This is a genomic window from Pseudohongiella spirulinae (genome assembly GCF_001444425.1).
Lineage (GTDB): Bacteria > Pseudomonadota > Gammaproteobacteria > Pseudomonadales > Pseudohongiellaceae > Pseudohongiella > Pseudohongiella spirulinae.
Genome location: NZ_CP013189.1, coordinates 1,207,419 through 1,264,951, shown reverse-complemented (window position 1 = coordinate 1,264,951; position 57,533 = coordinate 1,207,419). Strand labels below are relative to the sequence as shown.

Sequence of the window (57,533 nt, the reverse complement as noted above, 5' to 3'; positions counted from 1 at the left end):
GGCAATGGTCAAAATACCGTTACCGAGACCATGCATAATGGTGAAAAAAACAGCAAAGGGCGCGCCGAAAACCATCATCAACAACGCCCCTGCAGGGTGACTGAGCGATGCCAGGCGTGCTGAAAGCAGTGGATGAAATTGTCTCAACAGCGAGAACTCAAGCAATCTGGCAAGCACCTGTGCCGGACCGATCAGGCCGGCAATGGCAACCGAGGCTGCCAGGCTCAGACCACTGTCCTGCAGCAATCGAGGCAGATGCGCCGCCATTGCCGTACTGGTAAACCAGGTCACCGCAAACACAAACGCCAGCAGTACCATCAGCGTATTGTGGTTTGGTGGCGGTTGCTCAGAATCGGCGAGAACTGTCGTTTCTGAGTGCCTCCAGGAAGGCATCATAAAATGGTTCAGCGGCAAACCAAGCAACAGATGAACGGCAGCCCAGAACAGGCAGACACCCCGCCAACCCAGCTCGACCTCCAAAGCCGCGGAAAGTGGCCAGCAGATTGTGCTGGCAAAACCGGCCATCAGGGTAATTCCTGTAATGGCTGATCGGGCCCGGCTTCCATACAGTACCGTCAGGCTGGCAAATGCAGCCTCGTACAGCCCCGTCGCCATGCCCAGGCCAATAACCATCCAGGCAAACCACAATGTCAGGGAATCGGTCGCCTGACTGAGCAGCACAAGACCAGCCGCAAACAGAATACTGGACAGCGTCAACATCCGGCGGCCACCATGGACATCGATCAATCGACCAATAAGGGGTCCCAGAATGGCGGTCAGAACCAGCGCCGCGGAAAAAGCAGCAAACACCGAGCTTTCTTCAACCCCAAGATCGCGTGCCATGGGCTGTGCCAGTATGGCGGGCAGATAAAACGTCGAACCCCAGCCCAGGGTTTGGGCTATTCCCAAAGCCAACACCAACCGGATCTGGCTTGATGAATGCTGGTCTGAAGCCATCATTAATTGCTACCTTTATGCTCTAGGCATCCTACATCGAGGTATATTGCTGAAAAAAAAAGCCTCAGCAACACTTCCCCTGCTCCGGCTTTTTCACATCCAGCATATCCCGGCTGGCAATAATATAGTCAGTGGCCTCCAGCCAGGCGCCCACAGCCACCTGAAAAGCCGCGCGCCCTTTGTCAGTCAGCGAGTAAACTTTCCGGGAACGGCCCTGCACCACGTCTGACTCAACGCTGAGATAACCACCTGCTTCAAACTCATTAAGCATTGGATATACCGTGCCCTCAGACGGGCTGCAGCAACCACCAGTACTTTTTGCAACCGCCTGTACAATCTCATATCCATGCATGGGCTTACGATGCAGCACAGACAGTACAAAGAATTTAGACAGTGACATTTTGATCGTGCCATGCCAATAGGATGCGCTGCCGTAATCGGGACCCTTACGTTCTGAACGGTGTAATTTCGCTGCTGTCATAGCGCAGAAATATATACCTCGAACATGGAGGTGTCAATTTAATTGTGGCTCACCCACCACGCTTCTATAGCGGCGAAATCACTCGCCAGATTTGCAGCTCTCAACGGCGGCGTGAGAATCGCCCTGACATCACCTGCAGGATCAATAACCACGATGGTGGACGAGTGGCCTACCTCATAATCACCACCGGCCTGTGCATCAGAGGGGAGCTGATAGACCACAGCCGCCGCATCGGCAAACTTGTCAATTTCTGCCATCTCACCGGTCAGGCCACGGAATTCAGGATCAAAGAAGCTCACATACTCGCGCAGGCGCTCTGGTGTATCTCTGAGCGGATCAACAGAGACCAGGTAAAACTGCGGCGTCAATTCCGGATGAGATTCGCCCAGCCGCTGCTTGAGTTTCTCCATCTCTACCAGCGAGGTCGGGCAAATATCGGGGCAATAGGTAAAACCAAAGTAAAGAAATGACCAGTCGCCCGCAAAATCAGTTTCCCGGAAAATGTCGCCATTGATGTCCAGCAGTTCAAACGGCGGCAATTCCCGGGCATCGCGCAGCACCAGGCCGCCTACCTCAGGCACAGCCGTCTCAGCGACCCTGGACACACCGGAATCCGGACCCCGGAAGACAGTATTGGCAACAATACCTGCCCCCAAAGCCACAATCACAAGAACACCAAACAACAAACGATTCATTACAATCCTCTGGCATCAATAACTGGAAAATCAACGTGTCGGCGGCCGGCCTGCTCAAAGATCAATATCAGGCCCACTGACTGCCCGGCAACAAAACCCTGTTGCAGGCCGACAAACATGATGTGCTGCCCGCCGGGGGCAAGCGTTGTCAGCTGACCGGCAGGGACGGGCAAAAATTCCAGTTTTCGCATCCGCATCATGCCATTCTGATTGTCGACTGTGTGTATTTCGATGGGGGTATCCCGGTCCCATTCAATGCTCAGCAGCCTGTCTGGCTCGCCATTATTGTTAATACTCAGGTAGGCGGCAGCGGTCACTGCACCAGGGGGCGTAGCCCGTATCCAGGGCTCACTGAATTGAAGGGAATCTGCCCAAACCACAGGGCTGAGAAAGCACAGCAGCAAAGCAACCAGCAGTCGATCCGACATAACAGCTCTCCGGAACATGAAGCGGTTATGTTAGCAAAATCGCAGCCATAGCACGATGTGGCAGGTTGACGCAGTTTAGTCTGGTGCCCGCTCAGTGAAAGCTGACGTCAGTGATATCGGCGATAAAAAATGGGAAGTACTCATCCGTTGTAAACTGGTTGCCCGCTTCCACATGGGTCGGCAGGCGAAATCCCTCAAACCACCGGAATTCCGACAGGTATCCGCCGAAGGGTTGCAAGCGGTGCTGCTTCTGAGGGTTTGCATTGCTCCAGCGTTCGAAGCGTACCTCGGTTGGCTGACCGTGCTCATTTACATAGAGGTCGACGGACTGTTGCAGTCCATTGTGATTAACGGTGAGCCGCGCACAATCAGGACCAACCCGGGTCCATGAGATCCCCGGCGCTGGCAGTGCCGATGCGGGCGCCCAGAACACAGCTTCTGCCACGTAGCGACCAAACGCCGAACGGGCATGATCCGCATCACCACCCAGACGCGCCACAGGCAGCAGCCCCATCACCCAGAAGCGCGTCCAGCGATGACTGTCTGAGCCGGAAATTGCAAGCACCCCGCGCCTGGCCCGCATCTTCCAGACAAAACCCTCAGGCATCGCCATGACCTGCCTTGCGATCATGCGCATATACCCGGGGCTTGTCTTGTCACCCATGCCAAACCGGCCAGACATACGAAGATCCACCACTGTTTTTAACGGCGTTCCGGGTGCAATGGTATACAGGAAATAACGCTGAGCAGGCTCCGGCAGGCAATCCACCATGGCCGGATCAAACTTATCCGGTGTTGATGGCTGCGTTTTCTGCAAGCCTTTGATAAGACTGGCATCCGACCAGTGGTCACGCACGCGCCACAAGACCAACAAAGACAAAGCAGTGAGAACCAGCACACCTGCCAGCAAATACATGGCCGACATCACTGACAGGTCTTGACGCCCAGCAGACTGTACAGTGGGCAGGTATTCAGCAGCCCTGTCGCTAATGGTACGATGCCTATCCAGCCCCAAACGCCGATCACCCCGGCCAGCGTCAATGCAATCAAAACAACACCCAGAACAATCCTGAGCAGTTTATCGACAGTTCCCACGTTTTTTGTCATACAGCCCCCGGCTTGTAAGTGATAGAAAATCAGGTATGCGGTTAATACGGCGTTCAGTTTACGCCTGCCATGATAGACTTGAAACCAATGGATCACATCGCATTGACTCACATCAATTCACACGATGAGAATTTAAAAATCAAGGAGACCCTATGAACCCTCTGGCAAAACTGTCAGCAACAATAGGCCTGGCTGCCGCCCTGGCCGCCTGTACAACCATTAACCCATACACCGGCCAGACGCAGACCAGCCGCGCGGCGACGTATGGGGCCATTGGTGGTGTTGTCTGCGGCCTGATAGGCGCCGGTGAAAGCAGCACACGCGCCCGCAACGCGGCACTCGGTTGCGGTGCCATTGGTGCTGGAATTGGCGCATACATGGACGCACAGGAAGCTGAACTGCGCCAGCAACTGGAAGGTACTGGTGTGCAGGTGCAGCGCAGCGGTGATCAACTGGATCTGATCATGCCGGGAAATATCACCTTCAACACCAATGAGTTTTCAATCCGCCAGGATTTTTATCCGGTGCTGGACTCCGTGTCTGAAGTGCTTTACAAATTTGTCGACACACGCCTGATGGTCACCGGACACACTGATTCAACCGGGGCACGTGACTACAACTATAATCTTTCCAATAGACGAGCCAGCAGCGTGGCCAACTATCTCGCAACCCGCGGTGTGGATCAGAATCGTTTGATCACGCAAGGTATGGGTCCCGATCAGCCCATTGCCAGCAATGACACCGAGTCAGGCCGTGCAATGAACCGGCGGGTAGAGCTGCAGATTGTGGCTGCGCAACGCTGACTCAAAAACCAGACAGCAGACCGAGCGCTTCCTCAGCCCGCTCTGCCGGCACAAAAATATGGTCGTGGCAGTAGCCTGCGACCATGTTCGCGGCAATACCTGCCTGCGCCAGGCGCCCCGATACCGCGGCTGTCAGACCAACAGCCTGCAGGCTGGAATGCACCATGAGGGTAATTCTATGGAAAGTGTCTGCGTATTCCAGTCCCGCCTCTCTTGCTGCTGACTCAGTTAAAATCAGTGTGCTTCCCTCACGTTCCTGAATGATGGCCACAGGTGCCCACTCAAGATAGGCTGTCACGTCGCCGGGCACCTGACAGAACACGTATTGCTGGCTATCCGTTTCTGGTGCCAGGCTTTTTAGAATTTCATCCAGCTCAGTCAACATAGTAAACTCCGCGTCAAACGACTATTTTAAAGAGAGACGCCTGCCTACTATGAACTATGAAACACTCAACTACCAAATCAATGATCGCATTCTCACCATCACACTCAACAGACCCGACAAGCTGAATGCATTTACTGTGACCATGGCCAATGAGCTGGTTGAAGCCTTCGAACGCGCCAACGCCGACGATGAAGTGGGTGCCATCATCGTCACCGGGGCGGGCCGGGCATTTTGCGCTGGCATGGATCTGTCCGTTGAGGGCAATGTCTTTGGACTGGACGAAAGCATGGCACCGACACCGGCAGAGCTCGATGAACGCTTTGAAGACCCGGACATGATCTCGGGAGTACGCGACACCGGCGGGCGGGTATCACTGGCAATCTATGCCTGCAACAAGCCGGTCATTGGCGCGATCAACGGCGTCGCTGTGGGCATCGGCGCAACCATGACACTGGCCATGGATGTCAGACTGATGGCAGACACCGGTCGCATGGGTTTTGTGTTCGGCAAAATCGGCATTGTACCCGAAGCCTGCTCAACCTGGTTTCTGCCACGCCTGGTTGGCCTGTCTCAGGCCCTGGACTGGGTCTACACGGGCGAGTTGATCGATAGTGAATCTGCCCAGCAGGCAGGCCTGATCAAAGCCGCTGTGCCTGCGGAGGAACTGCTGGCAACTGCAGAGAAATTGGCCCGCAGCTACATTGCAAACCGCTCGCCCGTCAGTGTAGCCCTGACCCGACAAATGATGTTGCGAAATTCAGCCGCAGCACATCCCTTGGTTGCACACAAGGCAGAATCCCTGGCCGTTTTTTACACCAGCCAGGGTGACGGCAAAGAAGGCGTGAAGGCATTTTTGGAAAAGCGCGACCCTCAGTTTACTGCCAGGGCCTCCACCGACCTGCCCGATATTTTCAGTTAGTGATTGTGTGTCTTGCCGATATGCCCCTTGCGAAAATAATCACCGGTGCGCATGGCCAGATACGGTGTCAGCGGAATTTCTTCCTGCTTCAGAAATCCACTGGCTGGCAAAGCGCCCTGCCTGACCATTTCGATCACGGCAACCACCGAAGCACAGGTTGTCCAGGCAATCGCCGTACGTTGACGCCCGTTGATGGTCAATGGGTAGAACGAGCGCACAAATTCTCTGCGTGACATTTGCCCATTAATCGTTCCTTCGGCTGCCACGTGCACATAGACCACATCCTCGTCGACCGGCGGTTTGGCATGCGTGAGAATGCGACCCGCCTCCTGTCGATTTTCACGCATCAACAGTTCATGAAAAAAGAAATTCATCAATTTCACATGCCCCGGATAACGCATGGTTTTGTAGTCCAGGTTTTCAATCACACCCAGATAAGTCTCACACATGGTGCCCAGACCACCCGAAGTGGTGAACGCCTCCAGTTGTACACCGTCAATATAAACCTGTTCGATCCATTCCATGGCCGACACGGTTTTTAAAACTCCTTCCTCAATCACTTCGCAGTCATTCAGGTATTCATTGACCACACCTTCCGGAGACCAGTTGAAGGCATAACCCAACAGGCCAGTGGGATTCTGGGGAAGAGCACCAACTCGCATGCGAATAGAGCGCACTTTATCAAATTTCGAAGCCAGATCGGCCGCCACAATGCCCACAAACCCGGGGGCCAGTCCACATTGCGGCGCCATGATGCCTTTGGAGGTTTCTGCAAGTTTGCGGATGTGTTTGGTGGTCGGCACATCTTCAGTCAAATCAAAGTAATGCAGGCCCAGCTCATGAGCGATTGTGCTGACACCAATATTCAATTGATATGGCAAACACGACAGGACCGCCTGTTGGTCGCTCAACGCCTGTCGAATCGCGCCGTCATCTGACAAATCAGTTTTGATGGTCGAAAACGGCGCATCGATATCACGCGAATCGATGCCCAGCACATCGAAGCCGCTATCCTGCAGCAATTCGGCGGCCAGATGGCCAATTTTACCAAGGCCCAGTACCGCCACTCGCTGAAAGTCCCTGTTTGAAACTGACATGGCATTCTCCCTCTCAGACGTCAAATTTCACACCCTGCGCTAACGGCAAATCGGCAGAGTAGTTAACGGTATTGGTTTGTCGACGCATATAGGCTTTCCAGGCATCTGATCCGCTCTCACGTCCGCCGCCGGTTTCTTTTTCGCCGCCAAAGGCCCCGCCGATTTCCGCACCCGAGGGACCTATGTTGACATTGGCAATACCACAATCCGAACCACTGGCAGACAAAAACTGCTCTGCTTCACGCAGGTTCTGGGTAAAGATGCAAGAGGACAGCCCCTGTGGCACGTCATTCTGCATGGTGATGGCCTCATCCAGTGACTCATAGGTCATCAGGTACAGAATGGGCGCGAAGGTCTCGGTTTTTACGATGGCAGATTGTGCGGGTATCTGAACGATGGCCGGTTCTGCATAACACCCGCCGTCTGGCACACCGTCAGTACGTCGCTGACCACCGATAATCAGACCACCTTCTAGCTGCGCCTGTTGCAACGCCTGCTGCATGGCATCCAGGGCACGGTGGTCAATCAGTGGCCCTACTAACGTGCCTTCATCCAGCGGGTTGCCAATCGGCAAACTTTGATAGGTATTCTGCAGACGTTCCACCAGATGATCACGAATTGACTGATGAACGATAAGGCGACGCAGCGTTGTGCAACGCTGACCCGCAGTCCCAACTGCAGAAAAAACAATAGCCCGTACAGCCATATCCAGATCGGCTGACGGCGCTACAATCATGGCATTGTTGCCACCGAGTTCAAGAATACTGCGCCCAAAACGTGCAGCGACTTTCGGACCAACCGCTGCGCCCATTCGGCATGAGCCGGTTGCCGAAACAATCGCCACGGCAGGAGAACTGACCAGGGCATCACCTACACGATGATCACCAATCACCAACTGCGCCAGACCCGCCGGAGCATCACCAAACCTGGCCAGTGCACGCTGCATGATTTTCATGGTGGCCACAGCAGTCAGCGGTGTTTTCTCCGAAGGTTTCCAGATCACCGGATCACCACAGACCAGCGCCAGTGCGGCATTCCACGCCCAGACAGCTACTGGAAAATTAAATGCGGTGATAATGGCGCAGGGACCCATCGGATGCCAGGTTTCCATCATGCGGTGCCCCGGCCGTTCAGAGGCAATAGTCAGACCATACAGTTGCCGCGACAGACCCACCGCGAAGTCGCAGATATCAATCATCTCCTGCACTTCACCAAGACCTTCGGAGCGGATCTTGCCCGCCTCCAGCGTGACTACGGCTGCCAGTTCGTCTTTCGCGGCTCGTAATTCCTCACCCAACAGCCTCACCAGCTCTCCGCGCCTGGGCGGTGGCACTGTTCGCCATTGCCGGAAGGCTGTATCAGCTTTAGCAATGACTGATTCCATATCCTCTGGCCGACTTGTCTTCAGCGTGGCGATCAACGAGCCGTCAATGGGTGAATGGACCGGCAGATCGCCGCCTTCAAGTTCGGCCGGGACCAGTCCTGCGGCACTCAGAACTTCACTAAAATTATGCATACGTTCTCCCTGTGTGGAGCCCGTTTCCGTTAACAGCGCGGGGTTGAATTAATGCCTTTGACAGGCTCCGATGCGCCTGATTGTCTCTCAGTTGACAGTTTTCATCAAATGGCGCTGGCGTTCCATTACCGGAGGCACGGAATACTCTTCAGGTGTGAGCAGCAACCCGCGGGCCATCAGCCAATCTGCAAGCAGGCGACTGCCACTCAGCGCCGACAAGGGGATGGACAGGATCAGCCCGATTATCATGGGCAACATCCAGTACAGAAGGGGCGAAGACAGCCACTGCAGATAGACAACCATCAACAGCCCCAGCAACGTATGCCCGGCATGTTGGCGGAGCATCCGTTGCCATTGCAGTTCTGTGCCACGGCGCTGTTGTGCTGACCAGCCGGAGTCCTGACCCCGTATGATCTCCCACATGTGACGTGTATGCTGCATCATGACAATAGGGGCGTGCAGTACCGAGAACAGCAGCTCAACCATAAATCCCAGCAACAATCGTTTCCGTCCAACAGTACGACTTATCTCACTGTTGAGCAACGCGCGGCCCAGTCCCAGAATCTTGGGCAGGAATAACAAAAACAGAGTCGCCAAAAATAGATTAAGCATGCTGTAGAAATCAAAGCTCAGAGCATTCACGCCAGCGGCAATCGGTGCACTCAAAACCAGGCCAATAAGGACCATTGCCAGCCAGAGCGGAGACATCAGGTAATTCATCACACCCATCAACATGTGCGCGCGACTCGGCCAGCGCAATCCTCTGGCTGACAAAACTCCCAGGTGTTGGACGTTGCCCTGCGCCCAGCGTCTATCACGAACGGCAGCATCTGACAGGCTGGGGGGACATTCCTCCCATGATCCGGGCAGATTCGGCAACATACGCACTGTCCAGCCGGCCCGGCGTAGCAAGGCGGCCTCGACAAAATCATGAGAGCGGATTTCACCTCCGAACGGACGTGGACCAGGCATTTGCGGCAAGCCGGCAGATTCGGCGAAAGCCCTCACTCGCAGGATCGCGTTGTGTCCCCAGTAATTGCCATCATCACCTTGCCATGCGCATAAACCGCGGGCAAACACAGGCCCATAAATGACACCAGAAAATTGCTGCAAGCGGGCAAAGAGTGTTTGCGAACCGTAAATTCCTGGCAGCGTCTGCAAGATGCCCGCCGACGAGTCAGCATCCATTTCCCTGACCAGGGTCGCGAGCGTATCGGCTGTGATAAGACTGTCGGCATCAAGCACCACCATATAGTCGTAGCGCTCACCCCAGCGAGTTATAAATTCACGGATGTTGCCAGCCTTACGGGCAGTATTGCGGTCACGACGACGGTACCAGACCGGCATGATCGTATCGAGCTGCTCTCGCAGCAGACGAACTGTTCGCGCTTCTTCGCGCCAGATTGCCGGGTCAGATGTATCAGACAATAAAAAAATTTCGAAATGATGTGCCAGGTTCCTGCTTTGAAGATCCTCCGCCATCGCCCGCAATGAGGCACTGGCATTAGAAGGTACTTCATTATGAATTGGCATCAATAACACTGTTCTTCCGCGCAGTGGGGCGTCAGCGACTGAGCGTAACACGGCATGTCCACACAACAGACCCGCCAGCGCCGCACTAGCCGTCAGTGCAATCCAGCCGAAGGTCAGCGAAAACAGAGCCAGCAACATCCACAAAATAACGGTCACCGTTATTGGGTTGCCTGCCAACTCTGAAAACAAAATGCCATGCATTTGTCCGCTGGCAAATATTGTCATCAGCAGGCTGCCACCAAAGGTCAGCAGGCGCGCCAATCGGGTTTGCATGCCGGGCGCAGAATGTCGCGCATCCGGACGCGATGACAGCACCTGAGTGGGCATGGACAGAGGTGCGGGTGGCGGAATCAACGGAGAGGTGCCTGTCATTTTGTCCACCGATAGAGCCAGGTCTCACCCCATTGCCTGTCACCCACCTGGAGAGTCAGGCGCAGCTCAGCCAGATCTGCCTGCTCAGGATCCAGCTTGAGATAGACTCGATAGAGACCAGATTCGGGCAGCAAAGTGCCACTGACATCAGAGATGGTACCAGCGCTGGTAGTGGCCTTCATATTGATCAGATTATGGTTTTGCTGCACATACTCAATGCTTGCGGCATCAGCAAAGTCGATCACAAACAATCGCTCCGCGGTGCCAGGCACACTACCAGCTGCCGTCTCCACGATCATGCCAGGTTCTGCAACGGGTTGCCCCCAGTTCAATCGATAGTTGAATTGGTAAACCTGCCCCGGTTCAAGCGCCGCCGCCGGTTGCCAGTACGCAACAATATTGTCATGAATTTCATCAACCGTCGGGATCTCAACCAATTCAACATGCCCCGCTCCCCAGTCATGCAATGGCTCGATCCATAAGGACGGACGTTTGTCATACCGTGCTTCTGCATCGTTAAAGTCTTCAAATCCAGTATGCCGTTGCATTAAACCGAAGGCGACCGGCGACTGTTTACCAAAAGCGGATACCTGCAATTGCGCCGGGTTCGCCATCGGACGCCAGACTCGCTCGCCATTGCTTTGTTGAATCCAGAGACCGTCCGAATCGTGAACTGCGTCGCGGAAATCGTCGAAACGGGCACTGTTGCTGGCATCAAACATGAACATGGATGTCAAAGGCGCGATGCCAAACGCCTGAATACTGCGACGCGGATACAGGGTGGCTTCCACATCCATAACAGTGGTCTCGCCAGGTCTGATCACGAACCGGTAGGCGCCAGTGACGGAAAAACTGTCGAGCAGAGCATGCACCACAATCTGTCGAGAATCCGCTGCTGGTTTTTCTATCCAGAAATCCGAGAAGCGGGGAAACTCTTCAACACCAGCACCGACCGTATTAACAGCTAGTCCGCGTGCCGACAGGCCATAGAACTGATGCCTGGCAACTCCACGGAAATAACTGGCACCCAGAAAAACCAGAAACTCTTCAAATCGTTCAGCGGAATTTATCGGGTGATGAATGCGAAATCCGGCATATCCATTAACCTCAGCCGGGTTAATAGCAGGAAGGCTGTCATGGTACTGAAACTGATCAGTCGAAAATAACAGCGGAGCCTCCCGACCGGACGCAACCAGGTTTATGTTTACTGTCTCGGTATGCAAAAAACCGGGATGAAACAATTGCAGTTGAAACGGCACCGACTCGTTCTTCCACACGGCGGCCGACGGATCAAAAACAATCCGCCGATAGTCATCATAATCCAGTTGGCGCAAGGGGCTGGTCGCCGCGCTGACCGGCGGCGCAAATGGTCGATTTGAAAGATCACGGGCATAACTCTGCAGCCACTGATGACTGAAATCCTGATCATCGGCATCAGCTTGTGCCAACAAGCGGGTAGAATTAAACAGACTGATAACCAAGATTCCCGTCAGCACTGAATGCGCGAGCACCTCCCGGTAAGTCATATGACATTTCCTTTCCGCACTTAGCGGTAAACTGGACTGTCTGATTGTACGAATTTTATGGAATGGCGGATCAACCCTTACTGCCCGACTGGTCCTCATGGACCCGGCAATCGTATACTGCGATACAAACATCAGAGGTTCAACAATTTGCCTGTTTTTTCGATTCCGACAACCGCGCCCGAGCGCGAGCTGACGTTGTACAGTTTTCTGGGAGTGATTCTGATCTTACTGGCCGCCGCAGGTCTGGCGTCTCTGGATAGCTGGCAGTCGGCAACCCTGCCTGGCGCGACTATCAGCCTGCTGTGCTGGTGCTATATCTGCTGGCAAAGTCACAAACGAGTCGACCTTAATTACAACCCTCAAGACGGCGAGCACTATCAAACATTGGGATGGGGCACACAAATCACTTTGCTGCGAGGGCTGCTCATAGCCGCCACGGCTGGCTTTATCCCAGTCGCCATATCAGCATCCCATTCGGCATGGCTGTTTATACCCGCTCTGTTTTATACCGCTGCCGCCATCGGGGATGCCCTGGACGGATTTCTGGCGCGCCGTCAGCAACATATCACACGGCTTGGCGCTGAGCTGGACACGGTACTGGATGCTCTCGGTCTGCTGGTAGCACCGCTACTGGCAGTCATGAGTGGCAAGCTGCATAGCAGCTATCTGTTGGTCAGCCTTGCCTACTACCTGTTCCGTCTGGGCATCTCCTGGCGGAAACGCCAGGGCAAAATTGTCCATGCGCTGCCGCCCAGCAAAATGCGTCGGCAACTGGCGGGCTGGCAAATGGCGCTTGTTGCAACCGCATTATGGCCGCCCATTTCTGGCAGTGTGACGCAATGGCTTGGATTTGTTTTTATGCTGCCGCTGCTGGCCGGTTTCTGGCGAGACTGGCTGGCAGTCAGCGGTCGGCAAACATGAACGCAAATCGATGGCGGCTGCTGACAACGTTGTTATGGATACTGGCGCTTGCGCTGGCGGCCTGGTCACTTCGGCAATTACCGCTTGGAGAAATCGCCTCACAGATTGCCGGACTGCGATGGCATCAATGGCTGGGCTGGACAGCTATCAATCTGTTAATTCTGTACCTGGCTGTGAAACGCTGGCAGATACTGGCGCTGTCGACCAATGCACGTCTGTCTCTGGCACAGCTATTCTGCCTGCGCCAAGGCGGCAGTGCGGTCAGTTTTCTGACGCCCGGACCTCATTTTGGTGGCGAACCACTGCAACTTTACTGGCTGCATCGCCACCACAAGCTGTCGCTTCACCAGGCCGGCGCTACACTGGGGCTGGATCGCTTTATGGAAACCGGCGTCAATATGGCGGTGCTGTTGGGCTGCGTGCTGGCCCTGCTTGGAAGCACTGTACTGCCCGATGGCAACTGGATACAGATATCCATGGTGCTTGGCGCAAGCCTGCTGCTGATGTTGATCGCTTTGTTAATGTTGATGCGCCATCCACGCTGGCTGGCCAAAAAACTTCAGCCGCTGACAGAATTGCTGCGCAGTGTCTGGCAAGTTCACAAAGCCAAACTGGCCTGCGCTTTAATTCTGTCGTTACTGACCTGGCTGGTGCTGTTTATTGAATTAATGTTACTCATGAGTTTTACCGGTCTCGCTCCGTCAATTGCGCAGCTGCTGCTGATCATGATTGGCATGAGATTGGCGATGTTATTACCGGTACCGGGAGGCATCGGGACAATTGAAGCCTCGCTACTCTGGTCGTTTACAGTACTTGGCTTTCCTGTCGCTGCAGCCGCCGGATTGATTGCCCTTGTTCGTCTGCGCGATGCGATTGTGCTGCTGATCGGACTGGGCTGTCTGGCCGCTCTTCGCCGACCGGCAACTACCGCAACGATTTAAGCAAATGCGTGCCGATACGCCGCCCAGCATGTAGCGTTTTCCCAAAGCTTGACCGTCAGCGAGCCACGCCCGGGTGGTGAAATACTGTTCACCAGCTTCTCGGCGAGAATCCGGCTGAAGTGTTCAATACTGGGATTCAAACCTGCAAATTCCGGTTTATCATTCAGCATACTATCCCGGAAGTAAGCGACGATATCACCCAGTGCCGCTTCGATCTCAACAATATCAACCAGATAGCCATGTTCGTTCAAAGTATCACTTTCTATCTGAACTTCCGCCACATAATGATGGGCATGCGGTTGATTTTCCGCGCCCCAATCACCTCCGATCAGATAGTGATTGGCAATAAAATCCTGTGTTACAGCAACTGTATACATAGTGCTTCTCGCGATTGACTCAATTGGGGTAATAGAACAGAGCCTGGATGATACCGGGCTCGCCTTCATGTAATGCCTGATATAGCTGTGACGCATCCTGAATGGATGTCGGGTGGGATATCAGCCTTTCTACTTCAATCTTGCGCAGCAGCTCCCAGACCGTGTCGAAACGACGTTGTTTTGTCCAGCGCCCGGATAAACCCGGCGCGATCGTGCTGACCTGGCTGGTAATCAGTTGAAGGCGGTTGCGATGCGCCGCTCCACCCAGATCCACACAGACAGACTTATTACCATACCAACTACCGATGACAACGCGACTGCAGTACCCGCTGATACCCAAAGCCAGATCAAGCGCGTCAGGGTGACCGCTAACTTCGAAAATCAGATCAGCGTCTTCAATTTCAGCCGCTGCCTGTTCCGGACTCAGAACTGCATCCGCCCCCATATTCAGAGCGAGTTGCTGTCTGGCTGCCAGACTCTCTACGACCGTCAGATTATGCAAAGGAAATCGTGCCAGCACACTGGTAACCAGTAAGCCGACAACACCTTGACCCAGCACAACCACTCTCTCTCCAAGCAGCGGCTGGCCATCCTGCACCAGATTAACGGCTGTCTCCATATTCGGTAGAAGCGCAGCCGTTTCATAAGGCAAATCATCAGGAATCAGCATCAGTTGCTCCTGGGAGGCAAGGAAATGACTGACATGGGGCTGAAAAGAGAACACACGGCGCCCCTGCAAAGCGGGATCCACACCTTCACCCAGCATCTGAATGTCGCCAACACAGGCATAGCCGTATTGCAGCGGATAGTCTGCAGTTTCCTGCAGTGAGGCCAGATTGCTGTCCAATGCAATGGACCGGGGCAGTTGTCCCCGATAAGCCAATAGCTCAGTGCCGGCACTGACCGCTGAACAGTGCGTTTTTACCAGAACCTGACCGGGCCGCGGAACCGGCAAACTCACTTGCCTGACCTCGACATTATGCGATGCAGTAAACCATAGCTGGTGGGCGCTGGTGCTCATAGCATTTCCCCGGAATGCTTGTAATGCAAAGCGCCCCAGACAATCATCTCATCGCCCAGTTGATGACTGTGCAACGGAGCAATATGCGGAAACGAAGCTTTATCAGGGTCAACCAGGCGGCCAATAGCGTTGTACCCACCGACCAGAACCGGCGCCACAGTAAGAACAATGGCATCAGCCAAATGGGCGCGCAAAAACGCCGAGATGACATTGGCGCCTCCTTCGACCATCAAACTGCGGATACCACGCTGGTATAGCGCACGAAGCGCTGCATCCAGATTGACATGACCATCACCATCATCGGGCACTACAATCAGATCGCAGCCTTCACGACCTTCCGCACCCTGCACTGTAGTCAACACCCAGCAACGTCTGCTGTTATCCTGACACAGGCGACTTGATGCAGGCATGCGAAGCTGACTATCCAACACGATCGGCTGAGGGTTATTGCCAGTCCATTCCCGCACTGTCAGTTGGGGGTTGTCGGCCAGGACTGTGCCTATGCCGACCAGAATACCATCATGCAGACTTCGTAACTGATGAGTCATACGCATACCGGCCTTGCTGCTCAGCGCCAGGGTTTCTCCCGGATCCGTAGTGATACTGCCATCCCAGCTTTGCGCATAGCACAGCGTAACGTGCGGGCGTTCAGAGCCGCCAGCCGACTCAACATAGCTCTTCCGGGCCTCAGTCAGCCAGCGCTCAAGTTGTAAATTGAATGACGCGGTTTCATCGACCATTTGCAGTTTTAAGAGACAGGGATTCGTTCGGCGAAGCGTTCAACGGCAGCATATGCTCCATACGCAGGGCCTTGGTCATCAGGTAATCAGCGTTATCGGTATTGGCCGGCACAGCCAGCGAGACCCGCCTGGCGACATTTATACCCGCTGACTCAAGCGCCTTGATCTTGGCCGGATTATTGGTCATCAGGCTGATCGATTCAACACCCAGATCCTGTAGCATCAGTGCCGCCAGTGTGTAATCACGAGAATCAGCAGCGTGTCCCAGCATCAAATTGGCATCAACCGTGTCGTAACCTTTGTCCTGCAGATTGTAGGCACGTAATTTTTCCAACAAACCGATACCACGTCCTTCCTGGCGAAGATAAAGAATCACACCGCAACCAGCCTCTGCCACCTTGGCCATGGCACGATCCAGTTGTTCTCCGCAATCACAGCGCCTGGAGCCAAGCACATCACCTGTGAAGCATTCAGAATGCACTCTGGCAAGAACTGCGGGCGCGCTGGACGGGTCTCCCATGTACAACGCCAGGTGCTCTTTGTTATCCAGCGTGTTGCTGTAAAAACACAATTGAAAATCGCCATGCGGGGTCGGTATACGCGTACAGACCTGTCGGGTCACTGAAAGTTTGGACATCGCTCGCTCAACATGTTGATATAACGGTTTCATGGTATGCCTCGCCCGGCTCAGACGCAAGCGCGGCGGCTTGTAGTGAATACGGCTCTCACCCATCAACGGATCAACAGGCAACACTTTGGGCATACAGGTCTATTTTATTTATCCCGGTGATCTGGACACAGCTACCGGTGGCTATCGGTACGACAGGCGGCTGATTAATGAGCTACGTGAGTTGGGCATCAAGGTAGAGACAATTGCTCTTTCGGCCCGGTTTCCATTTCCTGATGCCAGGGCACTGGAGCATGCCGCGCATACGCTGGGCGCCCTGCCGAGCAATGCGTTGGTAATTATCGATGGCCTGGCATACGGAGCCATGCATGAACTTGTCGAGGCAAATACCAAACGCTTGCAGATCGTTGCGTTATGTCATCATCCTCTGGCACTGGAGTCCGGGCTGACTGAAACGCAGAAAAATGACTTCCAATATTCAGAAACAATGGCACTTCAAGCCGCACGGGCTGTCATCGTCACCAGTCCGCACACCGCGACAATACTGCAGTCAGATTTTTCGGTACCAGCACAAAAAATTGTCGCAGCCCTGCCTGGTACCGATGCGGTCGAATTTGCGCCGTGCAACGGAAATCCCCTGGTGCTGTTGACTGTGGCCTCACTGACCCGTCGTAAGGCGCATGATGTGTTAATCGACGCTCTGGCCTCTGTGCAAGAGCTGGAGTGGCAGGCAAGATTTGTCGGCGGCGAGCACTTCGACCCAAAGTGGGCATCCCAACTGCGTCAGCAAGTGAACCAGCTGGGCCTTCAACAGCGTATTGATTTTGCAGGTAGCGTTGACGACCTGCTCATTGAATACCAGAGTGCCGACGTCTTTGTTTTACCGTCTCGATTCGAAGGGTATGGCATGGTGTTTGCGGAAGCACTGGCCGCGGGCTTGCCCGTCGTGGCGGCCAGCACCGGGGCTGTTCCGGATGTGGTGCCTCCAAAAGCCGGATTGCTGGTACCAGCGGACGATGTAGCTGCACTCAGTTCCGCTTTACGGCGCCTGCTCACTGACAAAAAATTGCGCAAAAAACTGCAGACAGGTGCCAGACAAACAGCCGCTAACCTGCCAGGCTGGCGACACAGTGCCCTGAAGGTGACAGCCTTGCTCAACAAATTGACGTCTGATATGAGAGAAAGCCCTTGAGTGGTTTCAGCATAGAATGGTTAAACCTTCGCGAAGATGCCGACCGGCGTGCACGCAGCCAGGTACTTCTGGATAAAGCCAGGCACTGGTTATGCTCTGGCAAAGAAAAGGAACCCCCCCAGCTTATCGCCGATATGGGCGCAGGTACCGGCTCCACACTCAGAGCCTTTAGCGAAAAAGAGACAGGTTTTCCGGCATTGCGCTGGCGACTTCTGGACAACGATCAGGCCTTATTGAACGAGGCGCAACGACGTCATGGCACAAGCCATGACCTTGAGCTGTGCAGGGTCGACCTGTCCGAAACCATTTCCCTGCCGCTCAGCGATGCGCGTTTGATCACGGCCTCTGCCCTGTTTGATCTGGTATCTGCCGGATTTATCGACGCAGTGATTGACTCAGGCATCGGCGTTTACGCCGCGTTGAACTACAACGGCATCTCCCGCTGGACACCTGCTCACCCTCTGGATGACACGGTATTACAGGCGTTCAATAGTGATCAACGACGCGATAAAGGATTCGGTCCGGCGCTGGGGCCAGAATCGAGCTCCTATATGATCAAGGCCTTTAGCCGGGCGGGTTACACAGTTGAGACGGCTGACAGCCCGTGGATTCTGAACGGCGTTGACCAAATGATGGTCAGTATGTTGATCGATGGCATAGCGGATGCTGTTCGTGATCATGCATTGATCAAACCGAAAGCATTGCAGGAATGGATCGATTTTCGTCAATCAACTGTATCAACCGGCACTTGCATCATTGGCCACACGGACGTTCTGGCGCTGCCAAATCAGCTCTGACTGTTGGCAAAAAGATCTTTTCGTCGGGCGTACACATCTCCGCTGCCCTGCCTGATATCATCCAGAATACGGATCATCTGATCAGCGTCCATCCAGTTGTCGAAACGCAGGCGATGGCTCTCACCGGGAGCCAGGTTGAACTCATAATGTCCCAACTCCCGCAGGCGCCGGACACAATCCCTGGCCAGTCTCATCGACGCCGGAATATACTCGAACGACAGCGCGGCCAGAGGACGAGATAAACCCTGCAGCACTTCCAGTTCGAAACCTTCTACATCAATCTTGCAAAAACGCGGCTCGCCATAGCGCTCAATCAACGTATCCAGAGTGACAACCGGCACATTCACTTCTTTATCCCACTGAACGCCCTTAAACGACGGATCCTTTTGCACCCGGGAAATCCAGTCTTCTGACATACTGGTAACCGTGGGTGTCCGGGTGCTGATATGCAATGTCGCTTGTCCGGCCACAGCGCCAATGGCCTGCTCGACCAGCGTAATGTTCTCGAAACGCCCGTAACGCTCTCGTAATGTGGCCATCAGCAGCGGCTGCGGCTCAACTGCAATCATTTTGGCGCCCAGATCTTGCCAGGCTGCCAGGCGATTACCAACATGCGCGCCGATATCAAAACACAGATCGCCGGGACGAATGAACTGCCCATAGAATCGACGCAACCTGGCCCGCCGCCCCGGAATTCCGTAGTACATCAGCAATGAGCGCCAAAGCCCCAGTCGTTCACGCCAATAGTCACGCCACTGTGTTCCGACCATTATTTGCCCTGCCTGTACTGTGAAGAAAAAGCCTCGATAAACTGATCACGCAGGCGATCCATGCGCCATACCGGAGCCTCGGAATCGGGCAACAGACCCGGCTGCCAACGCCAGTGACTGATAGCGTCCAGAACATCCGGATCACGGCTGATCAGGTGCACCGGCACATCAAAACCATTTGAATCTCCCGACACCATGGGCGCCGGTGGATGGTCGCCGAGCAGCAGAATAACCAGCTCATCATCACCATACTCCTGCACAAATGAGACCAGAGTACGCAGCATGTATTCGATCGACTGGCGATAGTGATCGCGAATGCTGTCGACATCCCGCCAGACTTCCTCCGGGGCCGGGCCGGCCTGCGCCTGCGCATCAAAAATTCGCCCGTCACCCACCTGATCCCAGGGCACCAACTCCGCAATCGGTGTCCACGGGGCATGGGAAGAAATCAGGGCAATTTCCGCCATTAGCGGTGGCCGGTCGCTACGCTCCCGCTCCAACCGTTGCAGGGCGGACATCACATACTGATCTGGCATGGTCACCCAGTTAAAGGGCAGACCTTCATAACCGAAGTTGTGCGCATGATAGATATGGTCGTAACCGTAGTATTGCCCCTCTGGCCAGGCCATGCTGATTGCCGGCATGGCAGCCACTGTGCGCCAGCCAGCATCGCGGAACAACCGATTTAAAGTCGCCCGGCGACTCAGAATCAGACTTTTGTAGCGTGTCTCGCTGTCAATCCAGGCACCTGACAATACCGAAGCATGTGCCAACCAGCTCAGCCCGCCAACGGTCGGCGCCGTTAGGAAGGCGCTGCGCATCAACATTCCCTCCTGCGCCAGCGTATGCTCGGCCTCCTGCAAGGTTGCCGTGATTGACTCAACAAAAGGTTCACGCTCCAGCAGGACCCGACCGTATGACTCGGCAAATATCACCAACACATCCTTGCCCTGCAGTCGGTCGAACAGGCCGTCTCCTGATCGCGTCGCCCACAAATCTTCGTTAACACTTGCCTCAAACTCGCGGATATCTCGCAGACTGCGAACGGTGTCCTGCCCGTGCAAGACCAGTTGATCCCAGGCAAAAGTATCTGCCCTGTCCCACCCAGTCGTTTTCAAGACAACCCACGACAGAAGTAACACTACAAGTGCCACTGCAGACACACGACCACCCGCTCTGAGCATTTGCTGCAGACGCCCCAGCATGGCAAACGCCAGCCAGCACAACAGCGCAGCACCAAGGGCCAGCAGCAACGCTACCCCCAGCGCCGCAAATTGCCCCAGTACGCCCGTCAGTAAACGGCTACCATCGGCCAACAAATGACTGTCAAAGATCAGATTAAACGGCCGGGCGAAAATCTCGTGGGTGACCAGATCGGCACCGCGCAACAGCAGACTCAGACCCAATAGCACTGAAAGTCCTATTCTGGCGACGATTCCCGTCCGTCCGGGTAATAGTAAAAGCAATCCGATGATCAGAATTTCAAGTGGAAAAAAAACGAAGGCATGAGGAGTGACCCAGAGCAGCCGATTGGGCATTGTCAAAGCCACAAACAACCCAATCAGGGCTGCCAGAGTAAAAATATGCCGGACGACGGGTCGTTGAATCAAAATGAATACCGTTGCGGATATATAAAAGACAGTATACGCCAATCATGATGAATCAGACCTGCAAGCCGCGCCCGCTGACGTCCCTGTCAGCGCAAGAATCAGTTCTTCAGAAACAGGAACAACCCCACCACAAAACTGATGGCACCACCAATGTAGTACTGCATTACGCGGTCCGGTTCGGCCCCGGTGACGGCTTCAGAAACCTCTGAGGTTAAAGAATCAGATAACTGGTAACCCCAGATTGCCAGTCCGACACCCAGTACCACCAGCGCCAGACCAATTACCTTCATTGTCTTTCCCGAATCCATAGCCATAAATCAGCTCCCATCGTTGAATCGAATGAAATGTAACGTGATTATTGTTGCAAAAATAGCAATATAAAGCCAATCAACCCAGGTTAACTACAACCTCCCGTTGCCGAAAAAGATACGTCTGCTGCGTCACTACTGATGCCCTGCGGGCTGTATTCTGTTAGGATGCGCGGCTTCGCTTGATTCTTCTTTCTCCGCCCTCCTCAATACAGAGTCTATTTTTGTGATATCCACCGCCAACCTTACCATGCAGTTCGGCTCCAGGCCGCTGTTCGAAAACGTGTCCGTCAAATTCGCCCAGGGCAAACGCTACGGCCTTATCGGTGCCAATGGCTGTGGCAAGTCCACCTTTATGAAACTGCTGGGCGGGGATCTGGTACCCACCAGTGGCCAGGTCATGCTGGAGCCGGATGTGAGACTGGGCAAACTGCGCCAGGATCAGTTTGCCTACGAAAAATACTCGGTGCTGGACACTGTGATCATGGGTCATGAAGCGCTGTGGCGGGTGAAGTCTGAACGTGACCGCATTTACGCGCTTGAAGAAATGACCGAAGAAGACGGCATGGCAGTTGCCGAGCTGGAAGAGCCTTTTGCCGAGATGGATGGTTACACCGCCGAATCCCGCGCCAGTGAACTGCTGCTGGGCCTGGACATTCCCCTGGAACAGCACGACGGGCCCATGAGTGCCATCGCACCGGGCTGGAAGTTGCGTGTGCTGCTGGCGCAAGCCCTGTTCTCTGATCCAGATGTATTGCTGCTGGATGAACCGACCAACAACCTGGATATCAACACCATACGTTGGCTGGAAACTGTCCTTAACCAGCGGAACAGCACTATCATCATTATTTCCCATGACCGGCACTTTCTGAATGCCGTGTGTACCAATATCGCCGACATGGATTACGGTGAATTGCGGCTTTATCCAGGCAATTATGATGACTTTATGATTGCCTCGACCCAGGCCCGTGAGCGTCTGCTGAACGAAAACGCCAAGAAAAAGTCGCAGATCTCAGAGCTGCAGGCCTTTGTCAGCCGCTTCTCCGCCAATGCTTCCAAGGCCAAGCAGGCCACCTCGCGTGCACGGCAGATCGAGAAAATTCAGCTGGAAGATATTAAACCCTCCAGCCGCATCAGCCCCTATATCCGTTTTGTCGAAAACAAAAAGCTGCATCGCCAGGCACTGATTCTGGAAGACGCCAGCAAAGCCTATGACAAACCCTTGTTATCCCACCTGAGCCTGCAAATCGAGGCCGGTGAACGCGTTGCCATCATTGGTCCCAACGGTGCCGGTAAAACCACTCTGCTGCGCTGTCTGATGCAAGAAGTGCCGCTGGATGCAGGCAAGCTGAAGTGGGCCGAGCAGGCTGATATCGGCTACTTTGCGCAGGACCACAGCGCCGAATTTGTAGAAGAAATCACCCTGTTTGACTGGATGAAACAGTGGACCAAAGGTGATCAGCAACTGGTGCGCTCGGCATTGGGCCGTATGCTGTTCTCCAGCGATGATGTGCACAAAACTCTGCCTGTACTTTCCGGAGGCGAAAAAGCGCGCATGCTGTTTGGCAAATTCAGCCTGATCAACCCAAACGTCATGGTAATGGACGAGCCCACCAATCACCTGGACATGGAGTCTATTGAAGCGCTCAACCTGGCCCTGGAAAACTATCCCGGCACGCTGATTTTTGTCAGCCATGACCGCGAGTTTGTATCATCACTGGCCACACGTATCATTGACATGCAGCCCAGCGGCCTGGTCGATTTCAAAGGCAACTACGAAGACTACCTGCTCAGCCTGGGGCTTTGAAAAACACCGGCTGAGACTGCACAGTCATCAATCAGCCGGCGTCAGATTCAAGCGTTCTGCCGTGACAGACTCGACTTTATCGCGGCTGTAGAACAACGGGAAATAGCGGTTGTCTATCCAGTCCTCGAACAGATTATCGTAGAACGGGCTGTCCGGATCCCCTGACTGCCCCGGGGTATTGGAGGCCAGTGCACGATCAAAGTCTTCGGTATCCACTATCATCCGGAAGGAGCCACCACTGGTCTGGTTATCACCATAGCCGGTATTGCTCACGGTATAGCTATAGCCATGTCGTGGCGCCGGACCCACCTCAAAAGAGGCACGCAATTCATCGCTGACTGCCGCACTCATCGGGTGGCGCAATAAGGCATGTTTGTATCCTTCCTGACCATACTGCCAACGATTCATGTCACTGCCAAAGCGTTCCCGCAGATTGTTTACCGCTGCCGCCAGCGCATCCATCATCAACCGGTCACGCCCCTCAGTGGAATGCATACCGAACCGTCCATCTGGTGACAACAGTCGATCCACGGTGGGTTTCATCTGCAACAAACCAATGAAGTCCTGCGCCGCTTCGGGCACATACATCGCAGAGACCCGTGAGCGCAATTCCCGCTCCCAGGCCATATAGATACCCGCAGCCACAGAATCAATTGCCATGCGGAAATCCCAGTTCAACAATTGCTGACGGGCGAGCTCCACTGCGTTGTTATCATGTTCCAGACCATTCAATAATGGCACCAGTGTGCGTGCCGGAATGGACAGGGAGTCGTTCTGCAGTTGAGCCATGTCCTGCAGATTAAAACGCTGCCCAGATGCCAGCACTTCACGAACGCGATTACCACGATACGGATCAGTCCAGGTCCAGCCGACCGCGTTGCGGAACTGATAACCATCCGGCACCATATTTTCGTTGGATGTATTCCAGAAACCCTGCTCCGGATTAGTCGCATTAGGCAGGGCCAGAATCGGCAGATACCCATCCCACTCATAGCGACCATCACCCGGTACGGGCAACAATCCATCCCAATTTGGGCGAAGTGGCGCCACACCAACAGCCTGGTAACCGATATTGCCATCACGATCCGCCCAGACAAAATTCTCACCGGGGATGCGACTGTACGAAGCCCCATCGCGGAACTCCTCCCAGGACTGTGCCTGACTCATACGCAGTCCCGCCAGATAGGGGGCAGCGCCAATGTCCAGCCAGGCCAGTCGCAGCGCAAACGCCGCCTGCCGATCCGGTCGCTCATGAATCACCGGGCCGTGGCGGGTAAACTTCAATTCAACCGTGCGGGTGCCTTGGTCCCGCACCATAATCTCCGCCTGTTCGGTCCGCATGGTCTCCCAGCGCCCCTGATAACGGTACTGATTGGGGTTATCCGGGTGTGTTTCATAAACATAAAGGTCCTCACTATCAACCTGGAACACCGTCAAGCCCCAGGCACCAAAACCATTGTGACCAATGGAAATGCCCGGCAAGGATGGTTCACCTCCACCGATAATATTCCAGCCAGGTCCATGCAGATGCACAAAATATCTCAGGGCCGGCGCGCCGATCACTCGATGAGGATCATTGGCCATGATGGGATAACCGCTTTCACTGCGTGCCCCACTGACCACCCAATTGTTACTGCCAATATCGTGATTGCGACCCAGTACTTCGGTCTGAGCGGCTGCCAGTTGGTCATTCAATTGGGAGGCCAGGTTATCGCGACTGACACTGGCATCAGCGCGAAACGCTGCATCGATGTCTTCCGGCAAAAACGTCACGGCACTGCGTGCCGCACTATACAGGCGCAGAATGTCATCACTCAGCAGGTCCGTATCTATCATATCGTCGAATTGCAGGGCAGGTTCTTCTGGATGAAACCAGATCAAATCCTTCACTGTGTCGCTGTCAGTCGCCGCCACTGCCCGCGCCAGATTTAACTCCTCGCGGACATTGCCGACCAGCCCCTGGTGACGGGAGATCACGATCTCAGGGGTCCAGTGTTGCGGTTGCAGATTCATTAATCGGAACTCGATTGGCAATAGCGCGGGATCCGCTATCACCTGATCGATGTAAGCATTAATACCTGCCACGAATGCCGGAATGATCTGATCACCGCGCGGATGATAATGGCGCATCTCCTGCCCAAGATCACCTCGAAAGCGCATCAGGCGGGCACCGATATCGTGATCCAGCATGCGTTCACCCATAATCTCGGCCATCGTGCCTGTTGCCTGGCGGCGCCACATTTCCAGTTGAAACAGGCGGTCACGGGCGGCGTTATAGCCCTGTGCAAAAAACAGGTCGCGTTCTGTTTCCGCGTAGATATGGGAGACGCCCCAGGCGTCCTTGAGGATTTCAACCGGAGCTTCCAGGCCTTCAATGGTGTATGCATGTTGCCGGGCAGACTGGGCAATTACATCTGAAACACCCAACGACAGCAGAACCAGAGATGCAGCAATGAATCGACAATAACGCAGCGTGACAGACATGTGAGACCTCTCGATCATATTTGAACCAGACAGTTCACTTGAGCTTAAACGCCTCCCGATAGTGTGTCTACCACCTACTTTGCAAACTGCGCAATCTGTAAATATCCCTGCCAAGCTCCCAAAGAGGAAACAGAGCAATGACAACCAGAGTGAAGACGGCACTTCTCTCCAACTGTGCCAGGTCAAACACGTCCTGCCACAACACCGTATCCGGATGAATAAGCGGGCCGTTTGCGGCCAATATCAAGGTGGCTGCGACCAATGCCAGATTCATGGCGACATTCATCCGCAGCAACATGCGATTCCAGAGTTGCTGTCTTAGCTGCCATAAACTCAGGCCAATGCCCAGCACAGCCAGAGGACTCACCCATTTAAGATACTGATGCGCCTGATCAGACACAATGAAACGTATTTGCTCCGATTGTTCAACTGGCATGAACACTGGATACCAGATAACCACCAATAAAAACAGATAGGTTGCCAGGTTTGTGAAAATGTCCTGCAATGAGATGTGCTGCCAACCCGGACCCGCTGCCGGCAACTCAGCAGGGCTCCAATCTCGCCCGACAGATTTTTTCGATTCAACATTCTGCGACGACATCAACCAGAATGCGGCAGTAATGCTGGCGAAAGCGAACACGGCCGCCTCAAGAAAGCCGCCAGCAAGGCTGAACAGATATCCCACCAGACCAATACCATCACTGGACAACCAGCTTACGGTTGTTTCCAGCACCTGAAGTAAAAACAGAATACCCAACACCATATAAAGTGTGTACTGATAAAGCGGCATATACGACAAGCGAATCAAAGGCCTGGGCGGCACAAACTGCTGTGCAACGGTACGCGGGCGCCCCATGGCCTTCAGGAGATCCGAGATCTGAGCCTCGGTCAGTTCTCCATGCTGTTCCCGCACGGCATCCAGTTGATCCAGAATATTGGCCTTTAACTCGCGGCCGATTTCGTCCCGCTTGTCCTCGGGCAATTCGCGCTGCACAGCAACAACATAACGCGCCACCAGATCCATCACTTACCCTCCTCGTCTGCAGTTCCCGAATGGGTGCCCAGAATACTGCCCAGAGCGCCGTTTAGTTGTTGCCACTCATCCGTCAATTGACTCAGCAGCTCTGCACCCAGTTCTGATAACTGGTAATAACGCCGCTCACGGCCCTCACCCTGGCGCCATTCGCTGTCCAGCAACTGTTGCTCCGCCAGGCGGCGAATCAGGGGATACAGAGTGCCTTCGTCAATTTCAATACCGCGCTCCTGCAGTTGCCTGCGCAACGAATAGCCATAATGCGGCTGCCGGAGCGAAGCCAGTACGGCCAGCACCAGCACGCCACGGCGCAGTTCAAGTCGCATTTTGTCCAGTTGGGCTGCTGTCATTACCTATGCCTCATAGAATGAGGCGCATACTGTGCGCCACACGGCAATATACTATGTGGCGCACAGTATTATGTGCAAGCTTTTTTTGGGTGAGATTACATTTCAGGGAATGTAAGCACCCATGGGGAATAAAAAATAGTGCACCAGCCTTTGCAGAGGGCCAGTGCACTATTCACGATTATTGAACAAAGGTGTTGTAGCTGTTGATCAAATTGCGATAGTCAGGGATGTGGTTGGAGAACAGCGTTCCCAGCCCTTCCACATCGTTGCGCCAGTCCCTGTGCAATTCACAAGCCGCACCGAACCATGTCATCAACTGTGCGCCGGCCGCCGACATCCTGTCCCAGGCCGCATCACGTGTCATCGCGTTAAACGTGCCCGAGGCATCTGTGATCACAAACACATCAAATCCATCTTCCAGTGCAGACAGCACCGGAAACGCCACGCAGACTTCCGTCACCACGCCCGCCACAATCAATTGCTTCTTGCCCGTTGCTTTAACGGCGCTTAAAAAATCTTCATTGTCCCAGGCATTGATCTGACCGGGACGGGCAATGTACGGCGCGTCTGGAAACCGTTCTTTGAGCTCTGGCACCAGTGGCCCGTTCGGACCGTTTTCAAAGCTGGTGGTCAGAATGGTTGGCAGGTCAAAATACCTGGCCATGTCAGCCAAGGCCAGTACGTTGTTTTTGAACGTGTCCGGCTGAATGTCGCGGACCAGGGATAACAGCCCGGTCTGGTGATCCACCAGCAGAACAGCGGCATCGTCTTTATTCAGTCTTACATAAGGTTTGCTCATGGAGTGTCTCCTGCGTCGGTTTTAAAAAATGCCCTGCCGGACGACGACAGGGCGATCTTGCTCAGTTGGCGATCCTGCCGAAGTTCCCTGATTGAACATCCCGCATGGCCTGCTCGATCTGCGCCTGCGTGTTCATCACAAACGGCCCGTAGCCAGCAATCGGCTCATCAATCGGCTCACCGCTGAGCACGAGTACAATTGCGTCGTTGTTGGCTTCCAGCACAACATCACTGCCGTCACGCGTCAGCGTCACCAGTTCAGCGGCGCGGACAATTTGTTCGCCGTTGATTTGCACGGTGCCGCGCAGCACTACAATGCCAGCGGTCCACCCGGTTGGCAGCGCCAATGTTGTCGAAGCGCTCGCGTTCAGGCGCAGGTCCCACACATTCATGGGCGTAAACGTCTGTGCGGGTCCATTGGTTTCACCATAGCGACCCGCAATAACACGAACAGAGCCAGCATTATCGGCCAGTGGCTCAGCCGGAATTTCAGTATCAGCGATCGCCTGATAATGCGGCGCGGTCATTTTGTATTGCGCCGGCAGGTTGACCCACAACTGCACCATCTCCAAAGTGCCGCCCGTGGCTGTGAACGCCGGGCTGTGGAACTCTTCGTGCAAAATGCCGGATCCAGCTGTCATCCATTGCACGTCACCCGGCCCTATCACACCTCCATTGCCAGCACTGTCCTTGTGCGCCACTTCACCTGAATAAACGATGGTCACCGTTTCGAACCCACGGTGTGGGTGCTGTCCGACACCACGTGGCCGACTGGCAGGCCTGAACGCCTGCGGCCCTGCATAGTCCAGTAGCAGGAAGGGAGTCATCTGCGCAGCATGCGTGCTATAGCTGAACAGCGAGCGCACCGGAAACCCATCGCCCACCCAATGTCGGCTATTGTTTGTGATGCGTTCAAGTACTGTTTTCATGGCTGCCTCCTTGTATCTCTCGTCACATGGCGGCATAGTACAGGTGCAACAATAAGCTGAGTAGGTATCAAAAAGGACTCAAATCGTTCCATTTATAGAACGATAATGCGGGACAAATATGCAAAACCTGAATGATCTGTATTATTTTGCGCAGGCGGTCGAACATGGCGGATTCGCCCCTGCAGGCAGGGCGCTGGGTATCCCGAAATCAAAACTAAGCCGCCGGGTAGCCCACCTGGAAGCCGAGCTGCATGTCCAACTGATTTACCGCTCTACGCGACGCTTTACCCTCACAGAGGTCGGGCAGCGCTACTACGAACACTGCAAGGCTATGCTGATTGAGGCGCAGGCCGCGCAGCAGGTCATAGAGAGTGTGCAAGGGAAACCGCGTGGCAAGGTCAGAATGACCTGTCCAGTAGGCTTGCTGAACTTCCACATGGGTGAGATTCTGGCGCAATTCATGGCGCAGTGCCCCGAGGTTATCATTCAACTGGAGGCCACCAACCGGCGTGTTGACGTCATTGCCGAAGGCGTTGACCTGGCGATCCGGGTACGTCCACTGCCACTTGAGGACAGCGACCTGATCGTACGTATTCTCTCGGATCGCGGCCAGTGTCTGGTCGCCAGTCCCGACCTGATGACACGTTACGGCACACCCGATGCCCCCGAACAGCTTACCGAATGGCCAACACTGTTTCGCGGCACAGCCGAAGAACCGCCTGTCTGGACGCTGGAGGACAGCGAGGGTAAGCGCATCCAGATACGACATCAGCCGCGCTTTCTGACAACCGATATGATGGCGCTGAAGTCAGCGGCAATGGCGGGTGTCGGTATCGCGTCACTGCCGCTACTGATGCTGACTAAGGAGCTGGAGGACGGGCAACTTGTCCCGGTATTGCCAGCGTGGCACCCACCACGTGAGGTCATCCATGCAGTTTTTCCGTCGCGGCGCGGTATGCTGCCGGCTGTAAGAGCCCTGATCGATTTCATTGCTGATCACTATGCACGGATGGATGAAGACTAAAAAACGCCATTACTCCAACCGAAACGCCATGACATAGTCACCCATTACGGTATCCAGTTGCCCGTGCCCACCAACAGCCACGGCGATGTATTGCACCCCATCCAGTTCATAACTCATGGGGGTCGCCATGGCCGGTGCGGGCAGCCGGTACTCCCAGAGTTGTTCGCCTGTCATCAGGTCAAAGATGCGCAGGCTGTGTTCCGCCGCCGCACCAATGACAATCAAACCTGATGCAGTGATCAGTGGGCCACCCATATTGGGTACACCCCATGCAAAATTGGGCACAGGGGCCGGTGCCAGATCACGTATGGTGCCAAGTGGCACATCCCAGAGAATTTCACTGGCGCGCAGATCCATCGCCACCAACTTGCCCCACGGCGGACGTGTACAGGGCAACCCCAATGGTGACATAAAGATTCGACGCGCCATGACATAGGGCGTACCTGACTGCGAGGAAACCTGCCATCCGTCAAGGTCCCCGCGGCTTCTCAGCGCGGCCAGCTCTTCACGCGGGATAAGCCTGACAATAGCCGGCACCTGGTTCACATTGGCCACAGCAATCTGCCGCTGCGCATCAACTGCCACGCCGCCCCAGTTTGAACCCCCGGCATAGCTGGGATACAGGAGGGTGCCCTGCAATGAAGGCGGCGTAAAAATGCCTTCATTACGAGATTCACGAATAATTCGCTGGCAACTGCGCCGGTCAAACCAGGCAATGCCGAAGGCATCATCCTCGGTCAGCGCTCGATGCTCAACCAATGGCGGCAGCGAAGAAAACGGCTGGGTAGGCCAGGCCTGCTCGCCGGGCACATCGCTGGCTGGCACCGAGCGTTCGACAATGGGATGGATGGGAGCACCATTCGCTCGATTGAAGGTGTACATCATGCCGGTTTTTGTCACGACAACCACAGCATCAAGCTCTTGTCCGTTATGCTCAAGTGTCGTGAGGACCGGCTGAGCCGGAAGATCGTAGTCCCAGATATCATGGTGCACCAACTGTTGATGCCAGACCACGTCGCCTGAAGCGACCGCAAGCGCAACCACAGAATTGGCGTAACGATTGTCTCCCGGGCGTTCGCCACCGTAAAAATCAGGGCTCGGAGAGGAGGTCGACAAAAATGCCAGACCTCGTTCGACATCGACAGACATAGGTGCCCAGACATTGGCAGAGCCTGCAAACCCGACGGGCAGCGGATCCCACACCCAGTTGACCGTGCCGCTGCGCGCATCCAGCGAGCGGACTATGCCGCGTGGGGAAGACACCTCGCGGTTATCACCGATCGCTGACCCCACAATCAGGGCATCACCGGCCACCGCCGGCGGCGAGGTGATGCCGTAATAACCAGCAAGATTGTCGTGATCACCCACACCTGTGCGCATGTCGACGCGGCCTCCGACACCAAAGTCTGCACAAGGCTCACCCGTTTCGGCATTAAGCGCATGAACATACCCGGTCAGTGTCCCCAGAAAAATTCGATGCGGGCAAGTTGCAGACTCTCCATGCCAGATACTGACACCGCGCGAAGCACTTTCCGAGTAGGGAATGTCACGTGGAATTCCGGCATCAAAGCGCCAACGCTCTTCGCCGGTTTCAGCATCCACCGCCAACACCTCATTGGCACTGGTGCTCAGATACAAAGTCTCCCGCCAGATCATTGGATTGGCCTGAAACGAATGTCCTTTGTAGTCAAACCCCGCATTCAGATCACCGGTGCGGTAGGTCCAGGCCAATGACAGACGGCTCAGATTATCCCGGCTGATGTCAGTCAGGGGCGTGAACTGCTGTCCGCCAGGCCCGCCGTAGCGATCCCATTGCTGGGCGTGGATATTAGTTGCTGCAGACCCGGCCAAGGCCAACAGAATCAGGGAAAACAGGGTATTTTTCAGGGTCATCATGGACGCTCCGTTCATTGATCGTTGGGATCATCTTACGCGGCATCCCGCTGACACGTGGAAAATTGTGGCTGAGGGACTGATGGTGTGACGAAAACTGCCGAATCAGGGACGAGTGGCGGCCGAGTGTCCGTTCAGGTGCTGCTTCAGCACCGGGAGGTATGTTTTGCTGACCGGAACCAAGGTGCCGTTTTCAAGTTCCAACTGGATATCGCCTGACTCCTTTACGGCGACAATTCGGCTGACATTAACAATCGCCGTTCTGTGTACACGCAGAAACAGTTTGGGGTCCAGTTGCGACACCATACCTGATAGCGTCATGCGCATCGGGTAGCTGCGGTCAGCGCAATGGAGCAACACGTAGTTGCCGGCCGATTGCACCCAGTCGATCTGCTCGGACTTCACCAGGTAGGAGCGGTCCAGCATATTGACCAGGAACTGATGCCTGAACGCCGGCGCCGGAACCAGCAGCAGAACAGCCCAGGTCCCCGTCAGCTCAGACACCAGTGCCGGTGCCCAATCAGCGGCATAGCCCTCCCGCACTCGTTCCAGAATTTTGGACGTCGCATTCACCAGGCCGAATAATGTGGTCATGGTGACGAACACTGCGATTTCGTAGCGGTGGCGTTTTTCCAGGTATTGCTTAAGGGTCATTTGGCGTGGCCACCGCGATGTCAAAATGCATCACATCCTCCCGCGTACCCAGCTTGGTGTACAGTGCCACAGCAGGTTCGTCACCATAATCTGCCTGTACGTACACAACCCAGGCGCCGCGCCTCAACGCTTCATCGTTGTCTGCTCCCAGTATTTCAATGGCATAACTCATGAGCGCAGAATTTTCTCCATGGTCTTACCCTTGGCCAGCTCGTCAATCAGCTTGTCCAGCCAGCGAATTTTTTGCATCAAGGGATCGTCTACCTCTTCCACCCGCACCCCACATACCACGCCCTTTATGAGCGCGGTGTTGGGGTGCAGACCCGGCGCCTGGTCGAAGAATGTCGCGAAATCGTTCTCGTGATCAATCTGCTGTTGTAACCCTTGTTTATCATAACCGGTCAACCAGCAGATGACCTGATCCACCTCGTCTTTTGTGCGGCCTTTGCGCTCGGCTTTTTGAACATACATGGGATACACCCTGGCAAAGGGCATGGAGAAAATACGGTGCTCTGTCATGGTAATCTCCTGATTTGTCAGCTGATTACCTGTGGAAGGTTAACAGTCCGGGCACCAGCGACCTACCTCCATCCCTGTAACCAACGTTCCTGAGACTGCAGCTCGCGCCAGTCGATCAACAAAGTGGCACCACTGTATGCCGCAGTGATCATACATTCACGAATCTGCCCTTTGCTGTCGAAGACAACCCGCGTCACCTCAAAATGCTTTTGCTTATCCATCGGCTGAACAGCCGTCCATTTACTGTGCAGCAGTTTTTTGGGATTAATGGAGTTCACAATTCAGCGCCTCGCGGCTCACCCTTGGCATCAGGTGCGCGGTCAATAGCGCACCTGATCAATATCATGCGCCCGAACAAGATCGGTTGCAATGCCATCACGCCTGGCTTAGCCAGTTGTCAGACATTGCTGTATCATCGGACTCTCTGCCGCCAGAATAATCCGACAATCGAGGCCGCAACTTGTCAGGACAGCTACTTATCTCATTACTAAGCCCCAGTATAGGAGCTTTGTTTTTTGCAGCATTTTACCTGCTGTGGCGCAACCAGCCGAAACTGAACTACAGCCTCAGCGCTGCACTCGGTTTCCTGCTGTCAGCGGCAGGTTTTATCGTTCAGGATATTTTGCCCGCCTGGCCCTATGAACTGCATAGAATCGCCTCTAACTTCGGTTTTCTGGCTGGCGTCTGCGCGTTTATGGCGGCACCTCTGCAACGTCGCCACATACCCATCCCCGTCCGCTCGATAATTCTGTTAATCATCGCGACAATGACCGCCTTGTTCTGGTTCCTCACCATTCAGCCCAACCTGGCGGCGCGAATCGCCATCATGAGCGTCAGTCTGGTTGTGCCTGTCGCGGTCACACTGATCCTGCTCTTGAGAGTATCGGACCAACGGTATTCCGATCGACTGATACTCGGTGTCGTCTGGTTCACATTGCTGCTTTCAATGCTGCGCCCTGTGGTGGCATTTCTGCTGCCGCAAAGTTTTGGCAACTACACGGCGCTGGAGCAGTCAACGTATTGGGGTATGGTGCATTTCAGTTACGTGATGATGTCAGTAACACTGGCCATCGTGCTATTTGTGGCGATAGCGCTGGATCTGATAGACGAGCTGCATCATCAGGCGACCACCGATTCGTTGTCCGGGCTGCTAAATCGTCGGGGATTCGAAAGCGCTGCCAACTCTGCGCTGACCGTCAGCAACCCAAAACGGCAATTTAAGGCCCTCATGATCGCTGATCTGGATCACTTTAAAAGCATCAATGATAGTTTTGGTCATGCTGCAGGCGACCAGGTTATTAAGTCAATTGCACGGCACATTCAGGTCATTGCTGGAGACACGGCCATTTGCGGGCGCATTGGCGGCGAAGAGTTTGCCATATTGCTTCCAGACCATGATGAGACAATGGCAGCAGATATTGCCGAATCAATCCGGCGGGATTTTGACTCTCTTACAACGATCAGCATCGGCCTGGTCATCAGCGAACAGCCAGCCACACTTTCTTCATTGTTGGGGGTTGCCGACAAGGCCCTGTATGCCGCCAAGAAAAATGGGCGCAACCAGGTGTTTATCCTGCACCACTCCCTCGAAGATCAGGAAGCTTGACAGGAACTGTCAGGCAGGATCAACGGCGTGAGCATGCTCAAAACTAAAACCCCGCTCCAGCGTCGGTTTAACAATCCGGAAATGCGGCGACAGATCAAAATCACCCGGCACGTAGTGAGTGTAGTGACGGGGAATAATCACAGTCTGCCCTTTGCGATCCTCCACCCTGATCAACTCTGGCAATATGGGATACCCGACTGATTGATAAGCCTCCGCAATCAGGGTTGAACAGATGGCACGTGTCGGCTCGCCACTGCCAAAGGTGATCAGATCACGTCGAAAACGATTGGGTACCAATGGCTTTTGAATCAGATAGCGGGCCAGGTCAAATATATTGCGCAGATCATACACATGCCCGAGACGAGCGCGGGCGAAGTCGATAATAGTGTCGCGCGTCTTTTCGCTTAACCCTACGGGGCGACAGATGCGGATATTATATTGCTCATACTTGCTCAGCGGGACCATGATGACCCCTTGCGTCAGATCTGCCTCGATCAGCGAGGGTTGCTCTGGATCACAAGGATCCGCGCCAGCAAACAGGCAGGCGTGCGACCAGGTGGACTGAGTCAGGTACTTGATGGCCGTACTGATACGACTGTTACCGTCCACCAGAACGATATCGCCCGGTTGCAGAACATCCATGACATCCTGCAATGACGTTCGGCTCAAGCGCTCATAACCAGGGCGCGGTTTACTCAGGTAGTTGGCCAGACCACGGCCGATGGCAGAAAACAGCGGATTCATTGAGCTCCAAACCTGTTCCAGTGACGAGTGCGATGGTTATATTACGGTGTCTGTGACTTGCCTGCTACCGCCGTGCTGCCATAACTGGCAATAGCACCTCCCAGCATCAATATCGCACTCAATGCAAAGGTCAGGCGAAAGTCCTGTTGCCAGTCGATCAGCAAACCGGCCAGCGCCGGACCAACCAGTTGCCCCAGTGCAAAAAACACGGTCACAAAACTCACTGCCATGGCCGCATGCTGCGGTTTGACCGTGCTGGTGGCCGCTGCCAATACAGACGTAAACAGACCAGACACCGACAATCCCGTCAGGAGAAAATGCACAGAAAACGCCAGGGTCACTGGCCAGAAAACTGGTAGCAAGGTGGCAAAAATGGCGACAGTCATGCAGAAAGTCAACGCACGTCCGTGGCCCACCCGATCAGCCAGCCAGCCCCAGATGGGTCCGGAAAATATCGACACAAATCCCATCACCGCTACCAGACGACCAGCTACCGGTGCAGCAACACCAGCATCCAGCGCAAAACTGTACATGAACAGTACCTGCACAATATATGTCAGACCCACAACACCATAAATCAGGGCCATACGGACAACGTGTGGGTTTTGGTAGACAGTTTTCAGGCCCTGCAACATAGAAACAGGCTCCTCATACTGTGGCGGATTGCGCAGAAAAACAGCCACCATCGCGATCACAAACACCGAAATTCCCGCAAAAGCCGCCCAGATCATACGCCAGGAAGCTTCGTCACCCGACTGCGTGATGATCGGCACCAGCGCGCCAGTCAACAGAATGCCAATGCCAACCCCACTGCCGGAAAAGCCGATTACCATGCCTCGACGCTCCGGGTACCAGGCACCCAGCAAAGATACTAATGGAGTAAAGGTAAAGGCCGTGCCGAATCCCATGAGAACCATGCACAGCATCAGGAGTGGATACGCCGAAAATATACTCAGGCCGGCGAAACCGCAGGCACCCAACGACAGACCCAGTAAAATGGAATGCTTGCCACCATGGCGGCCGGCAAACACCCCGGCATACAACAGCAAAACCAGATAGCCCAGTGCTGTCAGCGTGCCAAGATTAGCGGCCTGCGAGTAGCTCAGTCCCAGTGTCTCCCGCATTACCGGCAAGACCAGCCCATAGGCCAGGCGCCCGAACACCACAGCGACCAGGGTGCAGAGCATGCTGATGGGCACCAGCAGAAGAATGGGTGGGCGTTTGACTGTGGCAGACATAAATCGGAGCTTCTCGAAAAGCCGCACAGTCTACCACAGTCACCTAATGTCGTCTGTCGCACGCAAGCACATGCTTTACCTTGACGAACACCCGCCCTCAATCAAGCCGACATATTCATCCCGGTCAAACGCTTCGGTGCCGGCAAACGTTGACAGATACGCGCGGCAACGGTTCTGAGGGTCGCTCCACTGTTCAGCCATAAAGTCGGCTTTGATGCTTTCCAGGGTTACTTCCTGTGACATCATGCGAATACCACCGCCCGCCTCGGAATCCAATATCAGCGTCTTGGGGTTGCCTTCGCCATTCTGCCAGGGCTGCCACAGCGGCAGGTCGCCATTGCGCCCGCGTGCTGTCTCTCCGGTGTATGCAAAATGGGACCAGTAGGACATCATGGCGGCAGACAGGGCATCTCGCCCCGGATTGCTCGCATCGTGATACAGGGCGTCGCCACTGATAAAACCCACATCCCAGTCACCAAAAATAAAGGCCATTTCGGTCGAGTGCGCTGCACCAATTGCTATCGACATATCCAGACCATTTTCACTGGTCCGTTGTTCGTCCCAGTCAAAACGGAAGGCATACACGGGCGCGTCCTGAACCGGAGCCATACGACGGGCAAGATTATCCACACCACGCCACTTCCACTGAATGGAGGGGTAGTGAGCAAAGCGGATGTACTCCTGCGGGTCATTACGAATCACATCCATCATGGCTGCATACAGGTAAATGCGACGTTCATCGCGATTGGTACCCAGAATAATGGGCACCTGGTTGTAGTTGCCGGACGCCAGTTGATCCAGCGGATCCTGCCCTACAAATACAGTACCATCCGTAAATTTCTTGGGAGCCGGATAGTTTCGAGCCGCCTCCGGGTTGTAGAGTTTCAGGAACTCCGCAGCATCCTGACTGTACAGCAGCTCCCGAATGTCTGCATCGCTCATCGCATCCTGTATCACTTTGGCACTTGCCCGGTCGGCAGCCAGTCCGTCACGGATCAGGATTTTGTTGATTATTTCCCTGGAGCTGTGCTCATGACCTGGGATGGGATCATCCGTGTAATTGACACCCTGCTCCATTGAGGTCGTGGCGATGCCGCCGCTTTGCACAATGGCTCGGTGGAACAGTCCCTCCGCCATCGGTGAAGTTACCAGGCTCATGACATTGCCACCGCCGGCTGATTCCCCAAAAATAGTGACATTGCCCGGGTCACCGCCAAACACTTCGATATTGTCCTGCACCCACTGCAAGCCAGCAATGGTGTCGACGGTGCTCCAGTTACCACTTGCCGCAGCGCCACTGGCACCAGCCTCCAGAATCGCCGGATGATAGAACCAGCCCAGGCTGCCCAATCGATAATTAACTGTCACCACAATAACGTCCTGTGTCTCAGCCAATACACCGCCGTTATAGTCACCGGCGTAACCGCTGTTATTGCCGCCGCCAAAAATCCAGTACATCACCGGGAGTTGCTCACCCTCGGGAATATCTGATGGTGCATACACACTCAGATACAGACAGTCCTCGCTGCCCACAATGCCGTCACCGTCAGGGTCAGCAATGCCTGCAGACAGCGTCGACACGAATTGTGGACAAGGCTGAATGATGTCAGTAGCCGCGTAGGTTCCTGCCCAGGGCTCTGGTGGTTGCGGCAGTTTCCAGCGCAACTCGCCCACCGGTGGTTGGGCATAGGGAATGTTACGCCAGGCCAGGCTGCCGTTATTCTGTACCAGGCCAGTGAGTTGGCCCTGCCCGATTGTGCGCAGGGTGGTGTCGGTCGGCATCGCTGCTGATTCAGCAGGCTGTTGCGCCGCTGTCTGAACATCTTCGCCCGGGGAACAGGCAGTCAGGCACGCCAGTAAAGCCAAGAGTCGCAACGGTGTTGGAGAAGGCCAGTTGATTGTGCGCATTGATTCTACCTCGTCTATAACCCTGATTAAGTGCGATTGAAATTTTCAGTGTGTACAGGTGTGTACAAGCAAGGTTATCATGACCGGTAAAGAGCTTATCAGAAAATTGCAGGCTGACGGATGGGTGCTGGTTGCGACAAAAGGCAGCCATCTTCAGTTTAAACATCCAAGCAAAGTCGGACGGGTTACAGTTCCTCACCCAAAACGGGATCTGCCCAGAGGAACTGTGCACTCGATTTACAGGCAGGCCTCAAATGAGCAGTCAGGAGTAACGTTTGATGTTATACCCCATTCTGATTCACAAAGATTCTGGCAGTGTTTACGGCGTGACTGTGCCTGATTTGCCTGGCTGTTTCTCAGCCGGTGACACGATGGATGAAGCATTGCAACAGGCTCGGGAAGCCATTGAGCTGCACATAGAAGGATTGCTGGAAGATGGCCAATCAGTCCCGCTGCCGCAGACCATAGACACCCATATACAGGCTGACCAGGGGCTGGGCGGATCCTGGGCGCTGGTTGACATTGACTTGGACCGGCTAATGGGGCCTGCTGAACGAATCAACATTACTGTCCCCCGCTTTGCCTTGCGCAAGATAGATTCGGCGGCGGCTAAATCCGGCATGAATCGCTCTCAGTATCTGGTCAGCTCGGCGTTAAAAAACTCCAATCCCGGGACACAGGCAGACACTAACTGAGTTAGCCCGGCATGCTTACATACCCGGGCTGTTGTTTGATACGCGCAATCCATGTCTGTACTGCCGGATAATCATTCAACTCAAACCCACCTTCATCCGCTACGTGCGTATAGGCGTACAGGCTCACATCAGCCGTCGTGAGCATATTCCCCGCCAGAAAAGACGACTGCTGCAACTGTCGCTCCATCACAGCCAGGGCCTTGTATCCGCCATCCTGTTTGGCTTCGTATTCAGCCCGCCGCGCCTCGGGCAATCCCAGATATTTAGCGATAAAACGTGCCACCGCAATGTAAGGCTCATGGCTGTATTGTTCGAAAAACTGCCACTGCTGAACTTTGGCCTGATCAAAACGGTCGGCCGGAAGCAGCGAAGTGCCTGCAGCCAGGTAATTGATGATGGCATTGGACTCTGACAGAGTGCGACCGTCATCCAACTCAAGCAGGGGAATCTTGCCATTGGGATTGCGCTGCAGAAATTCGGCCGTGCGCGTCTGGCCTGCAAGAATATCAACAGGGATCCACTCGTGCTCAATCTCCAGAAGAGCACAGACAAGAGCTATCTTGTAACAATTGCCTGATTGATGGTCCCCGTATATTTTCATGGAACGCCCCTGCGATAGTGATCAGTGTGTTAAATCGGTGTATGTTTGTCTCATCAACAACAAAAAGAGAATATCAGGCAATGACAAAGACGTCTCGCGGCGATAGAGGAAACTTGCTGTCCGGTCTTCAGCCTCTCTGGCTGGCAGCCTTTATTGGATTCAGTCTGCTGTACATCGCCCTGCCCGGCCTGATTCCTTCAGGCTGGCGTTGGCTGTTCAAAATTATTCCTATTGCCCTGCTGCTGTATCTGACGATACGTAACACCAATGGCAGGGTGCAAGTACTACTGGGATTGGGGCTGGTGCTGTCTGCGATCGGCGATGTATTGCTGGCACTGGACGGACTGTTTGTTCAGGGATTGGTGGCCTTTCTGTTGGCGCAGGTTACCTACGCCTGCCTGTTTCTCACGCAGGCCAGATGGCAATCGGCCCGACTGCCATGGACCGGTTTTATCGTGATTTATGCGCTGCTGTGCACCCTGTTTATTGTGCCGAACGCGGCTGATATGCAAATCCCGGTGACGGCCTACATGATCGTCATCAGCGTAATGGCAATAGCGGCAGGATTCAGAACAGATCAGCAGTGGTTATGGGTAGCAATGGGCGCCCTGATTTTTATGGTCAGCGACACACTGATTGCTATAAACCGTTTTGTTACTCCGTTTGAATATTCGGGCATCGCGGTCATGAGCACTTATTACCTGGCACAGTTTTTAATTTGCACCGGTCTTGTCAGGTCAGCCAGGCTGGCAACTTAGACCAGCGCCGATACTGACCCGTATTCACGTAACAGGCCTTTCTATGAAGTCACCCGCCACCGGTATCAAACGTCTGTTTTACGCCACGCTTTTTTCCGCCCGGGGGCTAAAAGCCCTCTGGCAGGGAGAGGCTGCATTTCGCCAGGAAGTCGCTCTGGTGCTGCTGCTGACCCCTGTCATCATATGGGTTAATGTCAGCCCGGCTGAGCGTGCTCTATTGGTGATATCTCTACTGGTCATTCTGATCACAGAGATGCTGAACAGCGCTATTGAGGCTGTGGTGGACCGAATCGGTGATGATTATCATCCGCTCAGTGGCAAGGCAAAGGACATCGGCTCAGCGGCAGTGTTGTTCAGCCTGATCGGAGCGGCTTTAACCTGGGGCATTATACTTTGGCCCCACCAGTAGCCGACAGGCTGCTCTTTGCGAACCGTAATGCGAGCAAAAATAATACCGATTGACTGTCGAGGATGCATCAGTCAGCACACAGCGATCTCAGAATCGGAATGTATAATTTACCTTCAAAGCACCGCCGCTGGTCAGCCTCGTAAAACGTCTGTCATTCAAGGGATCATCTTCGTACAACCAGTTGTTGCTCCACACCAGGAACACATCATTGCCAGGCTGAATAATCCAGCGCAGCCGCGCATAAACGCCAACCACTTCGGAAAGATCGTCGTACTGTACGTTACCGGTAAGGGCGACCCACGGATTGAAGTTCCAGGCCCATGACAGTCGCACGAGGTTGGTATCAAACTCGCCTTGCGGAAGACTGACCTCATTGCGCTGATAATTGGCGGATACGGAGATGCCTACACGCGGACGAATCGTACCTGACACATCCAGTCTGTCGCGGTCTCCGCCCCAGAACTCGGAACGTTCAAAATTGACACTTCCGGACAACATCCGTCGGCCGGCGGTTGAAATATTAGCCGACCAATTATCTGAATCATAATCACCAGGCTGAATGCGAATCACCTCATCATCACGGTTATAAACGGTGAAAGCCCTGTCAAGGCGCTCAAAATTTTGACCAAACTCGATACTGAAGCGATCCCCACTTTCAAAATTCAGTTGCAAGGGCTTGATATTCAAGTTCCGGGTCAGTAGACGATCATCCAGATCGGTCAGGTACTCGAAGAAAATCTGGTGCTCAGTCTGACGAACAAGTGACCAGTTGCTTGGCCGCGGCGCTATGGTCAGTGTCGGCTGGTGCCGTCGGAACCCACGTCGCTCTACAAATCCAACCGCCGGATTCCATTCTTCACCAAATTCCCGGTGCGACGAATGCACCCGGATCAGATCGTTCGGTAAAGACCAGCGAATACCGCGCGAGCGCCGCTCAGATCCAGTTAAATCACCGCCGTTGACCGGGTCGGTGTGATGCACCATGAAACCCTCAACCTGGGCATTGAGCTGTCGGCCAAGAAACTGTGAGGTAAAGAAGTTGAAATCAGCGCCTACCGTGTGTCGGTCCGGCAGCAGCTCATTGCCCATCAAACCGTCAGAGGCGCGGCGTGTATAAATCATACCGACGTGGGACTGGCGGAACAGTCGGCGTTTTACACGTGCGACTGTGAAATCCTCGGCACCCCAGGGACGCACGGTGCCATCGCCGTTATCGAGAGTGGTTTCCCCGGTACGTACCTGATAGACACCTAACTCATAGTCACCCACCTGACCGCCCAGGCGCCCACCAAAGTCGATGGGTACTTCCTGCCCATCCACCAGACCAATGCGTCGGCTGAAAAACGGGTCAGCCCAGTTGAAGGAGAAGACCCCTGAGCCTTCCAGAAAGAACTCTCGCTGCTCAGGAAAGCGCAGCGGAAAACGCGTCAGGTTCACCTGACGGCTGTCAACTTCCACCTCGGCAAAGTCCGTATTAATCGTCAGAGCACCGCGCAGAGACGGTGTCAGCGAATAGGTGATATCGATGCCCGCCTTGGCTTCATTGCCCTTGGCCGCACCCGCAGCCGGGCCGCGATTGGTCGATGCGTTGATAAACGGCTTCAGCTCGATACCCCGGCCCTGGCTGATACCTTCAAGGCCTGTCAGCAGCCCCGTATGGATGGGCCGAAACAGCCCTTCTACCCGGCGCCATCCGTTCCACAAAATTTCTTCATTATGGCGCCGGATGGTGCGCTGAAAGTTAATACCCCAGGCCGTCAGCGCCGGATCAAAGTTCAGTGTTGAAAAGGGGATGCGAATCTCGGCGGACCAGCCATCACTGCGGATCGCAGTCCTGATGTTCCAAAGTCCGTTCCAGCGCTTGTTAAACCCGCCACCGCCCTCAATCAGGCCATCGCCCAGCAGGCCAACCGGGTTGGTTTCAAAGAAATAGCCGGTACGGTTATCGTCAAAGGTACTGATAATCCACATAAAACGATCATCTGTACCCAGGCCGGCATCACGCTGCAACTGATAAGCCAGAATGCCATCGGGATCTGAGTCATACAGCATGGCGCCGATATACAAGGCGTCATCATCATAGACTATGCGGATTTCTGTGCGCTCACTCGGCTGGCCACCTTCAACAGGCTCCTGCTGGCGGAACTCGGTGATCGGCACAGCCATGGCCCACACCTCTTCGTCCAACAATCCATCAAGGCGGATATCCATGCCCACAGGCATCCGATAAGCTTCGATGGTGGGTCTACCAGGGACGGGGATGACATTTTCCTGAGCATAGCCAGAAGAAGCGCCAAGAATCAGCAGAAGGACAATCAATACAACAGTCTGAGGCATGACTAAATTCGCCCAAAAACCTGAAGATTAATTGAAATATCGGAGTCCTGTCCAGAATAACCGGACCAGAATCGACCGATCGACAGCTCGTCGGCCGCTAGAAAGAAGAGCCCGGCTGCTCCAGAAATACCAGCTCTTCCGGGGTTGATGCACGGCCCAAAATTGCGTTGCGGTGCGGGTAACGCCCAAAGCGGTCAATAATAACCTTATGCTTGAGCTCAAAGTCGTAATTGGTGGCAGGTGCGTGCGCCTTGAACAAACGCTCTGCCTGAACATGAATTGCCCTGGATTCGCTGTGCATGTAGGGCATCAGGAGAAATGTACGTTCTGTTTCCGTCAGAGCATTCAAAGCGCCTGACTGCACGGCTTCCTGCGACAATGCCAGTGCGAGTGGATCCTGCGCAAAGGCTGCTGGTGTATCACGGTAGACATTTCGGGAAAACTGATCCAGTACTATGATTTCCGCCAATCGACCAGCCGGCGTGCTTCGCCACTCAAACAGTTCACACCGACTACCCTGCTTTAGCAGATCGCCGAATCGCTCCCCGATCATCAGATCAAAGGACTCATCTTTCTTCCACCAGTGGACGGGAGTGATTTCTTTGAACCAGAAATCAAGGACTGATTGATACACGGTATGGAGCCCCTTCTGATTGAATACAGTTGGCTACAAAGATAGCCAGTATCTTACCTGATCCTCCTGAAGAATGCCGCTGTGCGCTTCGGCCGCGTGATTCTCGTTGAAGTAGTAACTGCGCGGCAGCTCTCCAAACCAGTTGGGGTCAATGCTGTAACGCAGACGCTCGGTGAAGGAGTCGGCGAACATCCAGGAGGTGATGCCATCAAGTTCATAGTCGTACAGGAAGTCCAGCGCGTCTTCCATGCCCTCGATGTCATCAGTTGACACCAGTACCAGTGGCAGGCCCGGCTGCTCTTTCAGCAGTTCGCCAAACATGTCCAACTCTACCATGCAGGGTGGGCAGGTCACTGACCATAGCGCCAGCACAAAGGGCTGACCTTCGCGCTGGGTTTTGATGTCTTCAAACGTCGTTGTTGTGAAGGCTCTGATGTCTGGCTTTGAGTCGGCAATGCGCACAAATTTATAGCCGTCTTCGTGCGTCATCCAGCTCACGCGAAGCCCCTCCGGCCCCTGCACCAGCAAAGGGTGGTCAGAACCACCTTCGGTTGTCGCCAGCACTGACTCTTCACTCCAGGATGTACCGTCATCCGACGAGCTCACAAGAATCAGATCAGTGGCCACACCGTTAAATCGCTTCCACACCATGTGCAGTACGTCGTCTTCAACAGCCAAAGAAGGATGTCCTGCCCCTGGACGCCCGTCCATCTGTTTTACCCGCGACGTTTCACCGATGGCAACATCATGGCGGCCATAGTACAGACCGCGGTGGGTATCTCCCGCGCTGAACCAGCTCATGTGATAAGTTTCTGATGAATCCGCAGGAACCATCGAGGGACCGTGATGCGGACAGGCATCAATCTGCCAGTCATCCACAGTTGCGCGGTTGACAGATGTGACGTCTGACCCGTTTACCGTGGCAATGGCGTGATCGCGAGTATTCACATCAAACACATGTCGCCACATCAATGCCATGCCATTGTCACCATGCGGTGCCACAGCGATTCGGCAGCACTCGCAGCTATGGTCGGCAATTTTCTGATTGGGCGCAAAGCTGCGACCATTGTCATCCGAATAGGTGTAGAACACCCCACTGCCACGATACTCTTCGCCACGCTCTTTTGCGTATTCCAGATTCCGCTTGTCCAGCCAGGTGATGTAAAGCCGCCCTTCGTCGGTCAGCAGCATGCTTTCAAAACGGTGGCTGGTCAGTAAGCCATCGTCGTTGACGGTTCTGACCGGTTCAAACGTCGAGCCCATATCCGTTGAGTAGGTATAGCGAATATCACCGGTGTGCATGCCTTCGGTCTTTTGAGTCCATGAAACAAACAGCGAACCACTGTCATCATCCACAATGATTTTGGGCCGGTTCTCGCCGTTGGTTTCGATATTCTCCGGCTCGTCTGTCACACGGATGGCGACATCAAACTGCCGACCATCGTCGCGCGATTTCGTCAACCAGACATGTTGCTGATACTCAAAGACTACCCACAGGCTGCCATCGTCAGAGAACGTGGCACTGGGTGCCGAGCCACAGTGGATCAAGCCAGGACTATTGACGTCACAGGATTCAATCGCGGCAGCATTGATGTTTGGAGCGATGAAAGTAACGCCTGCAGCAAAGGCCAAAATGCAAGCCTGAGTCCACATTGTCGCCGTGGCAAAAATACGCATCATTTACTCCCGTTATTACCAGTCATAGGACACATTCAGATACAGTGTTCGACCCGGCCACGGGTGGGCAACGTAATCTATGTCGTTGGCAATATTATCTACGCCAGCGCTGAATGTGAAGCCGTTCTGAAGCCTATAGTTTCCTTTGATGCCAGTCCGGGAATAACCATCCTGAGCGCCGAAAACGCCCTGTTCCAGATCCCGATTATCATTGCGGCCGAAACTCGAATCAGCATACTGATGATTGAGACCTACATCGAGCTGAGAATTAATTCGGTAAGTCGCCATCAAATTGCTGCGCCAGGTGGGCATTCGAGGGTACACATTGCCCTCTATGCCGGGATCCACCCGGTTTTCGACAATCTCATTGTCGGTGTAGGTGACATTAAACCGTACATCCAGTCTGTCGTTCAGCAGACCGCTGACGTTGGCAATAAATTCCGTACCCAGCGTATCGACCTGATCGATCGGCACAAATGTACGCACGGACAGTCCGCCAGGCAACGTCTCCGACTGTGATTCAATCACGTCTTTGATACTTTCCTGAAACACATTCAACCGGATATAACCACCGGCAACTCCGTACTCAATGCCCAGATTGTGATGCAGGCCATCTTCCGGGCGCAGTTCCGGATTCGATTGATTGATGGCGTTGTAGGCCTGGTACTGGCTGAACAACTCCTCGACAATCGGATAGCGATACGCTTTGGCCGCCGCATAACTCAAGGTCCAGCGGTCAGTAGCCTGATAGGCGGCACTGAATTTTGGCGAGAAGGAACTGCGTTTTTGCTCTGGTACTGAATTCAACGTCAGCCCAGCCCCGCTGCCCACGCTGAAGAATCCACCGTGACTTCTGAACCACTCCTGTCGGGCACCAACCTGCACTTCCCATTGTTCATGCGGCACCCAGTTCAATTGCGCAAATGCAGCCTGCAACATCGTCTCACCGCCGCTTCGGCTGCTCATGGCTGACTTGATGCCTGACTGATAATCGTCCGACGTGTAGACGGCTATATCCATCTGATAGCTGTCGTGACGCAGACCCGTGGTTAAGGTCATATTGCCGGACTCACTGAGCGTACTGACCATTTTGACCTCTGCACCGGACCAGCCGGTGTCACCGAAATCGGTCACTTGACCGCTCGGCGTATGAGTCGGGTCCAGGGGGTGACGTTGCGAGTTGCGGGACTCATCTCTCAGTATGGAGAAATGGTTGAGATTGATCTCCAGCTCTGAGTTCTCAAGCACCGGGCCACGCAGTCGCAAGCCAGTGGACAGACTATCGCGATCCTGCGCCCCTACGCTGAATCGGGATGCCGGAATCGAGACAGTACTGCCGTCCTGGTTCACAGTGCCACCCCAGACAGTGCTGCCATCTGCTGCGCGCATATAGCTGTTGGGCGCGTTATCAGAGAAACGATCCTCATAGGCCAGATTCAGCAGCGCCGACCACTGATTAAAGTCGTAACCCAGCTTGATTTTGTAGTTATTGGTTTCGGTGTTCACAACGCCAGTGTCACCCAGCCACAGACGATTCACGCCCATCTGATCGTTACCCACGATTCCGCCGCTAACTCCTGTGGAGTTGGGTGCCGAAGAAGGCGAACCGTTATAAAAGGTTTGTGGCTGAGCATCGTTCTCCAGACGGTTGAAAGAGAAATACAGACTCAGATCACCTATTTTGTCGCCTGCTGAAAAGAACGTCTTGTAACCGTTCAATCGGTCATCAAACCCGTAGGCACCAAAATCCTGGGAGAAAAATGAGCTGTCAAAGTGAAACTCTCGCTCCTGGGGAATAGCAGATTCAATGTTGACCACGCCACCCATGGCATTGCCGCTATACAGGGCTGAGAACGGTCCGTACAACACTTCCACCTGAGCTATCTCGCTGGCAGATACCAGCGTCCAGCGCGGCGATCCGTTCCAGCGTGACTGCAGCAGATAATGCAGCGGCACGCCGTCCGCAAACACCATAGAGCGCGAAGTCTGGAACATATTGGCACCGCGCATGCCCATGGTGCCGTTGGAGTCACCAATGAAGCGGCGGCGAATTACCAGGCTGGGTTCGTATTTGACAATATCCTCAGTGGTAGCGACGTTAATGCTCAAAAGATCTGCCTGCGTCAGCACACTGGCGGGGTGCGAGAGGTCACTGCGCTGGCCCAGTTGCTGACCCCAGATCTGGATTTCTTCCACTTGCGGCGCCTGGCTGCCAGCAGAATTCTCCGTCTGGGCAGATACCTGCAGTGAATAGCTGGCCAACATTAAGCAGCTGAGCGACGAACAACTGAGTATAGTCCTGACAAATCCTACCGACATACGAACCCCCGCAAGCATTTAACTTATTGATATGGGGGGCATACTATCCATTTGTAGGCAAATCCTGAATGCGACACAGTGTCGCACCGCCGTGGGTCCTTAACGGGAGCGTAAGAACACCCACTCCGCAACCACCAGGTTCGGCACCCAGGCCAGCCAGGCAATGGCCGGATAGGCCTGCTCAAACGGCACGCCCATCATCAGAAACAGCGGCAACCAGATGCGAAGTGTCACAGCGCCCAGCGTCATTGCGTAACTGCGAACCATCCACTGCTGGTGCACAACAATATTGCGCTTAAGAATGTGCCAGAAGGCAAGTCCTGTCGATATCAACCAGAGCACCGCCAGCAATCCGAAGCCAAAACGCGCGGCGAGCCCACCCGCTGCATGAAATGCCAGGTACAGCCCGGCTATACCACCGATCAGCACGCCGCCAACATACACCCGCCCCAACCAGCGGTGCAGATGTGGATAGCGGGTTCTCCAGCCCTTATTAAACTGGCTGGCTCCGGCCAGTAGCACAATGCCGCCGCCAATAAAGTGCAGCAATGCGGCACCAGGCGTCTGAGACACCATATCCGCTACAAAACCGCCTCGCATGGCTGGAGCAAATCCCATGGCCAGCGCATAGGCACTCACGCCGATAGCGGCGAACAGCATAAGGTACCAGGCTGCTGATTTACTGGCTGTATTTGTTTTCATTATGGGCGTGGCCAATAACGTACCGGATTGATATCATCCTCTTTAATAAGGCTTTCCTCAATATGTTCATAATCATAACAATTCAGTTCAAAATGATTACCCCAAGGGTCGGTGAAGTTATAGACCCAGCAAAGATCAAAATCAACAATGTCATTGAGTCGAAGGGGCTGACCGCCGGGACCGTTAATACCATTGGGTAGGGAGCGGGCGAAATTGACAAAGGTCTGCGCATCCACACTGAATGCGATTCCCATCGTTTGAGGAATCATGGGATGATCCGGGCTTGCCTCAAACAGCGCCAGCATGGTCCTGCCGCCATCAGCCGAAATCTGCAGCGGCCCGCCGTCCACTTCATTCGCCCAGAATGCATATTTGTCGACGACTTCAAAACCCAGATTTTCTGCATACCACTGTGCCGCCAGGGCCCGGTCTGGTACACGGATGTGAACGTGGTCCAGGTGCCCCATTTTGAATTTTGTCTGCGTCATATCTGTGCTGACTCCGGTTACAAACTCGGCGAGAAGCCTGCCTACACCTAAAATCCGTACAGAGCTTTCAGGTGCGCCATGAAGTCAGGGCGATTGGCTGCCGCATCAGCACGCACTTTTTGCACGTGAGGGCGTTCTTCCATGCGCGCACAGTAGGCATCCAGGCCCGGTACTTCTGTTAGCGGATCACGGCCCAGGAATGCCTTACCTACATTACGCACAATCGGCAAATTCAGAATCGCTGCAATATCCGCCAGCGTGAATTGATCGCCATAGGCAAAGGCCTCGAAACGTGACAGTTTAGGCAAAGCCGCGGCTGCTTTATCCAGCCCCTTTTCGACCTCTTTAAGTACGGCAGGATCGGGTTTGGTACCCAGCAACAGGTTAGGAATCACGCGTCGCGCAACCAGTTCAAAATACAATTCAATGAACTGCGACAGTTCGTGGACCTTCGCAATGCCAAAGGGTGTCGCCGGCAGCAGCGAAGGCGTCGGATAAGCCCGTTCGATATACTCCAGAATAGCGCGCGACTCACTGATGAAACCTTCAGGAGTCTCCAATGCAGGCACCTTGCCCAGCGGACTTTTGTCCAGATACTCGGGTTTATATTTTGGACCCGCCCCGGCATAGGCCAGTACCTCTTCAAAGGCCACGCCTTTCTCCAGCATCGCAAGCTTCGGCACATTGTAATAATTGCTGGCCGCAAAGCCGTGTAATTTGATCATGTTTATTCCTGTAAGTTTTAGGCTATGCCAAGTGGCAGTCAGTCAAAATAGATTCTTGATCAATCCAGATTCAAAACCCGCTGCATCACTTCACGTCGCGGGCCGATAGGATCTTCAACCACGCGACTCTCATTGTCCAGCACCATGGTCTGACGCGACGCCCCCGTATAAAACGGCCAGTCAGGCAGTTTTCCGGTATCCGGATTACCGCGTCCGGCAAAGGCTATCCAGCTATCGCTGATTTTGTCAGCCATGCGACGTTCTTCAACCGATCCGGTCGTGAAGCCATACACTGTGCGCTCGGAGTGTGTGTTATCAAATACAAAAGGAATATCCAGCGCATGTGGGGTCATCAGACGTCCATTGAGGGTTTTGGTTTCCCAGGTCAGATAATAGGAACGCACAGGGGCCGCATTGAGGGCTGCCCGGCGTTCCGCAATCACTGTGCAGGGCACCACATAAGCGCGATCACTGACTATCAGGAAAAACAGTTCACTGGGTGAGGCATCAGGCTCGGCGCGGCGGTAGACATCAATCACTTCCGCGGTCATGTCACCCAGAATAGACTGGAGACGCTGCCGCATCCCGGCCTCGTCCAAGTCGAACGCTGCAGTATCGCTGCGCATCTGCAGAGTCAATTCCGTGCGGTTTGCACCCACGATCAAAGGCACATCAGGATTCACCGCAGAAGCTGCCGGATGAAAGGGTGATTGCGGTAATGCATCGCCGTCCACCACCGGCGCGAAGCTGCTGCTCTGCGACAGTCTCTGATAAGCTGCAATGATCTGCTCGACCGGCGCGTTCTGCACACCCTGCATGTCGCCGGGGCGCAGGCCCAGCGCCTCAAACAACGATGTCGCCTGACGGGTACCTGCATCCGCCGATGCCAGCCGAATGGTCGGGCCACTCTGAATCACAGCCCGGTGGAACAACCCTTTTGCAGCCGGCATGGCCAGCAACGTGCCTACTTTGCGGCCCCCACCCGACTCCCCAAATATCATCACATTGTCCGGGTCACCGCCAAACTGTTCAATATTGCGCTGCACCCATTCCAGCGCGGCCACCAGATCCAGCATGCCCGCTGTACCCGCATGTGCAAAACGCTCATCACCCAGCTCCGCCATGTGCGAGAAACCCATAATGTTCAAGCGATGATTCACCGTCACCACCACCACATCACCGCGGTTGCAGAGATTGGTGCCATCGTAACTGGGGCTGGAGCCACTCAGGCTGGTAAAACCACCGCCGTGACACCAGAACATGACTGGTCGTTTGCGATTACTGTTGGCCTGTGGCGTCCAGATGTTGATCACCAGACAATCTTCACTTTGCCCGGCAGCTAATTGGCCATTGGCATCCAGCGACTGCGGTGCGGTCGGCCCGTATTCAATCGATTCACGAATACCGGTCCAGGCCTGTGCCGGCTGCGGCGGCCGGAAGCGATTCTCACCGGCGGTAGAGGCGCCGTAGGGTATGCCCTTGAAAACGCTGACACCTTCGTTGACATAACCACGCACCCTGCCAGTTTCTGTCTCTACAACCGCTGAGGGCGAACTTTGTGCCGCTAGACGACCTGGCAGCCAAAGACCACTGGCGGCAATAGCGCCTGCCGCACCAAGCTGCATGGATTGGCGCAGAAACCGGCGACGGCTCTGCAGTGAGGGGTGTTGCCGATGAGAAGGTCCTGTCATGGTTTAACTCCGTGTAGAAACTCTGCTTAACAATGCCTTAAATTGCCGTCAGTTAATGCGCACCAGGCCGATCTGATTGCTGCTGCTCTATCACTGTCAGGCTACTTTCCTGGTGCGATCATAGCTGGAAAATCGACCCAATTCGTTGGTAACCGAGTTTTTCATAATACAGGTCTTCATCCGAAAGAACATACACCTCCTGATTCGGAAACGCCTGCTTGATCCTGCCCAGCAGCCTGACACCAAAACCATTGCCGCGGTGTTGAGGGGCTACATACAGCTCACTGACATACACACCAAACCCGTCGACGATGGCACGGAGATATCCACAGATTTGCCCCTCACTCTCACACACGTAAGTTTCGGTTTCCAGCAGGCACTGCCTGAACGTGTCAATGGCAGCAGCGTCGAGGAAGGAACTCCAGTCTGACTCTTCGCTCAATAGCGCCAACAGCTCGGTTTCATGACCATGAGTGTATTTCAGAATTTTGTTCATGGGGTTAGGGTTTTTGACAAGATTGAACAAAGCCGTGACCAAGGGCTGGTTGATGGCCGACTGACATAGCCGACCATCCTGCCCGCTCACTCCGAACGCAATGACTGCACCGGATCAGCTCTGGCCGTGCGGATGCACTGCGCTGCCACCGTAACCAGCGATAGCACTATCATTCCGGCAATCACCAGTAGATAAATCAACGGTGACACACTGGCCTGAGCGGAGAACTGCTCAAAGAAAAATCCGGTCGCAAAATACGCCAGCACGCTCGCGATCAGGCAGGCCACAATCACCGGCTTGATAAAATCCAGGCTGAGCAGTTCGACGATAGATCGTGCGGTGGCACCCAGCACTTTACGCACACCAATCTCCTTGGTGCGACGCTCGGTTGAATAATACGCCAGGGCATACAAACCTAAAGCCGCGATTACAATAGTGATCAAAGCCGCAAATTGAGCCGCGCGATTGATGCCATTGGTTTCTTCGTAGATCTGCTGACTGAAGCTCTGTTCGTAGAACTCACGGTCGATGGGCGCATCCGGTCGATGTGTGGCCCACACGCTGTCGATATGCCGCAGGGCACTGTCGCGCTGCGCCGGGTCAATGCGGATCAGCAAAGTGCGCATAGGTTGTCTGCTTGCACGCAGAATGGACGTGGAGCGCAGGGTGTCTTCAAGCCCGCCTGACAACCTGAAATCGTTTATGACACCTACCACCCTGAAACTGAAATTACCCAGCATCAGAATCTGATCAATTGCCGTTTCATTGCTGCCAAGCTCGAAATTTCTAACCGCAGCAGGCGTAATCATAATGCCATATGTTTCTTCGGGATCCAGCGGTCCAAACATGTAATCCGCCGGAAAATCCTGCGAGAAATTGCGACCGGCCAGCAACTGAATCTGCATGGCATCAAGGTAATTTTCATCCACACCAAGATGGCTGACGGGGCGGGAATCTTCCGCTGGCCAGTTGACATGACGCCATGGGTTGTAACCGCCATTTAAAGGTGGTGCCTGCGAAACTTTTCCAACCGTCAAAATACCGGGATGCTGCTGCAGGTCATTCACCATCGCATCGTAGTTGAACTGCTCCGGATTACGCGGGTTGTACATGCTGTCCAGTACCACCAGATTATGGCGGTTGAATCCAATATCAATATTGTTCAGGTGCCGCACCTGCAAGGTGATGCCAATCGCCAGAATCACCAGCACCACTGCAAAAGTAAACTGCACGACCGTCAGCGCTGAACGAATCAGGCGACTGGATTTGCCCCCATCACGTTTACCACTGATGGCTGCGGTTGGCGAAAAACGTGACATACGCAGTGCAGGTACCAGGCCCGCAAGAAAGCCGGTCAGCGTCACAAAAAATACGATACTGGCAATGGACGCTGACCCGAACATATCTGCAAATGTAAACGCAGTAGCAGTCAATGCCGTGTAAGGACCAGTGGCAAGATAGATGACAGGCAACGCGACCAGCAATGCAATCAAGGTCAGCAACATCGATTCAACCAGAAACTGAGTTAACAGATCGTAACGGGTTGCACCCAGCGTCTTTCGCACTCCGGTTTCCTTGGCGCGCTGCTGCATTTGCGACAGGGACAGGTTGGCAAAATTGATGCAGGAACTGATCAGAATGAGTACCGCAAAGGTCACCAGTCCAATCATTACCAGTCTGCGGCTGTGATCCGCCGCAGCAAAGCCCTGCCGAGGTGACAGATGAATATCAGCGAGCGGCTCCAGATCAAGCGTTGTTTCCAGGCTCACCGCAAATTCACGCTGAGCGTCAGGTATATTACGCTGAATAAAAGCTGGAAAATCCGCACGAATCGCTTCGGCAGAGGCTGGGTCAGGGATCACCACATACGCCATGGTGCCATTATATAAAGACCACGCCGAGCCATTCATAAAAGTCTCGCCCACAATCTGGCGACCGGTTGGCGAGCCAATCATGATGTCGATATCCAGATGGGTATTGGATGGCAGATCACTAATAACACCGGTGACGCGCAAATCTCTCCTGTTTTCCAGAGTCAGGGTTTTACCCATCGGATCTTCCTGACCAAAGTACTTTCTGGCGACACTTTCGGTCACCACAACAGTGTTGGGGTCGGTCAAGGCAGTGCCAGCATCACCCTGGAGAAAGTCAAATGAAAAAATGGATAAAAATTCGGGATCGACCCAATGATACTCATTGGGTGCCGCGACATCACGATAGGCAAAGAGTCCGTTGGTGCCCACAATTTTGGCAGCCGTCTCGATCTGCCCGTAATCCTGTAACAACGGGTTAAAAATGCCTTCGGCTATCCAGCTGCTGTCTATGCGTTGATCCGTGGTAATACTGGTGACAACCCGATAAATATTTTGCCAGTTGTCAAAATCTTTATCGTAGCTGCGGGTGTATTGCACATGCATCAGCACCAGAATGCTGCACACCAGCCCAAGACTCAGGCTTAGCACTTTGATGGCGGTGAAACCGGGCTGCTTGCGCAGATTACGTAACGCGACGATCAGATAGTTGTAGAACACGGTGCATCCCTCGCGTAGAACTGAATTTAAAGAACGGCGTCAGCGCTGGCCTCGGCGTTTGCGTCTACAATTTTCCCATCCAGCAGGCGCACCACGCGGGTGCCATACGCTGCATAATGTTCGGAATGCGTCACCATAATCACCGTGGCACCTTCCTGATTCAGTTCTTTGAGTAATGCCATCACTTCATCCCCGTTGCGGGTGTCCAGGTTTCCGGTCGGTTCGTCGGCCAGCAGAACCTTCGGATTGCTCACGATGGCACGCGCAATGGCCACACGCTGCTGCTGTCCGCCTGACAGTTGCTGGGGATAATGTTTACTGCGGTGATCAATCGACACGCGCTTCAAAACAGTTTCAACTCTTGCCTTTCGTTCCGCTGCGGGCACCTTCTGATACAAGAGCGCCAGATCAACGTTTTGCGACACAGTCAGTTCATCGATCAGATTAAAACTTTGAAAGATCACACCAATATTGGCTTTGCGTATGCTGGCACGCTGTGACTCGCTGTAACCGGCCAGATCTTCACCATCAAAGAAGTAATGACCACTATTGGGAGTATCGAGAAGCCCAAGCATATTGAGCAAGGTAGATTTGCCGCAACCGGACGGGCCCATAATGGACACAAACTCACCATTGTCCACTGTAAGGTCTATGTTATCGAGTGCTGCTGTTTCAATCTCTTCCGTGCGATGTACCTTACAGATCTTTTCAAGTTTGATCATGGTAGTGGTTTCCCTGATATCCAATGTGAATTTATTGATCCAACTGCACCCTCTCGGCATTAATGATGGCGCTGTAACCGGAGGTAATCACCCTGTCACCCGTCTCCAGCCCCTCACGGACTTCTATAAAGCGGTTATTACGACGGCCTGTCACAATCTCGCGCCGATTAGCGCTCTGTCCGGATGCATCCAGCACAAACACCCAGTTACCACCGGTTTCCTGTACGAAACTGCCAATCGGCAACAGCAACGTCTCTTGTGGGCTCCCCAGCACCAGTTCCAGCTGCAGGGTCTGCCCACGTCGCAGACTATCTGGCACGTTCTGGTCAAAAATAAGATCAACAGTAAACAGACCGTTGGTGATTTCCGGATACACCCGGTCAACAACGACGCTGTACTCTGTGCCAGACAGGGAGAACCGGGCTGATTGGCCGGGCGATACGCGGGACACATAAAACTCGTCAATCTGGGCGGCAACCTTGTATTGATTGACTACATCAATCTGCCCCAGGCGCTGACCGTTGAGCTTGCTCTCGCCAATCTGCACCGGCAGCGAGGTCAGCTGGCCTGAAATCGGCGCCCTCACCAGCAAACTCTCAAAACTGGTTTGGGCAAGCGTCAGGTTGTCCTCAAGCTTCTCTATTTGCTCAGCAATCTGAACCTGGCGGGACTGGCGGATACGGTTTTCCAGCGCCTGCCTGGCCCGAGTGTTCACCAGCAGCCGCCTGTTGTAGTCCAGTTCATCTACAATTGCTTCAAAATCCTGCTGCGAAATCATGCGCTCCGCCACCAGTTCCTGATGACGGTTCATTTGGCGCTCCAGCGTGGTGATACGGTATTCCAGATTGATGATTTCCCGCTCGGTATTCAGCTGGGTGGTTTCAAAACCGTTGGCGATATTGGTGAGATAGTTGAGCTGTTCAGTGATAGCCGTATCATTATTGGCAACACTCAGGCGCAAGGAAGTGTTACTTAGCTGCAGCAATGGCTGGCCCGCTTCAACAAAGGCGCCCTCCTGCACAAAAATCTGCTCAACCACGCCGCCGTTAACAGCATCCAGAAAAACACTGTTCAGTGGTTGAACCGTTCCTCGGACGGAAATCACATCTTCGAGAGTACCCATTTGTACGCTGCTGATGATGAGTTGCGCAGCTGGCACCCGCACTGATCTGACAGAGGCATCAACCACAGTCTGAAATATAAACCATCCGACCAGGCCAACCACCACAAATCCTGCCAGCCACTGCCACCATGGTCGCTGCTGCTTCTGAATGACCTTATCCATTGTCATAGTGCGATTCCTTCCAAAGCACACCTCCTCACCTTTGTCCGAACTATAACGATTTCATCCTTCCCGTCAATTCACCATAAGTCCATATACGTGAGTCATTCCAAGCAGGATACAAGTGTTAATTGGTTAAACGTTCCAGGTCAAAACTCAAGGCAAAGCGGGTCGGATTTCTACTGGTCACGTCCAGCTCAGCTTCAATCTGCGCCGTCAATGCGTGCATCAACCGCAGACCCAGCGACGCACTTTCACTGGTAACTTTATCAGCTGGCAGCCCTATACCAGTGTCAGTGACTGCCAATACAGCCCTGCTGTAGCCGGAACGCTTGAGGGTAACCGTCAACGTTCCAGACCTGTTGCCCGGAAAAGCGTGCTTCAGGGCATTAGTGACCAGTTCATTAACGATGAGACCCAGAGGCAAACTGCGGTTCATCGATAGCAGCAAAGGATCAAGGTCCAGTTGGAGATCAATGCGATCGCGATCCATGCCATAGGACTGAGCCAGATTATGAGTAAGGGAGGTAATCAACTCTTTCGCGTCGATCTGGGCAAAATCCTGAGATTGGTAAAGGATCTGGTGGATCAGGGATATAGTTTTGACGCGATTCTGACTTTCCATAAGTGCAGCTCGCGCCTGCTCCCCAGCCACCTGATCCATTTGCATCCCGATCAAACTGTCGATGACCTGCAGGTTGTTTTTCACTCGGTGATGAATCTCCGCCAGCAGCGTTTCCTTGGCGAGCAAGGCGGATCTCAAAGACTCTTCCTGTTGTTTGCGCTCTGTAATATCGACAACAGATGCCAGAATCATTACGCCGTTGGCTGTCCGCAACGGGTTCAGCCCTATTTCAACCGGGAACTCTTCGCCATGCCTGTTCAATGCGTACAGATCTCGTCCCTTTCCCATCGCCCTGGAAACCGGCTGCTGGGTGTAAGTATGCCTGACACCCGGATGATCCTCTCTGAAGCGCACAGGCACCAGTATATCTACGTTGGCACCAATCAGCTCCTCGCGACTGTAGCCAAACATGGTTTCTATCATGGAATTGACGAGCGTAATCTTCCCCTCCTTGTCTGTCATGATCATCCCGTTGGGAGCGGCCTCGACAGCAAGGTGAACCATCTCCTGCGCACGCTGGCGCTCGGTAATATCAACAATGGTGGCGAAGATAAAAACACGCTCTCCGATTGTTATCGGATTCAGGCCAATTTCCACCGGTATTTCGCTGCCATCTTTGTGAAGACCATACAGATCCCGCCCGTGCCCCATGGCTCGCGCTTGGGGGTTCACGACATACCTGGCGCGCAACTTTGGGTGCGCCTGCGAAAATCGCGCCGGCACAAGTTGT

Annotated in this window: 57 protein-coding genes and 1 pseudogene (2 of these 58 cut by a window edge); 13 read left to right on the top strand and 45 right to left on the bottom strand. The window is 54.2% G+C overall.

Annotated features, from left to right (window positions below; all coding sequences use genetic code 11):
* The 6 genes from PS2015_RS05745 to PS2015_RS05720 all read right to left on the bottom strand — a co-directional run.
* Positions 1–960 carry the 5' portion of an MFS transporter gene (locus PS2015_RS05745; RefSeq protein ID WP_335338261.1) on the bottom strand. It extends 216 nt beyond the left edge of the window, so only the first 960 of its 1,176 coding nucleotides appear in the window; its start codon is at positions 958–960; its stop codon lies off the left edge, out of view.
* A gap of 61 nt (positions 961–1,021) precedes the next feature.
* The gene (locus PS2015_RS05740) at positions 1,022–1,357 is read right to left on the bottom strand and encodes a PadR family transcriptional regulator (protein WP_058023164.1); all 336 of its coding nucleotides are present in this window, start codon (positions 1,355–1,357) and stop codon (positions 1,022–1,024) included.
* A 119-nt stretch (positions 1,358–1,476) separates the two neighbouring features.
* Positions 1,477–2,133: an SCO family protein gene (locus PS2015_RS05735; RefSeq protein WP_058021326.1), complete on the bottom strand. Its 657-nt coding sequence runs from the start codon at positions 2,131–2,133 to the stop codon at positions 1,477–1,479.
* Positions 2,133–2,561 (bottom strand): copper chaperone PCu(A)C, encoded by a 429-nt coding sequence (locus PS2015_RS05730; protein ID WP_058021325.1) that lies wholly within the window; start codon positions 2,559–2,561, stop codon positions 2,133–2,135. The genes PS2015_RS05735 and PS2015_RS05730 overlap by 1 nt, the downstream gene beginning before the upstream one ends.
* A gap of 91 nt (positions 2,562–2,652) precedes the next feature.
* Positions 2,653–3,486, bottom strand: coding sequence for a DUF6544 family protein (locus PS2015_RS05725; RefSeq protein ID WP_058021324.1), 834 nt, complete (start codon positions 3,484–3,486; stop codon positions 2,653–2,655).
* Positions 3,486–3,668, bottom strand: a complete 183-nt coding sequence (locus PS2015_RS05720) for a YgaP family membrane protein (RefSeq protein ID WP_058021323.1) — start codon at positions 3,666–3,668, stop codon at positions 3,486–3,488. Before PS2015_RS05720 ends, PS2015_RS05725 begins: the two co-directional genes overlap by 1 nt.
* Before the next feature lie 152 nt (positions 3,669–3,820).
* On the opposite strand from PS2015_RS05720, the gene PS2015_RS05715 reads away from it, so the two are divergent.
* Entirely contained in the window at positions 3,821–4,471 is a 651-nt protein-coding gene (locus PS2015_RS05715; RefSeq protein ID WP_058021322.1) for a YiaD family glycine zipper/OmpA-like lipoprotein, read from the top strand.
* Position 4,472: 1 nt separating this feature from the next.
* On the opposite strand, the gene PS2015_RS05710 is transcribed toward PS2015_RS05715, so the two are convergent.
* Positions 4,473–4,856, bottom strand: coding sequence for an ACT domain-containing protein (locus PS2015_RS05710; RefSeq protein ID WP_058021321.1), 384 nt, complete (start codon positions 4,854–4,856; stop codon positions 4,473–4,475).
* Between the two features lie 49 nt (positions 4,857–4,905).
* Between PS2015_RS05710 and PS2015_RS05705 the strand changes: the two genes are divergently transcribed.
* Positions 4,906–5,775, top strand: coding sequence for a crotonase/enoyl-CoA hydratase family protein (locus PS2015_RS05705; protein WP_058021320.1), 870 nt, complete (start codon positions 4,906–4,908; stop codon positions 5,773–5,775).
* Here PS2015_RS05705 and PS2015_RS05700 read toward each other — a convergent pair.
* The 4 genes from PS2015_RS05700 to PS2015_RS05685 form a co-directional block, all read right to left on the bottom strand.
* Positions 5,772–6,872: a saccharopine dehydrogenase family protein gene (locus PS2015_RS05700; protein WP_058021319.1), complete on the bottom strand. Its 1,101-nt coding sequence runs from the start codon at positions 6,870–6,872 to the stop codon at positions 5,772–5,774. The two genes, PS2015_RS05705 and PS2015_RS05700, sit on opposite strands and share 4 nt — an antisense overlap.
* A gap of 13 nt (positions 6,873–6,885) precedes the next feature.
* Positions 6,886–8,388 (bottom strand): L-piperidine-6-carboxylate dehydrogenase, encoded by a 1,503-nt coding sequence (gene amaB / locus PS2015_RS05695; protein WP_058021318.1) that lies wholly within the window; start codon positions 8,386–8,388, stop codon positions 6,886–6,888.
* A gap of 87 nt (positions 8,389–8,475) precedes the next feature.
* Complete coding sequence (mdoH, locus tag PS2015_RS05690) at positions 8,476–10,293, bottom strand: glucans biosynthesis glucosyltransferase MdoH (protein ID WP_058021317.1); 1,818 nt, start codon at positions 10,291–10,293, stop codon at positions 8,476–8,478.
* On the bottom strand, positions 10,290–11,819 hold the full coding sequence (locus PS2015_RS05685; protein ID WP_058021316.1) for an OpgD/OpgG family glucan biosynthesis protein: 1,530 nt from the start codon (positions 11,817–11,819) through the stop codon (positions 10,290–10,292). The genes mdoH and PS2015_RS05685 overlap by 4 nt, the downstream gene beginning before the upstream one ends.
* A 147-nt stretch (positions 11,820–11,966) precedes the next feature.
* On the opposite strand from PS2015_RS05685, the gene PS2015_RS05680 reads away from it, so the two are divergent.
* Together PS2015_RS05680 and PS2015_RS05675 are read left to right on the top strand one after the other, a co-directional pair.
* Positions 11,967–12,740, top strand: coding sequence for a CDP-alcohol phosphatidyltransferase family protein (locus PS2015_RS05680; RefSeq protein ID WP_169792272.1), 774 nt, complete (start codon positions 11,967–11,969; stop codon positions 12,738–12,740).
* Positions 12,737–13,681 (top strand): lysylphosphatidylglycerol synthase transmembrane domain-containing protein, encoded by a 945-nt coding sequence (locus PS2015_RS05675; protein WP_058021314.1) that lies wholly within the window; start codon positions 12,737–12,739, stop codon positions 13,679–13,681. The genes PS2015_RS05680 and PS2015_RS05675 overlap by 4 nt, the downstream gene beginning before the upstream one ends.
* Here PS2015_RS05675 and PS2015_RS05670 read toward each other — a convergent pair.
* The 4 genes from PS2015_RS05670 to ribA are packed head-to-tail and all read right to left on the bottom strand — an operon-like array spanning position 13,678 to position 16,456.
* Positions 13,678–14,058: a 6-pyruvoyl trahydropterin synthase family protein gene (locus PS2015_RS05670; RefSeq protein ID WP_058021313.1), complete on the bottom strand. Its 381-nt coding sequence runs from the start codon at positions 14,056–14,058 to the stop codon at positions 13,678–13,680. The genes PS2015_RS05675 and PS2015_RS05670 overlap by 4 nt on opposite strands.
* 19 nt (positions 14,059–14,077) lie before the next feature.
* Positions 14,078–15,079: an MDR/zinc-dependent alcohol dehydrogenase-like family protein gene (locus PS2015_RS05665; protein WP_058021312.1), complete on the bottom strand. Its 1,002-nt coding sequence runs from the start codon at positions 15,077–15,079 to the stop codon at positions 14,078–14,080.
* Positions 15,076–15,819: a RibD family protein gene (locus PS2015_RS05660; RefSeq protein ID WP_058021311.1), complete on the bottom strand. Its 744-nt coding sequence runs from the start codon at positions 15,817–15,819 to the stop codon at positions 15,076–15,078. The genes PS2015_RS05665 and PS2015_RS05660 overlap by 4 nt, the downstream gene beginning before the upstream one ends.
* Entirely contained in the window at positions 15,809–16,456 is a 648-nt protein-coding gene (ribA, locus tag PS2015_RS05655; RefSeq protein WP_082628207.1) for a GTP cyclohydrolase II, read from the bottom strand. The genes PS2015_RS05660 and ribA overlap by 11 nt, the downstream gene beginning before the upstream one ends.
* 118 nt (positions 16,457–16,574) lie before the next feature.
* On the opposite strand from ribA, the gene PS2015_RS05650 reads away from it, so the two are divergent.
* Both PS2015_RS05650 and PS2015_RS05645 read left to right on the top strand, forming a co-directional pair.
* Positions 16,575–17,639 (top strand): glycosyltransferase family 4 protein, encoded by a 1,065-nt coding sequence (locus tag PS2015_RS05650; protein WP_058021309.1) that lies wholly within the window; start codon positions 16,575–16,577, stop codon positions 17,637–17,639.
* Positions 17,636–18,436: a class I SAM-dependent methyltransferase gene (locus PS2015_RS05645; RefSeq protein ID WP_058021308.1), complete on the top strand. Its 801-nt coding sequence runs from the start codon at positions 17,636–17,638 to the stop codon at positions 18,434–18,436. The genes PS2015_RS05650 and PS2015_RS05645 overlap by 4 nt, the downstream gene beginning before the upstream one ends.
* Here the strand turns inward: PS2015_RS05645 and PS2015_RS05640 are convergent.
* The 3 genes from PS2015_RS05640 to PS2015_RS05630 form a co-directional block, all read right to left on the bottom strand.
* Entirely contained in the window at positions 18,427–19,206 is a 780-nt protein-coding gene (locus tag PS2015_RS05640) for an FkbM family methyltransferase (RefSeq protein ID WP_058021307.1), read from the bottom strand. The two genes, PS2015_RS05645 and PS2015_RS05640, sit on opposite strands and share 10 nt — an antisense overlap.
* Positions 19,206–20,816, bottom strand: a complete 1,611-nt coding sequence (locus PS2015_RS05635) for an alkaline phosphatase family protein (RefSeq protein ID WP_156412673.1) — start codon at positions 20,814–20,816, stop codon at positions 19,206–19,208. The genes PS2015_RS05640 and PS2015_RS05635 overlap by 1 nt, the downstream gene beginning before the upstream one ends.
* Before the next feature lie 98 nt (positions 20,817–20,914).
* Entirely contained in the window at positions 20,915–21,106 is a 192-nt protein-coding gene (locus tag PS2015_RS05630) for a DUF3185 family protein (protein WP_169792271.1), read from the bottom strand.
* Between the two features lie 244 nt (positions 21,107–21,350).
* Between PS2015_RS05630 and PS2015_RS05625 the strand changes: the two genes are divergently transcribed.
* Positions 21,351–22,931 (top strand): ABC-F family ATPase, encoded by a 1,581-nt coding sequence (locus tag PS2015_RS05625; RefSeq protein ID WP_058021305.1) that lies wholly within the window; start codon positions 21,351–21,353, stop codon positions 22,929–22,931.
* Between the two features lie 27 nt (positions 22,932–22,958).
* On the opposite strand, the gene PS2015_RS05620 is transcribed toward PS2015_RS05625, so the two are convergent.
* The 5 genes from PS2015_RS05620 to PS2015_RS05600 form a co-directional block, all read right to left on the bottom strand.
* Positions 22,959–25,415, bottom strand: a complete 2,457-nt coding sequence (locus PS2015_RS05620) for a penicillin acylase family protein (RefSeq protein WP_156412672.1) — start codon at positions 25,413–25,415, stop codon at positions 22,959–22,961.
* A 67-nt stretch (positions 25,416–25,482) separates the two neighbouring features.
* Positions 25,483–26,442 carry a hypothetical protein gene (locus tag PS2015_RS05615; protein WP_335338260.1) on the bottom strand — a complete coding sequence of 320 codons (960 nt, stop codon included), beginning with the start codon at positions 26,440–26,442 and terminating at the stop codon, positions 25,483–25,485.
* Positions 26,439–26,798, bottom strand: a complete 360-nt coding sequence (locus tag PS2015_RS05610; RefSeq protein ID WP_058021303.1) for a PadR family transcriptional regulator — start codon at positions 26,796–26,798, stop codon at positions 26,439–26,441. Before PS2015_RS05610 ends, PS2015_RS05615 begins: the two co-directional genes overlap by 4 nt.
* Positions 26,799–26,976: 178 nt before the next feature.
* On the bottom strand, positions 26,977–27,597 hold the full coding sequence (gene ycaC / locus PS2015_RS05605; RefSeq protein ID WP_058021302.1) for an isochorismate family cysteine hydrolase YcaC: 621 nt from the start codon (positions 27,595–27,597) through the stop codon (positions 26,977–26,979).
* 61 nt (positions 27,598–27,658) lie between these two features.
* Complete coding sequence (locus tag PS2015_RS05600; RefSeq protein ID WP_058021301.1) at positions 27,659–28,525, bottom strand: pirin family protein; 867 nt, start codon at positions 28,523–28,525, stop codon at positions 27,659–27,661.
* A gap of 118 nt (positions 28,526–28,643) precedes the next feature.
* Between PS2015_RS05600 and PS2015_RS05595 the strand changes: the two genes are divergently transcribed.
* Positions 28,644–29,549 carry a LysR family transcriptional regulator gene (locus tag PS2015_RS05595; RefSeq protein ID WP_058021300.1) on the top strand — a complete coding sequence of 302 codons (906 nt, stop codon included), beginning with the start codon at positions 28,644–28,646 and terminating at the stop codon, positions 29,547–29,549.
* A gap of 9 nt (positions 29,550–29,558) precedes the next feature.
* Here the strand turns inward: PS2015_RS05595 and PS2015_RS05590 are convergent, their stop codons facing one another.
* The 5 genes and pseudogenes from PS2015_RS05590 to PS2015_RS05570 form a co-directional block, all read right to left on the bottom strand.
* Positions 29,559–31,445 (bottom strand): pyrroloquinoline quinone-dependent dehydrogenase, encoded by a 1,887-nt coding sequence (locus PS2015_RS05590; protein WP_058021299.1) that lies wholly within the window; start codon positions 31,443–31,445, stop codon positions 29,559–29,561.
* A gap of 102 nt (positions 31,446–31,547) precedes the next feature.
* Positions 31,548–32,096, bottom strand: a complete 549-nt coding sequence (locus PS2015_RS05585) for a LytTR family DNA-binding domain-containing protein (protein ID WP_058021298.1) — start codon at positions 32,094–32,096, stop codon at positions 31,548–31,550.
* Positions 32,086–32,214 (bottom strand): annotated as a pseudogene (locus PS2015_RS05580) (AAC(3)-I family aminoglycoside 3-N-acetyltransferase); the annotation flags it as partial. The gene PS2015_RS05585 and the pseudogene PS2015_RS05580, both read right to left, overlap by 11 nt.
* A 50-nt stretch (positions 32,215–32,264) precedes the next feature.
* The gene (locus PS2015_RS05575) at positions 32,265–32,615 is read right to left on the bottom strand and encodes a DUF2200 domain-containing protein (RefSeq protein ID WP_058021296.1); all 351 of its coding nucleotides are present in this window, start codon (positions 32,613–32,615) and stop codon (positions 32,265–32,267) included.
* 62 nt (positions 32,616–32,677) lie between these two features.
* On the bottom strand, positions 32,678–32,893 hold the full coding sequence (locus tag PS2015_RS05570; protein WP_058021295.1) for a TIGR02450 family Trp-rich protein: 216 nt from the start codon (positions 32,891–32,893) through the stop codon (positions 32,678–32,680).
* A 230-nt stretch (positions 32,894–33,123) separates the two neighbouring features.
* On the opposite strand from PS2015_RS05570, the gene PS2015_RS05565 reads away from it, so the two are divergent.
* Positions 33,124–34,221, top strand: a complete 1,098-nt coding sequence (locus PS2015_RS05565) for a GGDEF domain-containing protein (protein WP_058021294.1) — start codon at positions 33,124–33,126, stop codon at positions 34,219–34,221.
* Between the two features lie 9 nt (positions 34,222–34,230).
* On the opposite strand, the gene PS2015_RS05560 is transcribed toward PS2015_RS05565, so the two are convergent.
* The 3 genes from PS2015_RS05560 to PS2015_RS05550 all read right to left on the bottom strand — a co-directional run bounded on the left by PS2015_RS05560 (position 34,231) and on the right by PS2015_RS05550 (position 38,111).
* On the bottom strand, positions 34,231–34,965 hold the full coding sequence (locus PS2015_RS05560) for a YiiX/YebB-like N1pC/P60 family cysteine hydrolase (protein ID WP_058021293.1): 735 nt from the start codon (positions 34,963–34,965) through the stop codon (positions 34,231–34,233).
* 41 nt (positions 34,966–35,006) lie between these two features.
* Positions 35,007–36,203 carry an MFS transporter gene (locus PS2015_RS05555; protein WP_058021292.1) on the bottom strand — a complete coding sequence of 399 codons (1,197 nt, stop codon included), beginning with the start codon at positions 36,201–36,203 and terminating at the stop codon, positions 35,007–35,009.
* Between the two features lie 75 nt (positions 36,204–36,278).
* Positions 36,279–38,111, bottom strand: coding sequence for a carboxylesterase/lipase family protein (locus PS2015_RS05550; protein WP_058021291.1), 1,833 nt, complete (start codon positions 38,109–38,111; stop codon positions 36,279–36,281).
* A 79-nt stretch (positions 38,112–38,190) separates the two neighbouring features.
* Between PS2015_RS05550 and PS2015_RS15435 the strand changes: the two genes are divergently transcribed.
* A complete protein-coding gene (locus PS2015_RS15435; RefSeq protein WP_082627981.1) occupies positions 38,191–38,451 on the top strand; it encodes a type II toxin-antitoxin system HicA family toxin in 261 nt (86 codons plus the stop codon).
* Positions 38,390–38,806, top strand: coding sequence for a type II toxin-antitoxin system HicB family antitoxin (locus PS2015_RS05545; protein ID WP_058021290.1), 417 nt, complete (start codon positions 38,390–38,392; stop codon positions 38,804–38,806). Before PS2015_RS15435 ends, PS2015_RS05545 begins: the two co-directional genes overlap by 62 nt.
* 1 nt (position 38,807) lies before the next feature.
* On the opposite strand, the gene PS2015_RS05540 is transcribed toward PS2015_RS05545, so the two are convergent.
* On the bottom strand, positions 38,808–39,407 hold the full coding sequence (locus PS2015_RS05540; protein ID WP_058021289.1) for a glutathione S-transferase family protein: 600 nt from the start codon (positions 39,405–39,407) through the stop codon (positions 38,808–38,810).
* Positions 39,408–39,487: 80 nt separating this feature from the next.
* Here PS2015_RS05540 and PS2015_RS05535 point away from each other — a divergent pair, with 80 nt between their 5' ends.
* Together PS2015_RS05535 and PS2015_RS05530 are read left to right on the top strand one after the other, a co-directional pair.
* Positions 39,488–40,165, top strand: a complete 678-nt coding sequence (locus tag PS2015_RS05535; protein WP_169792270.1) for a lysoplasmalogenase — start codon at positions 39,488–39,490, stop codon at positions 40,163–40,165.
* A gap of 43 nt (positions 40,166–40,208) precedes the next feature.
* Positions 40,209–40,574: a diacylglycerol kinase gene (locus PS2015_RS05530; protein ID WP_058021287.1), complete on the top strand. Its 366-nt coding sequence runs from the start codon at positions 40,209–40,211 to the stop codon at positions 40,572–40,574.
* Between the two features lie 87 nt (positions 40,575–40,661).
* On the opposite strand, the gene PS2015_RS05525 is transcribed toward PS2015_RS05530, so the two are convergent.
* The 13 genes from PS2015_RS05525 to PS2015_RS05465 all read right to left on the bottom strand — a co-directional run.
* A complete protein-coding gene (locus PS2015_RS05525; protein WP_058021286.1) occupies positions 40,662–42,911 on the bottom strand; it encodes a carbohydrate binding family 9 domain-containing protein in 2,250 nt (749 codons plus the stop codon).
* A 97-nt stretch (positions 42,912–43,008) separates the two neighbouring features.
* Positions 43,009–43,545, bottom strand: a complete 537-nt coding sequence (locus PS2015_RS05520; protein WP_058021285.1) for a DUF924 family protein — start codon at positions 43,543–43,545, stop codon at positions 43,009–43,011.
* A 33-nt stretch (positions 43,546–43,578) separates the two neighbouring features.
* Positions 43,579–45,225, bottom strand: a complete 1,647-nt coding sequence (locus PS2015_RS05515; RefSeq protein ID WP_156412670.1) for a hypothetical protein — start codon at positions 45,223–45,225, stop codon at positions 43,579–43,581.
* Positions 45,226–45,237: 12 nt separating this feature from the next.
* Entirely contained in the window at positions 45,238–47,487 is a 2,250-nt protein-coding gene (locus tag PS2015_RS05510) for a TonB-dependent receptor (RefSeq protein WP_058021283.1), read from the bottom strand.
* A 153-nt stretch (positions 47,488–47,640) separates the two neighbouring features.
* Positions 47,641–48,243: a DUF2306 domain-containing protein gene (locus PS2015_RS05505; RefSeq protein ID WP_058021282.1), complete on the bottom strand. Its 603-nt coding sequence runs from the start codon at positions 48,241–48,243 to the stop codon at positions 47,641–47,643.
* Complete coding sequence (locus PS2015_RS05500) at positions 48,243–48,731, bottom strand: VOC family protein (RefSeq protein ID WP_058021281.1); 489 nt, start codon at positions 48,729–48,731, stop codon at positions 48,243–48,245. The genes PS2015_RS05505 and PS2015_RS05500 overlap by 1 nt, the downstream gene beginning before the upstream one ends.
* A gap of 47 nt (positions 48,732–48,778) precedes the next feature.
* Complete coding sequence (locus PS2015_RS05495; protein WP_058021280.1) at positions 48,779–49,456, bottom strand: glutathione S-transferase family protein; 678 nt, start codon at positions 49,454–49,456, stop codon at positions 48,779–48,781.
* A 59-nt stretch (positions 49,457–49,515) separates the two neighbouring features.
* Complete coding sequence (locus PS2015_RS05490) at positions 49,516–51,147, bottom strand: carboxylesterase/lipase family protein (protein WP_058021279.1); 1,632 nt, start codon at positions 51,145–51,147, stop codon at positions 49,516–49,518.
* A 118-nt stretch (positions 51,148–51,265) separates the two neighbouring features.
* Complete coding sequence (locus tag PS2015_RS05485) at positions 51,266–51,733, bottom strand: GNAT family N-acetyltransferase (RefSeq protein WP_058021278.1); 468 nt, start codon at positions 51,731–51,733, stop codon at positions 51,266–51,268.
* On the bottom strand, positions 51,730–54,174 hold the full coding sequence (locus PS2015_RS05480; protein WP_058021277.1) for an ABC transporter permease: 2,445 nt from the start codon (positions 54,172–54,174) through the stop codon (positions 51,730–51,732). The genes PS2015_RS05485 and PS2015_RS05480 overlap by 4 nt, the downstream gene beginning before the upstream one ends.
* A 26-nt stretch (positions 54,175–54,200) precedes the next feature.
* Positions 54,201–54,896, bottom strand: a complete 696-nt coding sequence (locus PS2015_RS05475; RefSeq protein ID WP_058021276.1) for an ABC transporter ATP-binding protein — start codon at positions 54,894–54,896, stop codon at positions 54,201–54,203.
* Between the two features lie 31 nt (positions 54,897–54,927).
* Entirely contained in the window at positions 54,928–56,187 is a 1,260-nt protein-coding gene (locus PS2015_RS05470; protein WP_058021275.1) for an efflux RND transporter periplasmic adaptor subunit, read from the bottom strand.
* 118 nt (positions 56,188–56,305) lie between these two features.
* On the bottom strand, positions 56,306–57,533 hold the 3' portion of the coding sequence (locus PS2015_RS05465; protein WP_058023161.1) for a sensor histidine kinase. The gene runs 179 nt beyond the window's last position; the window shows 1,228 of its 1,407 coding nt (coding positions 180–1,407); its start codon lies off the right edge, out of view — the gene reads right to left on this strand; the stop codon is at positions 56,306–56,308.

What these genes read in the sequence shown, in the direction of transcription:
- PS2015_RS05545 (WP_058021290.1), top strand. Translation starts at nt 38,390, where the DNA reads ATGTTATACCCCATTCTGATTCACAAAGATTCTGGCAGTGTTTACGGC.
- PS2015_RS05475 (WP_058021276.1), bottom strand. Translation starts at nt 54,896, where the DNA reads ATGATCAAACTTGAAAAGATCTGTAAGGTACATCGCACGGAAGAGATT.
- PS2015_RS05540 (WP_058021289.1), bottom strand. Translation starts at nt 39,407, where the DNA reads ATGAAAATATACGGGGACCATCAATCAGGCAATTGTTACAAGATAGCT.
- PS2015_RS05550 (WP_058021291.1), bottom strand. Translation starts at nt 38,111, where the DNA reads ATGCGCACAATCAACTGGCCTTCTCCAACACCGTTGCGACTCTTGGCT.
- PS2015_RS05510 (WP_058021283.1), bottom strand. Translation starts at nt 47,487, where the DNA reads ATGTTGGCCAGCTATTCACTGCAGGTATCTGCCCAGACGGAGAATTCT.
- PS2015_RS05560 (WP_058021293.1), bottom strand. Translation starts at nt 34,965, where the DNA reads ATGAATCCGCTGTTTTCTGCCATCGGCCGTGGTCTGGCCAACTACCTG.
- PS2015_RS05575 (WP_058021296.1), bottom strand. Translation starts at nt 32,615, where the DNA reads ATGACAGAGCACCGTATTTTCTCCATGCCCTTTGCCAGGGTGTATCCC.
- PS2015_RS05470 (WP_058021275.1), bottom strand. Translation starts at nt 56,187, where the DNA reads ATGACAATGGATAAGGTCATTCAGAAGCAGCAGCGACCATGGTGGCAG.
- PS2015_RS05555 (WP_058021292.1), bottom strand. Translation starts at nt 36,203, where the DNA reads ATGTCTGCCACAGTCAAACGCCCACCCATTCTTCTGCTGGTGCCCATC.
- PS2015_RS05500 (WP_058021281.1), bottom strand. Translation starts at nt 48,731, where the DNA reads ATGACGCAGACAAAATTCAAAATGGGGCACCTGGACCACGTTCACATC.
- PS2015_RS05660 (WP_058021311.1), bottom strand. Translation starts at nt 15,819, where the DNA reads ATGGTCGATGAAACCGCGTCATTCAATTTACAACTTGAGCGCTGGCTG.
- PS2015_RS05630 (WP_169792271.1), bottom strand. Translation starts at nt 21,106, where the DNA reads ATGAAGGTAATTGGTCTGGCGCTGGTGGTACTGGGTGTCGGACTGGCA.
- PS2015_RS05505 (WP_058021282.1), bottom strand. Translation starts at nt 48,243, where the DNA reads ATGAAAACAAATACAGCCAGTAAATCAGCAGCCTGGTACCTTATGCTG.
- PS2015_RS05670 (WP_058021313.1), bottom strand. Translation starts at nt 14,058, where the DNA reads ATGTATACAGTTGCTGTAACACAGGATTTTATTGCCAATCACTATCTG.
- PS2015_RS05675 (WP_058021314.1), top strand. Translation starts at nt 12,737, where the DNA reads ATGAACGCAAATCGATGGCGGCTGCTGACAACGTTGTTATGGATACTG.
- PS2015_RS05740 (WP_058023164.1), bottom strand. Translation starts at nt 1,357, where the DNA reads ATGTCACTGTCTAAATTCTTTGTACTGTCTGTGCTGCATCGTAAGCCC.
- PS2015_RS15435 (WP_082627981.1), top strand. Translation starts at nt 38,191, where the DNA reads ATGACCGGTAAAGAGCTTATCAGAAAATTGCAGGCTGACGGATGGGTG.
- PS2015_RS05525 (WP_058021286.1), bottom strand. Translation starts at nt 42,911, where the DNA reads ATGCCTCAGACTGTTGTATTGATTGTCCTTCTGCTGATTCTTGGCGCT.
- PS2015_RS05620 (WP_156412672.1), bottom strand. Translation starts at nt 25,415, where the DNA reads ATGTCTGTCACGCTGCGTTATTGTCGATTCATTGCTGCATCTCTGGTT.
- PS2015_RS05665 (WP_058021312.1), bottom strand. Translation starts at nt 15,079, where the DNA reads ATGAGCACCAGCGCCCACCAGCTATGGTTTACTGCATCGCATAATGTC.
- ribA (WP_082628207.1), bottom strand. Translation starts at nt 16,456, where the DNA reads ATGTCCAAACTTTCAGTGACCCGACAGGTCTGTACGCGTATACCGACC.
- PS2015_RS05490 (WP_058021279.1), bottom strand. Translation starts at nt 51,147, where the DNA reads ATGACAGGACCTTCTCATCGGCAACACCCCTCACTGCAGAGCCGTCGC.
- PS2015_RS05595 (WP_058021300.1), top strand. Translation starts at nt 28,644, where the DNA reads ATGCAAAACCTGAATGATCTGTATTATTTTGCGCAGGCGGTCGAACAT.
- PS2015_RS05535 (WP_169792270.1), top strand. Translation starts at nt 39,488, where the DNA reads ATGACAAAGACGTCTCGCGGCGATAGAGGAAACTTGCTGTCCGGTCTT.
- PS2015_RS05515 (WP_156412670.1), bottom strand. Translation starts at nt 45,225, where the DNA reads ATGATGCGTATTTTTGCCACGGCGACAATGTGGACTCAGGCTTGCATT.
- mdoH (WP_058021317.1), bottom strand. Translation starts at nt 10,293, where the DNA reads ATGACAGGCACCTCTCCGTTGATTCCGCCACCCGCACCTCTGTCCATG.
- ycaC (WP_058021302.1), bottom strand. Translation starts at nt 27,597, where the DNA reads ATGAGCAAACCTTATGTAAGACTGAATAAAGACGATGCCGCTGTTCTG.
- PS2015_RS05685 (WP_058021316.1), bottom strand. Translation starts at nt 11,819, where the DNA reads ATGACTTACCGGGAGGTGCTCGCGCATTCAGTGCTGACGGGAATCTTG.
- PS2015_RS05720 (WP_058021323.1), bottom strand. Translation starts at nt 3,668, where the DNA reads ATGACAAAAAACGTGGGAACTGTCGATAAACTGCTCAGGATTGTTCTG.
- PS2015_RS05530 (WP_058021287.1), top strand. Translation starts at nt 40,209, where the DNA reads ATGAAGTCACCCGCCACCGGTATCAAACGTCTGTTTTACGCCACGCTT.
- PS2015_RS05710 (WP_058021321.1), bottom strand. Translation starts at nt 4,856, where the DNA reads ATGTTGACTGAGCTGGATGAAATTCTAAAAAGCCTGGCACCAGAAACG.
- PS2015_RS05610 (WP_058021303.1), bottom strand. Translation starts at nt 26,798, where the DNA reads ATGACAGCAGCCCAACTGGACAAAATGCGACTTGAACTGCGCCGTGGC.
- PS2015_RS05730 (WP_058021325.1), bottom strand. Translation starts at nt 2,561, where the DNA reads ATGTCGGATCGACTGCTGGTTGCTTTGCTGCTGTGCTTTCTCAGCCCT.
- PS2015_RS05640 (WP_058021307.1), bottom strand. Translation starts at nt 19,206, where the DNA reads ATGGTCGGAACACAGTGGCGTGACTATTGGCGTGAACGACTGGGGCTT.
- PS2015_RS05725 (WP_058021324.1), bottom strand. Translation starts at nt 3,486, where the DNA reads ATGTCGGCCATGTATTTGCTGGCAGGTGTGCTGGTTCTCACTGCTTTG.
- PS2015_RS05715 (WP_058021322.1), top strand. Translation starts at nt 3,821, where the DNA reads ATGAACCCTCTGGCAAAACTGTCAGCAACAATAGGCCTGGCTGCCGCC.
- PS2015_RS05705 (WP_058021320.1), top strand. Translation starts at nt 4,906, where the DNA reads ATGAACTATGAAACACTCAACTACCAAATCAATGATCGCATTCTCACC.
- amaB (WP_058021318.1), bottom strand. Translation starts at nt 8,388, where the DNA reads ATGCATAATTTTAGTGAAGTTCTGAGTGCCGCAGGACTGGTCCCGGCC.
- PS2015_RS05600 (WP_058021301.1), bottom strand. Translation starts at nt 28,525, where the DNA reads ATGAAAACAGTACTTGAACGCATCACAAACAATAGCCGACATTGGGTG.
- PS2015_RS05590 (WP_058021299.1), bottom strand. Translation starts at nt 31,445, where the DNA reads ATGATGACCCTGAAAAATACCCTGTTTTCCCTGATTCTGTTGGCCTTG.
- PS2015_RS05700 (WP_058021319.1), bottom strand. Translation starts at nt 6,872, where the DNA reads ATGTCAGTTTCAAACAGGGACTTTCAGCGAGTGGCGGTACTGGGCCTT.
- PS2015_RS05495 (WP_058021280.1), bottom strand. Translation starts at nt 49,456, where the DNA reads ATGATCAAATTACACGGCTTTGCGGCCAGCAATTATTACAATGTGCCG.
- PS2015_RS05585 (WP_058021298.1), bottom strand. Translation starts at nt 32,096, where the DNA reads ATGACCCTTAAGCAATACCTGGAAAAACGCCACCGCTACGAAATCGCA.
- PS2015_RS05735 (WP_058021326.1), bottom strand. Translation starts at nt 2,133, where the DNA reads ATGAATCGTTTGTTGTTTGGTGTTCTTGTGATTGTGGCTTTGGGGGCA.